The following is a 52,726-nucleotide window of genomic DNA, read 5'->3' as shown; positions in this document are numbered from 1 at the left end:
TGCCTCAGCGAAGCGGCGCGCCTGCCTCGGATTGACCTTGGCATAGGGCAGACCGCTCCGGACGAGCGTACGTTCAAACAGGCGATGATAGGGCCCGGTGGGCTCGAAGACGACCAGGTCGATCGAGACACGATCGAGCCAAGCCAACAGCTGTGCGTGGCCTGCCGCGATATTCGCGACATGCAAGGTGCTGCCGCCGGGATTGAGGCACACGTCGAGATGGTCTTTGGAGATGTCGACGCCGAGGACCTGTGGTAGGCTCTTGCTCATCTTTTCCTCCCCTCTGCTTGTCATCCGAGGCGGCACCTCGGGTATCCGTTCAGGGCTCAAGGAAAAGAAAGGGGTGATCAAACTCTAGCTCGGTCCGCGACGACCAGCGCGATCTCGATCCGACCCCTTCCGCCGTTGGTGGGTACAGCCGCCAACGGCGGTCCGTTTTGCCACGAACGGGCAGACTCTCATAAGACAAGCGCGATCGGCTGAGGTGGAAGCGCTTCGCGCTTCCGCCGATGGCGTTAATCGCGCTCTATTCAAATGGTTGAGACCAAGATCCACGCCTCAGGCTGATTCAGCCTGAGGCGATCTTGGTCTAGGCTATTCGTCGTCGCGGCCCCGCCGGCTGTAATAAAGGGCGCCCGCGGCGGCGGCGGCGACGCCCGCCGCGGCGGCTCCGAGGCCCAGGTTGCGCCAGTTGAACAAACGGCTCTCGCCCAGGCCCTGGCCGCCTTCCTCCTCCTCGAGCCACGCGGCGTTGGCGCCATTGGCGGACAGGCGCACCTGGCCGTCGTCCACGGTGGCGACGAGGCCGCCGGAGAGATAATGATGATGGTCGGAATGCGAGCCGCTGTCGGCGCGGATCATCTTGATCCGATTGCCTTCGACGGCGTCGACCGTCCCGATATGGACGCCGTCGGCCCCGACGATCTCCATATGCTCGCGGACCTGGCTGAGATCGGCCATCTCGTCTCTCCCTCTGGTTGAGTCAGCGTAACAAACTCTCCGCCCCGCCTTTGGATGCAGGCAGCGGCGCCAGATCGGGGGCGATCGCGCCGAGCCGCGCCTCCACCGCGAAGAGCCGCTCCGGCGAGAAGAACCGCAGCGGCCAGTCGCGGCGGCCTTCGGGCCCGGCGAGCAGGCCGTTGACCTTGTCGGCCAGCGCCAGCGACGGATCCACGCGCTCCAGGTAGAGGCGAACGCCGCGCACGAAGCACTGGGTGATTGTCTCGTGATAGCCCTGCGTCTCGTCGTTCACGCCGCCGACGCTCTCGTTGAAGCGGCGGATGATCGACGGCAGGTCACGCTCGGGCAGGATGTCGGGGCGCTCGACCAGGATCCAGAGGCAGGCGGCGAGGTGCGCTTCGTGCGTCCATTCTCCCCGCGACAGGGTGCAGGCGAGCAGCCCCTCGCCGATATGGCGGACGGCCGCGTCGCTCGCGAACGGTCGTATGGGATGGTCTTCGGTCATTCCGATCTTTCTCCGAAACTGGCGTGCAAAAAGAAGGAGCGCGCCGGCCGGGCCGACGCGCTCCCTGGAAGGTCTGGTGCGGAGCGTCAGGCGGCGTGCGGCGCAGCTTCCCGGACGCTTTGGTCGACATGGGTCTCGAACTTGGCGAAATTGTCGATGAACAGGTTCACCAGCCGGGCCGCCGTCGCGTCGTAATCCGCCTTGTCGGCCCAGGTGTCGCGCGGATTGAGGATGGCGCTGTCGACGCCGGGCACGGCGACCGGGACGTCGAACCCGAAATAGGGATCCTTGCGGAACTCGGCGGCATTGAGGCTGCCGTCCAGCGCCGCATTGAGCAGCGCCCGGGTCGCCTTGATCGGCATGCGCTTGCCGACGCCGTACTTGCCGCCCGTCCAGCCGGTGTTGACCAGCCAGCAGGAGACCGCACCCTTGGCGATCCGCTCCTTGAGCAGGTTGCCGTAGACCGACGGGTGGCGCGGCATGAACGGCGCGCCGAAGCAGGTCGAGAAGGTCGCTTCGGGCTCGGTCACGCCGATCTCGGTCCCGGCAACCTTCGCGGTGTAGCCGGAGAGGAAGTGGTACATCGCCTGGTCCGGAGTCAGCCGCGCGATCGGAGGCAGCACGCCGAACGCATCGGCCGTGAGCATCACGATGTTCTTCGGCACCGGGCCCATGTTCTCGGCGGAGGCATTGGGGATGAAGTCGATCGGGTAAGCGCCGCGGGTGTTCTCCGCGAGGCTGTTGTCGTCGAGATCCAGGGTGCGGGTCTCGGGATCGATCACGACGTTCTCGAGCACCGTGCCGAAGCGCTTGGTGGTCGCGTAGATCTCCGGCTCCGCCTCCGGCGAGAGGCGGATCATCTTCGCATAGCAGCCGCCCTCGAAGTTGAAGACGGCAGTGTCGGACCAGCCGTGCTCGTCGTCCCCGATCAGGGTGCGGCTCGCATCCGCCGAGAGGGTCGTCTTGCCGGTCCCCGAGAGACCGAAGAAGACGGCGGTGTCGCCGTTCGGCCCGATGTTCGCAGAGCAATGCATCGGCATCACGCCCTTGGCCGGCAGCAGGTAGTTGAGGATGCCGAACACCGACTTCTTCATCTCGCCGGCATAGGCGGTGCCGCCGATCAGGATCATCCGCTCGGAGAGGTTGACCGCGATCACCGTCTCGGACCGCGTACCGTGGCGCGCCGGATCCGCGCGGAAGCTCGGCAGATCGATGATCGTGAACTCCGGCGCGAAGCCCTCCAGCTCGTGCGCCTCCGGCCGCACCAGCAGCGTGCGGATGAACAGATTGTGCCAGGCCAGCTCGTTGATCACGCGGACGCGGACGCGATGCTCCGGCTGCGAGCCGCCGTAGAGATCGGCGACGAACAGATCGTCCTTCTTCGCCAGCTCGGCGAGGAAGTCCTCGCGCAGCGCCGCGAATTGCGCGGCAGTCATCGACTTGTTGTTGTCCCACCAGATCGTGCCGTCGGTCTCGGCGTCGCGGACGATGAACTTGTCCTGCGCGGACCGGCCGGTGTGCTTACCGGTGCGGACCACCAGCGGGCCGTCCTTGGCGAGCACGCCTTCGCCGCGGGCGAGCGCCTGCTCGACCAGCTGCGGCGTCCCGAGGTTCCACTGAATGCGCGCCGGCGTGCTGATATTCTGCTCGGCAAGGCCGTGCGTCGGCTGGCTCTTGGCCACTCGTCTCTCCCTATGTTTTTCGTTTCTGCGCGGCGGTTTGCCGACTTCTGGAGACGGCGAATATCGGAGCGGATCAGGCCCGTCAAAGACAGCGCTGTCACGGTTTCCGGGCCTTCGGTTGCGGGTCCCCGACCCTTTCGATACAAGCCGTTCGATGACGGCGAGAGGCGTATTTGCGACATGTCCGTGACGATCGCGCTCGTCGACGATGACCGGAACATCCTGACCTCCGTTTCCATCGCGCTGCAGGCCGAGGGCTTCGCCACCCGCGTCTATTCGGACGGCGAGACCGCGCTGAAGGCGCTGGTCGACAATCCGCCCGATCTCGCCGTTCTCGACGTGAAGATGCCGCGGATGGACGGCATGGAGCTGCTTCGCCGGCTGCGCGAGCGAAGCGACCTGCCGGTGATCTTCCTCACCTCTAAGGACGAGGAGCTGGACGAGGCGCTCGGCCTCGCAATGGGGGCGGACGATTACATCACCAAGCCATTCTCCCAGCGCCTGCTGATCGCGCGGATCCGCGCCATCCTTCGCCGCGCCGAACTGCGGGCGACGCCTGCGGAGGACGGCCCGGCGGAAGGCGAGTCCGCGCAGATCGTCCGCGGCCGGCTGGCGATGGATCCGGCCCGGCACCGCGTCACCTGGGACGGCCGCGACGTCACTCTCACCGTCACCGAATTCATGATCCTGGAGGCGCTCGCGCAGCGTCCCGGTGTGGTAAAGTCGCGCAACCAGCTGATGGACGTGGCTTATCAGGACGACATCTATGTCGACGATCGCACCATCGACAGCCACATCAAGCGGCTGCGCCGCAAGTTCCGCCAGGTCGACGGCGAGTTCAGGGCGATCGAGACGCTCTACGGGGTGGGCTACCGCTTTGGCGAGGAGTGACGTCCGCGCGCTCGACACGCGCTGGTCGGGCCGCTGGATGCTTCTCCACCGCATCCTCGCGGTCAACATTTTCGCCCTGGCAATGCTCGCCGGCTCGCTTTTCTATCTCGACGGCTTCCGCAGCCGGCTGACCGCGGCCGGACTCGTCACCGCCGAGACCGAGGTCCGCATCATCTCGGACTCGCTGCGCGTCGCCGATCCGGCCGAGCGCGCGTGGCTCCTCCGCCGAACCGGCGCAGCCTCCGGCACGCGGCTGCGCCTGTTCCGCGCCGACGGCAGCCAGGCGATGGACAGCTGGGCCGGGGCGCCGCCGACCTACGAGCTGCGCGATCCGGCGCGCGAGCCCCTGCGCAAGAACGTCGCCCGCCTGCTCGACAACGTCTTCGACGCCATCGTCGGCGCGCCCGACGCGCCCCTGCTCGTGGTTCCGCCCGGCGAAGGCCTCGCCGCGTGGCCCGAGGCGGCGCAGGCGCTTCGCAGCGGCCGCGCGGTACGGATGCTGCGGCGTGCACCGGAGGGTACGCTCTTTCTCTCCGCCGCGGCGCGAGTCTCGCCCGACAGCGTGCTGCTCCTCACCCGCAACGCGCGCGACATCAGGACGATCGTGCGCGACGAGAGGATGACGCTCGGCTTCGTCCTGCTCGCCGCCATCCTGCTCTCGGTGCTGCTCTCGCTGTTCCTCGCCCGGACCATCGCCCTGCCACTCCGCCGCCTCGCGCGCGCCGCCCACCGCGTCCGGCTCGGCCGCGCGCGGGAGGTCAAGGTGCCGCTCCTTCCCGAGCGCCGCGACGAGATCGGCCTGCTCGCCCGCGCGCTGCACGACATGACCCACACGCTGAGGAACCGGATCGACGCCACCGAAGCCTTCGCCGCCGACGTGACGCACGAGCTCAAGAACCCCCTCGCCTCGTTGCGCTCGGCCGTCGACACGCTCGACCGGGTCAAGGATCCGGAGCTCCAGCAGCGGCTGCTCGACGTCGTCCGCCACGACGTCGCCCGGCTCGATCGGCTGGTGGTGGAGATTGCCGAAATCTCCCGCCTCGACGCCGAGCTTTCCCGCGCCCGCTTCGAGCCGGTTGATCTGGGCGAGGTGATCCAGTCGATGCTGCCGCATTGGGAACGACAGGCGGCGGAGCGGCAGGTGCGCATCGCCTTCGCCCGTCCGGGAAGCGGCAGCGCCGTCGTTTCCGGCGACGAATCGCGGATCGCGCGCGCGATCGACAATCTGGTCGATAACGCGATTTCCTTCTCCCCCGCCGACGGCCTGGTCGAGGTCGGCGCCGCGGAGATCGACGACCAGGTCGTCGTCACCGTCGAAGACGAAGGCCCCGGCGTTCCCGCCGACAAGCGCGAGCAGATCTTCGACCGCTTTCATTCGATCAGGCCGCCGGAGGAGGAGTTCGGCCGGCATTCCGGCCTCGGCCTGGCGCTCGCCCGCGCTACCGTCGAAGGTCATGGCGGCAGGATCGACGTCGAGGACCGGCATGGGGGCAGCAGCGGCGCGCGCTTCGTCATCCGCTTTCCGGCGCCGGCGGCCGCGGCATGAGCGAGGCGCTCGTCCATGCCTCGTGCGTCGCGATCGGCGGCCGAGCGGTACTGATCGCCGGCGCCTCGGGCCGCGGCAAGTCCGATCTCGCCATCCGCCTGATCGATCGCGGCGCCCGCCTGGTCAGCGACGATTACACCCTTCTCGCCGCCAACGGCCCGAGGCTGATCGCCACGCCGCCCGATCGCATCGCGGGGAAGATCGAGCTGCGCGGCGTCGGAATCGTCGAGCTCGAGCCGTTGCGCGGCGTGCCGGTCTGCCTGGTTGTCGATCTCGACCTCCCCGTCGAGCGCCTGCCGGACGCAGGGACGCGGACGATCGCCGGCCTCGACCTGCCGCTCATCGCGCTGTCGGCGCTTGAGGCGTCGGCGCCGATCAAGGTAGAGAGCGCCCTCCTCCGCTTCGGCCTGCCCCTTACGTGAGCTTCGCCCTGTCGTGACCTCCGGCACCCGTCCCCAACGAATCCTGCTCGTCACCGGCCTCTCCGGTGCAGGCAAATCGACCGCGCTCAAGACGCTGGAGGACATCGGCTGGGAGGTCGTCGACAATCTTCCCCTGTCGCTGCTCGAGCATCTCCTCTCGACCCCCCTCGGCAAGGGGATGTCGCGCCGCCGTCGGCCGCTCGCGATCGGCATCGACAGCCGCACCCGGGATTTCGACGCCAAGAGGATCGTCGAGCAGATCAAGAGCCTGATTGCCGAGCACGATTTCCCGGTTGAGACCCTGTTCTTCGACTGCGGCGGAGTCGAGCTGCTGCGCCGCTATTCGGAGACTCGCCGCCGCCACCCGCTCGCGCCGGACCGTCCCGCAACCGACGGCATCGCCGCCGAACGGGAGCTGATGGCGCCGCTCCGCCGCTGGGCCGACCATGTCATCGACACCACCGACACGGTCCCCAAGGCGCTGCAGCAGCAGGTCCGGGAGCGCTTCGCCGCGGGCGCGCTGACGCCCACCGTGACCATCATGTCATTCGGCTTCGCGCGCGGGCTGCCGCGCAATGCCGACAGCGTGTTCGACATGCGCTTCCTCAGGAACCCTTATTGGCAGGACGAATTGCGCGAGCTGACCGGTCTCGATCCCGCGGTCGGCGCCCATATCGCCGAGGATGAATCGTACGGGCCCGTCCTGGCGCGGATCGAGGATCTGCTCCTCACCCTCCTGCCCCGCTACCGCGACGAAGGGCGATCCTACGTGACCATCGCCTTCGGCTGTACCGGCGGAAGACACCGTTCCGTTCATGTGGCGGAGCGTATTGGCGCGGTGTTGCGCGAAAAGGGATTTTCGCCCACGGTTGAGCATCGTGACCTCGCCTCGCCGCCGCGCGAGGGCGTGGAGGGCGGCCCTTCGGGGGGCGGGCCGCAGGAATAGGATGGTTGAATGATTGGTTTGGTTCTGGTGACCCACGGCCGACTCGCGGCCGAATTCGTCACCGCCATGGAGCATGTCGTCGGCCCGCAGCAGCGCATCGAGGCGATCTGCATCGGCCCGGACGACGACATGGAGGGGCGGCGCAACGACATCGCCGCGGCGATCGGCCGCGCCGATGACGGCAGCGGGGTGATCATCCTCACCGATCTGTTCGGCGGCACGCCGTCGAACCTGGCGATCTCGCTGATGAAGTCGGAGCGGGTAGAGGTGATCGCCGGCGTGAACCTGCCGATGCTGATCCGCCTCGAAGGCGCGCGCAAGACGATGGACGTCAAGGCCGCGGTCGCGGCGGCCCGCGACGCCGGCCGCAAGTACATTTCGGTCGCGTCGGAAATCCTGGGCGAAACGGTCTGAGCGTGGCAAGCCGGACCGTCGAGCTCCGCAACAAGCGCGGCCTTCACGCCCGGGCCAGCGCCAAATTCGTCACCCTCGCCGCAGGCCAGTCGGCGCAGGTCGAGGTGGAGAAGGACGGCTCGCGCGTCTGCGGCACCTCGATCATGGGCCTGATGATGCTCGGCGCCGCAATGGGGGATTCGATCACCATCACCGCGATCGGCGACGGTGCCGACGAGGCGGTGGCGGCGCTCGCCGGGCTCGTCGAGGAACGCTTCGGCGAGGACTGATGCCGAGGCAGATCACCGCTTTCTCCAATCCCCTGGTCAAGCAGGTCCGCGGGCTGCGGGAAAAGAAGAACCGTCGCCGCGAGGGCCTGTTCATCGCCGAGGGGCTGCGCATCCTCACCGAGGCGCTCGAGGCCGGCTTCGTGCCCGAGATCCTGTTCTACTGGGAGCACGGCGGCCATCCTTTGCTCGACCAGCTGATCGCCGCGACGGAGGCCGCGGGCGGCGACGTGATCGAGACCAGCTCGGACATCCTCCACAAGCTCTCCGGCAAGGACAATCCGCAGACCGTCCTCGGCGTCTACCGGGCGCTCGACCTCACGCTCGATCGTCTCGACCGGAGCGCCGCGGACCTGTGGATCGTGGCCCAGTCGCTGCGCGATCCGGGCAATCTCGGCACGATCCTGCGGACCGGCGACGCGGTCGGCGCCGGCGGCCTGATCCTGGTCGACGATTGCGTCGATCCCTTCTCGGTCGAGGCGGTGCGGGCGACGATGGGCGCCCTCTTCACCCAGCGGATCGCCGCCGCACCGTGGGACCAGTTCGTTGCCTGGCTGCGCGCTGGCGAGGGCGAGCTGATCGGCACCAGCCTCAAGGCTGAGCACGATTATCAGGCGCCGCGCTACCGCAAGCCCGCCTTCATCCTCGTGGGCAACGAGGCGCAGGGCCTGCCCCCCGAATATGAGGCCGAGTGCGACGTGCTGGTGAAGATGCCGATGCTCGGCAAGGCGGACAGCCTCAACGCCGCGGTCGCGACGGCGGTGATGGCCTATGAAGTCATAAACCAATGGCGGCGACAACCATGAACGTTACGGCTTCGTTCAGGTAGGAACATCGATTCCGTTCGAACGCTTTGACGGGTCGTAACGGAGTAAGGTTCATGCGTAACCGAGTAACGATGCCGCGCTGGCCCGCCTGGGCGATGCTGGCGGTCTGCGCGGCCTGCGCCTATCCGGCCATCTCGAACCCGCCGCCCCAGGATCCGGGCCTCGAGCATTACGAAGCCCGCGGCAACGAGCCCGGCTGGAACCTCGTCATTCACGGCCGCCAGATCGACTACACCGGCGGCTACGGCGATCAGAAGATCCAGGTCGCGCGCCCCGATCCGAGGCCGAGCTTCAACGGCCGCCGCTACGAGACGGCGCGCCTGACTGTCGACGTCAGCTACAACCGGTGCATCGACGACATGAGCGGCCACGGCTACGAGCACGAGGTCCTTGTCACCGCCGACGGCCAGACCGTCCGCGGCTGCGGCGGCGCCCGGCGCAAGGACTGGGACGTCTAGGATCAGATTCTCCCGCTTGCGGGAGGACCTCTCTTACTCGGCCGCCTCGTCGATCGGGCGCGCCTCGATCATTGCCACCTCGCCGGCGCTCGCCAGCGCCTCGACCTTCGGGACGTCGTCGAGCTCGCGCGAGCCGGTCTCGATGTTCAGCTCGCGGAACTTGCGACCGGTCGAGACCAGGCGGCTGTTGAACGAATTGGTGAAGGTGTTGAAGTTGGTGACCGCGCTGTTGAGGCCGGTGCCGACCCTGCGCAGGTCCTCGCCGACCTTGGCGAGACGATCGTACAGCTCCTTGCCGAGCAGAGCGATGTCCCGCGCGTTCTTCGCCAGCGCCTCCTGCTGCCAGACGGAGGCGACCGAGCGCGCGATCGCGATCAGATTGGTCGGCGTGGCGAGCAGCACCTTGCGATCGAATGCATAGTCCCAGAGGCTCGGATCATGCTCCAGGGCGGCGGAGAGGAAATGCTCTCCAGGCACGAACATGATCACATAGTCCGGGCTGTTGCCGAACTGGTTCTGATACGCCTTGTTGCCGAGCGTCGTCACGTGCGCCCGCATGGCCGCCGCATGCGCCGCGAGACCGATGTTGCGCTCTGCTTCGTCCACCGCGCCGAACGCATCCTGATAGGCGTTGAGCGAGACCTTGGCGTCGATGATCAGCGTCCGGCCGCCCGGAATCCGGATGATGACGTCGGGCCGCAGGCGTCCGTCCTCGCTCTCGACGCTTACCTCCGTCTGGAAGTCGCAATTCTCGGTCAGGCCGCAGGTCTCGAGCACGTTCTTGAGCTGCTGCTCGCCCCAGCGGCCGCGCGATTTCGGCGCGTTGCGTAGCGAGTTGACGAGCTTGGCGGCCTCCGCGCTGACCTTCTCCTGGCCGACGCGCATCGATTCGATCAGGCCGACGAGATTGCCGAAGGCGTCCCGCCGCTCGGCTTCGACCTTGGCGACGCCCTCCTCGTAACGCTGCAGCCGCTCGTTGACCGGCTGGAGCAGCGCCTTGAGACCATTGCTGGCGAGCTGCTCGCTATGCTTGAATCTTTCCTCGGCTCGCTTGAGGAAGCTGTCGTGCGCGCCTTCGAGCGCCTTGCCGGCCAGCTCGCCGAACCGCGTTTCGACCTTCGTCTCGAGATCCTTGAGGTTGGCGAGCTGCTCCTCATAGGCGCGGCGGCGCTCCTCCTCGCCCTTCTCGAACGCCGCTTTGGCCTCGGCGAGCTGCTGGCGCTCGGCGCGTAGGGTGGCGATCTCCGCCTCGAGCGGCGCGACCCGCGCGGCGACCGGCCGCAGCGCCGCCGTCTCCTGCAGCGCCGTGTTGCGCTCGGCGGTCAGTGCATGGAGCTGTTCCTGGAGCGCCGGCAACTGCTTCGCCCGTTCCTCGGCGACGGCGAGGTCGGCGACGGCGCTGCGATGGTTTTCCACCGCGGCGTCGCGCTCCCTGCGCAGGGTTGCGGCCAGCCGGCTGCCGAGCAGCCAGCCCGCGGCGACGCCCGCGAAAGCGGCGGCGATGGCGACGATGACGAGCGGATCCATGTTCAAACCCCACAGGAACGAAGCAGGAACCTACGCGAGCGAACGCGCCTGCTCAAGCCTTTGCGGAAGCAAGGGAAAAATAGCTGTGGAGAAATGGAGAAAGGAAACGCGCCGGCGCGTGGGGCGCACCCTTACCGGGACACGTCATCCCGGCGAAAGCCGGCATCTCAGGGGGAGAAGGCGCGAGCTTCAAGCGAATGCGCCGAACCTTCCACCGGCGACTGCGCGCTTCCGACCCGAGATCCCGACTTTCGCCGGGATGACGTGCTTGGGAGTGCCGCTTAGGCGGCCAGCTTCGCTTTCTCTTTCCGGTACTTGGCGAGCTTCTTGAGGATCATCTCGCGCTTCAGGCGGGAGAGATGGTCGATGAACAATATGCCTTCGAGATGGTCCATCTCGTGCTGCAGGCAGACCGCGAGCAGGCCGGTCAGCTCTTCCTCGTGGCTGACGCCGTCGCGATCGAGCCAGCGGGCGCGGATCCGGTCCGGCCGGTCGACCTCGGCATACATTTCGGGGACCGAGAGGCAGCCCTCGTTATAGGGCACGAAATGGTCGGATTCCTCGAGGATCTCGGGGTTGATGAAGACCAGGGGCTGGCGCACCGGCTTGCCGTCCTCGTCTTCCTCCTCCTGGAGATCGATGACGAGCAGGCGCTTGGGCACGCCGACCTGGATGGCAGCGAGGCCGATGCCCGGCGCGGCGTACATCGTCTCGAACATGTCGTCGATCAGCGTCCGGATCTCGTCCGTGACCGCCTCGACGGGCGTGGATTTCTGCCGGAGCAACGGGTCCGGAGTCTCGATGATCGGGAGGATGGCCATAGGCCCGAAATAGGTGAGAGAGCCCCCGAAATCAAGATTTTGCAGCTGCGAAGAAGCCCCGTTTAGGGGCGCTCCGCCGTGGCGATCAGGCCACCGGCCGCCGCGCCCGCAAGGCTTGGGCGAGCGTGCCTTCGTCGAGATAGTCGAGCTCGCCGCCGACCGGCAGGCCGTGGGCGAGCTGGGTAATCCGCACTGGATGGCCCTCCAGCCGCTCGGCGAGATAATGGGCCGTGGTCTGGCCCTCCAGCGTGGCATTCATCGCCAGCACCACTTCGTCGATGCCGCCCCCGGCGACGCGCGCGATCAGCCGGTCGATCGAGAGATCTTCCGGCCGCACGCCTTCCAGCGCGGAGAGGCGGCCGCCGAGAACGTGGAAGCGGCCGGGGAACAATCGCGAACGGTCGAGCGCCCACAGGTCCGACACCTCCTCGACGACGCAGAGCAGGCGATCGTCGCGGCGCGGATCGGAGCAGACCGCGCACGGATCGGACGTGTCGACATTGCCGCAAAGCGAGCAGACCGAGAGGCGCTCGTTCACCTGCTCGAGCGCGCGCAGCAGCGGCGTCAGCGCCACCTCCCGCTTCTTCAGCAGGTGCAGCACCGCGCGCCGCGCCGAGCGCGGACCGAGCCCGGGCAGGCGCGCCAGCGCCTGGGTCAGCGCGTCGATTTCGGGAGAGGCCATGGCGCACAGGTAGCGGGCGGACGGCGAGGATTCAAATCGGGGACCAATCCCCCCGGTACGGAGAGGAATTGTGACTCCCTTCCCCCTCCTCGTCTCGCCCGCTACACGCGCCGCCATGCGCATCGCCTTCATGGGTACACCGGATTTTGCCGTGCCGACGCTCGACGCCCTGCTCGCCGCCGGGCACGAGGTGGTCGCCGTCTATTCGCAGCCGCCGCGCCCCGCAGGACGCGGCAAGGCGCTTCGCCCCTCCCCCGTTCAGCAGCGGGCGGAGGACGCGGGTATCGAGGTCAGGACCCCTCTCACGCTGCGCGACGCGGAGGCCCAGGCCGCGTTTGCTGCACTCGATCTCGATGCAGCGGTGGTCGCCGCTTACGGGCTGATCCTGCCGCAACCGATCCTCGATGCGCCGCGCCGGGGCTGCCTCAACGTCCACGGCTCGCTGCTGCCGCGCTGGCGCGGCGCGGCGCCGGTGCAAAGGGCGATCCTCGCCGGGGACGCCCTGACCGGCGTGACGATCATGCAGATGGAGCGTGGGCTCGACACCGGCCCGATGCTCGCCACCGTCGAGACGCCGGTCGGCCGCAAGACCGCGGGAGCGCTGACCGAGGAGCTCGCGACGCGCGGCGCGGCGCTGATGGTCGAGACGCTGGCCCGGCTCGACGCGATCGTTCCGGTACCGCAGCCCGAGGAGGGCGTCACCTACGCCGCCAAGATCGGCAAGGAGGAGGCGCGGCTCGATTTCGCCCACAGCGCGGCCGATGTCGAGCGGCAGGTCCGCGCCTTCGCGCCGGCGCCGGGCGCCTTCTTCCTGTTCGGCGGAGAGCGGATCAAGGTCCACGCGGCCGAGATCGGCACGCTCTCCGGCACGCCGGGCACGGTGCTCGACCACGGTCTCGCCATCGCCTGCGCCACCGGCTCGATCGTGCCGACGCTGGTCCAGCGCGCCGGGCGGGCGCCGATGACGCCGGCCGAGCTGCTCCGCGGCTTTGTCGTCCCCGCCGGCGCGACGCTGGGATGACGCGCTTCCGCCTGATCGTCGAGTTTGACGGGCGGCCGTTCATGGGCTGGCAGCGCCAGGCCCATGGCCCCTCCGTCCAGCAGGCGATCGAGGAGGCCGTGGAGGCGATCACCGGCGAGCAGGCGGTGCTGCACGCCGCCGGGCGGACCGACGCCGGGGTTCACGCTTTGGCGATGAGCGCCCATGTCGAGATCGCGCGCGGGATCAGCGCCTTCCGCCTTTCAGACGGGCTCAACGCCCGGCTCCGCCCGCTGCCGATCGCGATCCTCTCGGCCGAGGAGGTCGCCGAAGACTGGCACGCCCGGTTCAGCTGCATCGGCAGGCGCTACGTCTATCGGATCGTCAATCGCCGCGCCCCTCTCACCATCGAGGCGGGGCGCGCATGGCAGGTGGCGGTGCCGCTCGATGCAGAGGCGATGGACGCCGCCGCCAAAGCGCTCGTCGGCCGGCACGATTTCACCACTTTCCGCTCGGCCCAATGCCAGTCGGAAAGTCCGGTGAAGACATTGGACCGGCTGGACGTGATTCGCGACGGCGAGCGGATCGAGGTGCACGCCGCCGCCCGCTCGTTCCTCCACCACCAGGTGCGCTCGATGGTCGGCTGCCTGCAACTGGTCGGCCGCGGCAAATGGAGCGCCGACGATCTGCGGGACGCGCTCGCGGCGCGCGATCGCGCCGCGCTCGGCTTCAACGCGCCGCCCGACGGCCTGTTCTTCGTCGAGGCGCTCTACTGACCGGCGTGCAGGCGCCGACCCCGCGCGGCGGGCCGCGCAGGCGCGCCGAGACCGAAGACGCGGCTCAGCGCCCGGTCCAGCATCAGCAATTGCCAGAGCAGCCGCCCGTGATCGGCCCGGCCGGCGCGATGGTCGGCAGCGACGCGTGCGATCGCCGCCTCGTCGAACCAGCCGAGTTCGGTCAGCGCGGGGCTGCGCGCGATCCCCTCGGCCGTCTCGGCCAGCGGTCCCCGGAACCAGGCGGCGATCGGCGTGACGAAGCCCATCTTGCGACGGTGGAGGATCTCGTCCGGCAGATAGCGACCCAGCGCCCGCTTCATCAGATATTTGCCGGTGCCGCCGCGCAGCCGCAGCCGCGACGGCAGCCGGGCCGCGAACTCGACCAGGCGATGGTCGAGCAGCGGCTCGCGCGCCTCCAGGCTCACCGCCATCGAGGTGCGATCGACCTTGGTGAGAATGTCTCCCGGCAGCCAGATCTTGAGGTCGGCATATTGGGCGCGACCGAGCGCATCGCGCGCCGGCGCGCCCCGCATGGCCTCGACATAGCGCTGCTCGCCACGATGACCCTGTAAGGCGCGTCTCAGCTCAGGCGTGTAAATCCTTGATCTTGCGAGCGGAGGCGTCACGCCGACAGCCATCGCATAGGCTTCCTCGCTGCTCTGGCCGAGTGCCTGCAGGGTCGTCTTGGCGCGGAACATCTGCGGCGCCCAGTCGAGCTTGGGATAGGCATCTCCGAGCCGCCCGATCAGGCTGCGGGCACCCTGCGGAAGCAGGCCCCGCACCCGCTCCTCGGCCGAGAACAGGCGGTAGCGGCGATAGCCCGCGAAGGCCTCGTCGGCGCCATCTCCGGACAAAGCGACGGTGACCCGCTCGCGCGCGAGCTCGGACACGCGGTAGGTGGCGAGCGCGGAGGCATCGGCGAACGGCTCGTCGAATGCGGCGCTGAGCGTCTCGATCAGGCCGAAATCGTCGGCGGCGACGGTCCGGCTGCGGTGGCTGGTGGCGAAGCGTTCGGCGACCTGCGCGGCATAGGCCGTCTCGTCGTGATCGGCCTCGGTGAACCCGATCGAGCAGGTCTCCACGGCAGCCCGGCTCGCTTCGGCCATGAAGGCGACGACGGCGGAACTGTCGACGCCGCCGGAGAGAAAGGCGCCGAGCGGCACGTCGGCGACCATGCGCGAGCGCACCGCCGCGCGCAGCCGCTCGACGAGCTCTTCCTCGAGCGCGGCGGCCGAGCCGCGCGCCTCGCCGGAAAAATCCACGTCCCACCAGCGGGTCGGGGCGGGCACCGGGCGGCCGCGCTGCACGAGCAGGAAATGTCCGGCAGGCAGCTTGCGAACGCCTTCGACGAAACAGGCGTCGTCGGGCACGTAACCGAGCGTGAAATAATCCTCCACCGCCTGCGGCGATACTTCACGCCGGAGCAGAGGGTGCGCTAGCAAGCCTTTGAGTTCAGATGCGAATACAAGTGCACCGTCGGGCAATGTGGCGATATGGAGCGGCTTCACGCCAAGCCGGTCGCGGGCCAGGAACAGGCAGTCCCGCCCGCCATCGTAAAGGGCGAAGGCGAACATGCCGTTGAGCCGCGACAGGCAGTCGGGCCCCCATTGGGACCATGCGGCGAGCACCACCTCGGTATCGCTGTCGGTGCGGAACGCATGGCCCTTCGCCTCCAGCTCTGCGCGCACCTCGCGGAAATTGTACACCTCGCCATTGTAGCTCAACGCCAGCCGACCGTCGCCCGAGACCATCGGCTGCACGCCGCCCTCGAGATCGATGATCGACAGCCGCCGATGACCGAGGCCTACGCCGGGCGCGGTCCACACCCCGCTCCCATCGGGTCCGCGATGCGCCAGCGTGTCGGCCATCGCACGGACTCGCGCCGGATCGACCGGCTTGGGAACCGCCGGATGGAAAATGCCTGCTATGCCGCACATCAGCGGGCCTCTGGCAGGCCCGCGGCCCGGTCGGCAAGCGGGGCGATCGGGCCGAGCGACGAAAGGAAGGCATCGATCGCCGGACGGGTGCCGTCCGGTCGCGCCGGGGCGGAGACGAGCACCGCCACGGCACGTTGCGGCCCGCCGAGCAGCCGCACCCGCGCCGTCTCCAGCTTCACGGCAGCGGCGCTGCCGGTGAGGATCCGCCCGACGCGATAGAAGCTGACCACCTCGCGGACGTCGTCGTGCGAGGCGATGCGCTCCGCCCGGCCGCTCGGCGGCGCCGGCGCATCGGCGGTCCAGGCCCAGGCGCCGTCGGGGGCGATCGCACCCTGGCCGAAGCCGATCAGCTCGCGCCCCTCCTCCTGTCGTGCGAAGAGCGCGATGGCGAGATCGACTTCCCGGCCGGCGGCGTTGCGGTAGCGGCCCATGCGGAGGACGTCGGCGCCGGCGAAATGCGGCTCCCAGGGCCGTCCCCGGTCCGCCGGAACCCGGGTCCAGCCGGGCACTTCGGGAAGCGCGATGTCGGCGGGGGCGGGCTGCGCCGCCGAGGCGATTGCGGCGGACCACAAGGGCGCAGCGGCGGCGAGCGCCACCGCCGCGGCCGCGACCTGGACGAGATGGCGGTGCGAGCCTGGCGGACCGGCCAGGTCGGCCGGATCGAACCAGGGATCGTTCACGCGCCGGTCGAAGAACGGCCAGCCGGCGGCCATGATCAGGACCATGACCACGGCGAAGAAGATCCAGCCGTAGAGGATATGATCGAAGCCGACCGCCGACTCGATCCCGACCCATTCCGCGACGTAGATCGTCCCCCAGGCGCGGATCCCGTTGGCCAGGATCGGGATCGCCGTCGCTGCGGCCATGAACAGGATCCGGCGCGTCCGGGAGCGGAAGCAGACGTTCGCCACCAGCGCGCCGTAAGCGAGCATCGCGACGAGGAAGCGGACGCCCGAGCAGGCCTCGGCGACCTCGAACAGGCCGGCCGGCGTGGTGATGAAGATGCCTTCGATATGGGCGGGAATGCCTGCGATCCCGAGCAGGGCCATCGCGATCTCCGCGGTGACCGTCTGCATCATCGGCACGATCTCCTCGCCCGCGGGGACGAGGAAGACGAGGTAGAAGAGCGGAAAGGCGATGCCGCGCGCCACCGACCGGCCAAGGGTCGCGACCACCGTGCCCTGCAGCATCAGGACGAGCGCCGCATGGCGCGCCAGCGCCACGCCGCCCGCCTCGCCGAGCAGCCACAGGAGGGCGCCAGCGCCGACGGCGAGCAGGCCCGGTATCCAGGGCGCCGGAGCAAGCTGCCGGAGCTCCGGCAGCCGCTGCCAGATCAGCCAGGCGACGATCGGCGGAATGAGGAAGCAATGGTTGAACGTCGCGCTACGCCACCAGATCGTCGCCATGCCGATCGCGTCGCGGTGGAACAGGACGAGAATCGCCGCGGCGACGGCGCCGAGACCGAGCAGGTGGCTGCGCCATCCATCGGCCGCGGCGGCCGGCGCCGCATCGCGGGCCGGCGTGATCGGGAGCAGCGCCGTCATGCCGCGGCCTGACGCTGGGGAATTCCGATCAGCCCGGCGAGCGGCGCGAGGCGAACGTCCCAGCGATAGGCGTCCTCCATCCGGCGGCGCGCGGCGGCCGCGATCGTCGCGGCGCGGACCGGATCGGCGAGCAGCAGCCGGATCTCGCGCGCCTGCTCGGCCGCGCTCTCGGCGACGATCAGGTCACGCCCTGGCGCCGCGTCGATGCCTTCGAACGCCGCCGGCGAGGCGACCACCGGTCGGCCCATCGCCATCGCCTCCAGCACCTTGTTCTGGACGCCCCGGGCGATACGCAGCGGCGCCACGACCAGATCGGCCGAGACGAGCCAGCTCCGCGTGTCGGGCACCGCGCCGGTCACCTCGATCCGGCCCGGCTCGGCGAGGCGCTGAACGGCGGGCGTCGGATTGCGGCCGACGATGGCGAAGGTGGCGCCGGGCACGGCCGGCAGCACCTCTTCGGCGAACCAGCCGACAGCATCGACATTGGGCGCATAGTCCATCTGGCCGGTGAAGACGATCAGCGGCCCGTCCGGGCGCGGCGCCGCCGGCACCGCCGCCGCGGGATCGTAGAAATCGAGATCGACGCCGTTGTGCAGCGCACGAACGTCGCCGTGACGAAGGTCGACGCGGCTGCGGAACAGCGCGGCCTCCGCGTCGCTGACGAACAGGCTGGCCGAGGCGCGAGCCGCGGTCGCGCGCTCGAAGGCGGCGAGGCGCCGGGCCTCCCGGCGATAGAGGGGGGCGAGGACGCCGCCGCGCGCCGCATAAGCCTCGAACTTGGCCGAATCGACATCGACGAAGTCCATCACCAGCCGCGCCCGCTTCGGAACGAACTGCGCCATCTGCCCGGAGAATGCGAAGACGGTCGAGACCGGATGGTCCGAGAGTATCCGCGCCACGAAGCCGTGCATCGCCTTGCTGTCGAACAGGGTGAGCGAGAGCGGCTTTCCCTGGACGAGCGCGCGCGCGGCGGCCGCCGCCCTGCCCGTCCTGCGCACCTCGACATGCGCTTCGCCGAGGCGGCCGTCGAGCGCCGCCCGCAGGGCCGGCAGATGCGCCGCATCCGCCTCGTCATCCGCAAAGGCGGCCAAGTGGACCGTGCCGTGCCGCGCCAGTTCCTTGAGGATGTGCCACGAGCGGATCTTGTCGCCGCGATCGGGCGGGAACGGGATGCGGTGGGCGAGGACGAGGATGTCGCTCATCCCAGCCCCCGCGCGATCGGCGGTCCGAGACGGTTGGCGAGCCACAGGGGCAGCTTGCGCCAGGCGGCGACCTGCAGCCGGTATTTGGGGCTCATCGGGTTGGTTTCGCGGGCGTCGCCGCGGGTCGCGTAGACCAGGGGTCGCGGCTCGAAGCCCCAGTTCTTCTTGAACGCATAGGCGCCGGTCCCGAGCTTCGACCGACCGAAGTCGAAACGCGTGCAGCCGCGGCGGGCGGCGTGGCGCATCAGCTCGTAATAGAGAAGATCGTTGGCGCGGAGCGCCCGCGCCTCGCCGGTGCCGCCGCCCCAATAGGGATAGACGGTGCCGCGATGATAGAGGCTGAGCACCGAGGCCACCGGCCGGCCGGCGTGCCGGATGGTGAGAATGTCGGCATCCTCCCCGAACGCAGCCAGGAAAGCCTCGAACAGGCGGCGCGGGAAGACGGGCGTCCCGAGGTTGCGGACGCTCTCGCTATAGGCGCGGTAATGGGCCCGAACGTCGCGGTCGACGCGCACCTCGAGCCCGAAGCCCAGCGCCCGCCGCACCTCCGCCCTCTGCTTGCGCGGGATCGCCTTGAGGATCGCCTCGTCCTCGGCGGCGAGCGGACGTGCGAAGCTGGCGTAGACGCCTTCGTGCCGGCTCCAGCCCGAGGGCACGGGGCCGCCGCGCAGCTCGACGCTGCCGCAGCCTCGCTCCTGCGCCAGCTGCCAGGCCGCCTCGGCGAGCGGCTCCACGCCCTCGCCGAGCACGCCGCCGCCGATGCCGAAGCCGGTCGAGACCAGCGCGGCGCCGAACAGGGGTGAGCGCATCTCGGTGAGCGGCAGCAGGCCGACCAAAGCTCCGCGGCCGTCCTCGGCGAGCAAGAGGTGCGCCGGCTGGCCGCAGCCCTGTGCCACCGCTTCGGTCCATTCGGGCCGATGGAAGAGCTCCGCCTCCGGATGCGCGTCGACGAAGCCGCGGATCGCGGGCCCGTCCGCCGTGGAGGCGGCGCGGACGGTAACGATGGGGGTGAGCGCGTTCATGTCAGCCGCGCAGCCTCGGCCGCGACGACGTCATCGGTGCGGCCCCAATCATGTGCAGACAACAGTTTCAGCAACTTGGAGCGCATTGCTGAGAGACGGCTATAATGCCGCAGTCGGGACTTGAGCGGCGCCGCGGCGACTCTCGGCTGCTCGGGATCGATCTCCCAGGGATGGAAATAGAAGACGGCGGGGCGCGCCTCCGTCCGGTTCACCCGACCGATCGCCCAGGTCGAGAAGCGATAGGGCAGCAGCCGGAAGAAGCCCCCGCCCCCTGCGGCGAGCCGGCGCCCGCCGATCTCGACCGTCGTGACCGGCAGCTCGATCAGCTCTCCATCCGCCAGCGGGCGGTGGGCGAAGCGCGGCGCCTCGGGCCAGCCGTAATGATCGTGCGCGATCGGCGCGACGCTGGAGGAATAAGCATAGCCTTCCTCGGCGAGGATCGGATGCGCCCAGGGCGTGCGGGCGTCGATCGAGAAGCTGGGCGCGCGGTAGCCGCGCGGCGCGACGCCGCCGGCATCGGCGATCGCCGCATGGGCGCGGCGCAGGTCGGCGCGGAAGGCTTCGGGCGCCATGGTGAACACGCGGTCATGGTCCCAGCCGTGGCTGGCGATCTCGTGCCCCGCCTCGACGATCCGGCGGATCAGAGCGGGATGCCGCTCGGCGACCCAGCCGAGGGTGAAGAAGGTCGCCTTCACACCGGCCTCGGCGAAGAGATCGAGCACGGCGTCGCAATTGCGCTCCACCCGGCGCGGCAGCGCGTCCCAGTCGCTCTTGGTGATCACGCGCTCGAACGCGCCGACCTGGAACCAGTCCTCGACGTCGACGGACAGGGCGTTCAGCATAAAGTCTCTCCGCCGCGTCAGGCGGCGTTGCTGCGATAGCCCGGGGCGTCGCTGTTCTCGACCCATTCGACGAGCAGGGTCAGCACGCGCCGGAGCACCACCTCCTGCTCCTCCAGCCGCGACTCCAGCGCAGTGACGCGCTGGGCGAGCACCGCGTCCCGCGGCGCCTCGCCCGAGTTGGCGGCCTGTATCGCGGGACGCAGCGCATGGACATGTTCCTCGCTGCGCTGCGGACGATCGGCCTCCATGTCGGCGCCGACGGTCTCGACGGCATCGGCGCCGATCCGGTCGAGCCGCTCGATCGCGCCGTGGAGCAGTACGCGGTTGGCGAGCTGGTTGACCTTGCGCGGGATGCCGCCGCTGTGGCGGTGGATCGCCGCATAGGCGCCCGGATCAAAGGAGGGCCGGCCGTTCCAGCCGGCGATGGCGAGCCGGTGAACGATGTACGGCTCGATCTCGTTCGGCTCCATCGCGTCGAGATGATGCGCGGCGATGACTCGCTGGCGAAGCTGCTCGAGCCCCGGATCGCTCGCCAGCCTATCCCGGAACTCCGGCTGCCCCAGAAGGAAAATCTGAAGCAAGGCACGGCCTTGGCTCGTATAGTTGGAAAGCATCCTCAGCTCTTCGAGCGCCGAGGTGGGCAGGTTCTGCGCCTCGTCGACGATCAACAGGGTGCGTTTCCCGGCGGCCGCTTCCTGGCTCATCTTCTGCTCGATGCGGTCGAGCAGCGCCGCCTTGGCGACCCCGCTGGTCGAGATACCGAGGCCCAGCGCGGTGAGGCGCAGCATGTCGTCCCCTTCCACCTGGGTGGAGACGAGGCTGACGGCGTTGAGCCGCTCGCGATCGATCGTGGCGAGAAGGTGCGCGACCAGGGTGGACTTGCCGGCGCCGATCTCGCCGGTGATCGTGATGAAGCCCTCACCCTGAGCGAGGCCGTAGCCGAGATAGGCGAGCGCCTTCTTGTGCGTCTTGCTGTCGAACCAGAAGCGCGCGTCGGGGGTAAGCTGGAAGGGCCGGGCGGAAAGGCCGTAATGCTCGGTGTACATCGTCTCTCCGTCCTTCTCAGAAGGCGTAGCTGAGGCCGAACAGGATCGAGCCGACGGTGCTGTCGAACTCCCCGGCCTGGCTGGTGTAAAGGCCGGCGGCGACGTTCGCGCGCAGGCGGTCGAGGAACAGGCGCCGGCTGTAATTGGCGCTGACCCCGGTGTTGAAGCTTCCATCCGTCCCGTCGATGCCGCTGTCGTACCAGCCGGCGAAGGCCGCGAGACCGAGGCTCGAGGTGCGGCCGAGCTGACGGTTGGCCGAGGCGCTGAGGCTGAAGCTCTGGTCAGTCACGCCCTCCAGGATGAAGTCGGCTCCAGGAGGCGCGAAATAGCGGCGGTTGTCGTAACCGGCACCGAGGCCGAAGCTCCACGGGCCGCGCCCGCCGGAGAGCAGGACGTTGGCGCCGCGGCTGCGGAAGTTGAAATTGTCGATCGACTGCAGAGCGTCGTCGAAGCAGGCGCCGGTGCCGGGGTTCGTCCCGAAGACGCAGCCGCCCGGGCCGATCGGCCCGCCGGTCAGCTGGTCGCGCCGGATGTTGAAGCTCTGCGGCACGCCGGCGAGGTCGGTGACCAGCAGGCGGCCGAAGCTCGACACATTGTCGTAGACCGACGCGCTCAGCGCATAGTTCTTGTTGATCTGGTGCTGGAGCGAGCCGGTGACGGTGGTCCCGCCGTAGCGGTGGCCGATCCGCGCCTGCAGCTCGGTGCGCGGGCTCGGCCGCCAGATCACGCCGGCATCGTAGATCGCGCCGTCGATCTCCATCGTGTGGAGGCGCGGCCGGGACGGATCGGCGATCAGGCGCCCGTCGGGCCCGATCACCGGCACGCCGCCGGCGGTCCGCACCACGTCCTGCTGCGATCCGGCCATCTCCTCCCAGCCGGCGCCGGCGGTCAGCGCCAGCGTCGGCGAGATCGGCAGCACGACGTCGCCGCGGACGTATTTGCCCTCGAACGTCGAATCGAGCCGGTTCATGTCCTCGCGCACGTAGCCGCCGCCGACGGTCCAGCCGAACGGCAGCTCGCCGGGGTCCATGCCGACGCTGGCGGTGAGATTGTGGACGGTGCTGCTCGAATAGCGGTCGATCGGCGCAAGACCGGCCGGCGCGCCGGCAAGGCCGTGGTCGTCGACATAGACGATGCCCAGCCGATAGGCGGCGTTGACGCTGACCGGCCCCGCGTGGGTGCTCAGCGTCGGACCGGCATAGGCGCTGTAGATCTCGGCCGAGCCGGGATCGTCGACGGTGCGGAAGTTCGCGACCGGATTGCGCGGATCGGCCGAGGAACGGGTCGCGAGCGCGCCGGCATCGAGCGCCAGCAGGCCGGGAACGGCATCGACGTGCACGGCGGCGAGGCCGCTATGGCTGTCGTCGTCCTCGATGCGGCCGTTCCAGGCGATGCGATGCTGATAATTGTAGCTGATCGTGGCGGTGACCCGGCGCCCCTCGAGATGCGCGTCGACGCCGCCGCCGACGCCCGTGTAGGTCAGCACGTCGCCATCGTTGAAGTCTGCGGTCAGGACCTGCTGGATCTCGAGATAGGGCTGCACGCTGGTCCTCGGCGCGCCGTTGACGCCGGCGGCCGCCGCGAAGGCGATGCCGGCGGCGAGCGCGACCGATGCGAAGCTTCGGCCCTTGAGCCACGGGAGCTGGGCTATCTTCATTGGCCATATCCATAATAGCTGCCGAAGCGGCGGCCTGTGACTGCAAAGCCCGTTCCGTTGAGGAGCAGGCGGACGTTCTCGCAGCCGGAAAGCAGGCCCACTGCCTCGCGCAGATCGGCTTCGGTGGTCTGGTCGGCCCGGACCACCATCAGCAATTGCCCTGCATGGCTTGCCAGCACCGTGGCCGGAGACGCCATCAGCGCCGGCGGCGTGTCGAACAGGATGATGCGGCGCGGATCCGAGAGCCGCGCCAGCAGGCCGCGGGTCCGCTCGGAGGCGAGCAATTCGGGGACCTCGGCGACGCGGCGCCCGGCCGGAAGCACCGAGAGGCCCGGCACGTCGGTGCGGATGATCAGATCCTCCGGGTCGATCGACGGATCGGCGAGGGCGTCGATCAGGCCCGCTTCGCCCTCGAGGCCGAGGGTCGAGAGAATCTCCGGCTTGGGAAAGTCGCCATCGACGAGCAGCACCTCGAGATCGCGCTCCGCGGCAAGCGAAAGCGCGAGGTTGAGCGCGCAGAAGGTCTTTCCTTCGTCGGGGTTCGCCGAGCAGACGAGGATCGTCCGCGCGGTCTCTCCGCCTTCCTCGATGCCGCGCAGCAGCTGGCGCTTGACGATCCGGAACTCCTCGGTGAGCGGGCCGCCCGGCGCGTCCGGATCGATGAAGCCGCCTTCCTGCAGCCTGGCGCGATCGATCGCCTGCTCGCCCGCGGCGGGCTCCCGGTCGCGGACCGGCACCGCTTCGGGTGCGACCCGCGGCGCCGGCTGCGGCCGGGGCGCGGCAAGCTCCGGCTCCGGCCTGGGGGTGGTTGCGACGGGCGTCTGCGCCGGCGCGGCCGCCGGCGCCCCGGCGCCGATGCCGAAGCCGTAGAGCTCCGCCGCGCGCTCGAGCAGCGAGCCGCCGGTGCGAAGGGGTGTCTGATCGTTCATTGCTGTCCCCTCACGCAACCGTGCTGCGCTGCCAGAATTCGACCAGCATCAGCAGCGCATAGCTGGCGGCCAGCGCCCCTGCTCCGCCGCCGAGCCAGACCAGGCGCTGCCGCCGCACGGCCCTGCCCTGCTCCGTCACCACCTCGCTGATCGATCCGAGCACCGGCAGGCCGGTCGCCGCCTCCAGGCGGCTCTGGGTCGGGAAGGTCGTCTGGAGCTGGCCACGGACGAAGGCCGCGCCGATACCGGCGCCGATCGCCGCAACCAGGATCAGGGTCAGCAGGATCGGACGGTTCGGCGCCACCGGGATGCGCGGCGCCGAGGGCGGATCGATCACCTTGAACTTGACCGCATCGGTCTTGTTCTGGACGTCGCTGCGCAGCCGGACCTGCTCGCGATCCTCGAGCAACTTGTCATACTGCCGCTTCAGCACATCGTAGTCGCGGTTCAGCTTCGCCTGCTCGGCGGCGACGCCGGGCTCCGTCGCCTGGCGCGATTCGAGTTGGGCGAGATCGGCCTGGATCTGGGCCTTGCGGGCGGAGGCGGCCTGCGCCTGGGCCTCGCGTTCGGCGACCATCGAGCGCAACGTGACATAGGCGGGATTGGCGATTCCGCCGCCACCGGCCGGCTCGCGCGCGGCGACCGGCCGCAGCCGCTCGATCTGCGAGCGGATCGAGACCATGTCCGGATGGGCGTCGGTCCAGCCGCGCGCGGCATTCTGGGCGAGCATCGCCTCGAGCTGGGCGATCTGGTTGGTGGCCGGGCCGCCGATGCCGCCGCCCGCGCCCGGAATGGTCGCCGGCGTGCTGCCGAGCTGGCCGCGCAGCGCCGCCAGCGAGCTCTGCGCCTGGACGAGCTGCTGGTCGACGCCCGAGAGCTCGGCGCGCGCACTCGCCATGCGAGAGCCGATCGAGCCCTCGCCGGGCAGCAGTCCGAGATATTTCTGCTCGAAGTCGACGCGGCGCTGCTCCGCCGCCTGAAGGTCCTGCTCCCGCCGCCGCAACTCCTCGTCGAGGAAGGTCAGGCTCTGCGCCGCCTCGTCGCGATCGCCGGCGAGGTTGCCCTCGACGAACAGATCCAGGAGGTTCTGGACCACGGCGGCGGCGAGCCGGGCGTTCTGGGCGTTGGAGAAGCCGGAGACGCTCGAGGTCGCGCTGATCTCGAACAGATTGTCCTGCTGGGCGGTGATCTTGATCACCTTGCGCAGATTGTCGACCTGCACGGCGAGATCGCGCTCGCTGGCGACGAGCGTGTTGAGCTCGGTGCGGCGAACCACCCTCTCGAGATTCTCGGTCGAGGTCAGCGTCTGCTTGATCCGTGCGATGTCGCCCTGCCGCTCCAGCGCCGTGATGCCGACCTGGTTGGGGAGGATCGACTGCAGCTGGACGAAGACGCGCGCCCGCGATTCGTAGCTGTTCGGGATCAGCGCCACGACCAGCCAGCCGGCGAGGCACAGCGCCCAGGCGACGCCGAGCGCCAGCCAGCGGCGGCGCCAGACCTGGTGCACGGAAATTCGCAGCTGTTCGTAAAGTCCGTCCATCCGGTCGTTCGTCCTGGTCAGTGAAAGGAGGGCTGCGGCGTCAGAACATGCTTTCGGGAATGATGATGACGTCGCCCGGCTCGAGCCGGACGTTGGCGCGGGTGTCGCCCTTCTTGAGCAGGCGGGCGATCTTGAGGTCGTATTCCTTCTGCGCCCCCGAGGCGCGATCGTGGCGGATCAGCCGCGCGCGATCGCCGGCGGCATATTCGGAGAGCCCGCCGACCTCGATCATCGCGTCGAGCAGGGTCATATTGGCGCGATACGGCAGCGAGGCCGGCTTGGCGGTCGCTCCGACGATGCGGATCTGCTGGCCGAACGTGCCCTGGAAGCTGTCGACCATCACCGACACGCGGGGATCCTCGACATATTGGGTCAGCGACATGCGGATGTCCTCGGCAAGCTCGGCCGGAGTCTTGCCGGCGGCCTGGAGGTCGGAGATCAGCGGCGTGGTGATCATGCCGTCGGGACGGACCTGCACCTTCCCGCCCAGCTCGCTGTTGCGCCACACGAAGATGTTCAGGCTGTCGAGCGGTCCTATGATGTACTTCTCGCCGGTCGCGTCGTCGGAGCCGACGAAGGTCGCCGGCGGCAGGGCCTGGCCGGCACGGGGAGCCGAGGCGCAGCCGCTCAGGGCCGCCGCACTGACGCCGAGAATGAGGGCGAGCTTGGACTTGTGCATAGCGTGTTCCTCTTCACGACTCTGCTGCGCATCGGCACGCGACGAGCGCAGATTTGGGTCCCTGATGCGCGTGAGAGGTAAAATTACCGTTAGGAACAATGGCCTTTCGGGCGGCGTCCCAGAACGGGACCGGCGCGGGACGGCGGTTAACGCCGACTGGAGGCGAGTCCGGGTCGTCCTGTAAGCCGTTGGGATCGCCCGCCGATCCGCCGGGCGCTGCGCGGCTCCGGGTCACGGCAGCGCGTCAGGCGACCAGGCTTCCGATTGCGCGGCCCTGCCCCTCCCGCCCGGATCGGATCAGGAGGCAGCGACCACCATCTCGCATGCCGGCGGATGGCCGAGAAAGGCCTGGGGGCTGGCGGACAGGCCATAGGCGCCGGCCATGAACACGGCGACGACGTCGCCGACCTCGGCGCGCGGCGTCATGACGTCATCGGCGAGCCGGTCGAGCGGCGTGCAGAGGCAGCCGACGATGCTCACCTCCTCCTCGCCGGCGGCGCCGAAGCGGCTGGCAATGGCCACCGGGAAGTTGCGGCGGACGACTTGGCCGAAATTGCCCGACGCGGCGAGCTGGTGGTGCATTCCGCCGTCGGTGATCAGGAAGGTCTTGCCGAAGCTGGTCTTCCGATCGACCACCCGGGTCAGGTAGACGCCGGCTTCGCCGACGAGCCAGCGGCCGAGCTCGATCGCAAAGCCGGCATTGCCGAGCACCGCGGGGCGGGCGGCGAGCGTCTCGTGCAGCGCCCGCCCGACAAGCTCGACGTCGAGCGGCGCCTCGCCGTGGAAATAGGCTATGCCGAAGCCGCCGCCGAGATTGACCAGGGGCGGCGCCACCTCCGCCGCGTCGGACAGCCGCGCGGCGAGCGCGACCGTCGCGGCCTGCGCCTCGATCAGCGCGGCCGCGTCCAGTGCCTGCGAGCCGGCGAAAATGTGGAAGCCGCGATAGTCGGCGCCGCTCTCCACCAGCCGGCGGACGAGCGCCGGAACGCGCTCGGCATCGATGCCGAACGGCCGCGCGCCGCCGCCCATCCGCATTCCCGAGCCGCGGATCTCGAAATCGGGGTTGACCCGAACCGCCAGGCGCGGACGGACGCCGCGGGCACGGCCGAGCGCCAGCGCGCGGTCCGCCTCGCCTTCCGATTCGAGGTTGATCGTCACGCCCGCGTCGATCGCCGCGCGCAGCTCCTCGTCGCGCTTTCCCGGTCCCGCGAACGAGATGTCGCCCGGGTCCATGCCTGCCGCGAGCGCCATCCGCATCTCGCCTGCCGAGGCGACGTCGAGCCCGTCGACCTGGTGGGCGATCGCCGAGAGCAGGGGCGCGAAGCTGTTCGCCTTGATCGCATAATGGAGGGAGACGCCGGGGAAGGCCACGCGGAAGCGGCGGATCCGCTCGGCGACCATCGCCAGATCGTAGACGAACAGCGGCGTGTCGCCCGCCTCGGCGATCAGCGCATCGGCCCTGCGCCCGCCGATCAGCAGCATGCCGGCCTCGCTCTCGAACCCCGCCGGAATCGCGCCCATCTTCTTGCTCACGCCATAAGCTCGCTCTTCAGCCGCTCCCGGTCGAGCTTGCCGTTCGGCGAACGCGGCAGCTCGTCCCGCCACAGGATCGCGGACGGTTGCATGAAATTGGGCAATTCGCGGCGCAGATGCGCCCGCAGGGCCTCGTCCGGCCCGGTGCCGCGCACGACCAGGGCGATCGCCTCCCCCAGCCGGTGGTCGGGATAGCCGAGCGCCACTGCCTCGGCGACGACGCCGCTCGCCACCGCCGCCTCCTCTACCTCGGTCGGGCTGACCCGGTTGCCGCTGGTCTTGATCATCGCGTCCTCGCGACCGACGAAATAGAACAGCCCTTCGGCGTCGCGGCGTACGCGATCGCCGGACCAGACGGCGGTGCCGCCGTAATGCGACATGGCCGGCGCGGGCCGGAAGCGCGCGGCCGTCCGCTCCGGATCGTTCCAATAGCCCTGCGCGACCAGCGGGCCGGCATGGACGAGCTCGCCGTCCTCGCCCGGCTCGGCCAAGCTGCCGTCGTCACGCGCCGCCAGCACCTCGGCGAACGGGATTGCCGTACCGATCGAATCGGGATGATCGTCGAGCAGGGCGGGATCGAGCGACGTCGAGCGAAAGGCCTCGGTCAGGCCGTACATCAGGTGGATCTCGGCCGCAGGGAAGAGCTCGCGCATCCGGCGGACGATCGAGACCGGCAGCCGCCCGCCCGAATTGGTCAGCCTGCGCAGCGACAGGGCTGCCGCCGGTGGCCAGGCAGCCTCGACCAGCTGCACCCAGAGCGGCGGCACGCCCGCCAGGGTCGTGATGCCGTGCGCTTCGACCGCGCGGATCACGTCGCGGGCGGCGAGATATTCGATCGGCACCACCGCCGCCCCCGCCGCCCAGCTCGCCAGCAGCTGGTTCTGGCCGTAGTCGAAGCTCAGCGGCAGCACGCCGAGCGTCCGGTCCTGCGGCCCGAGCCCGAGATAGGAGGCGACCGCCACCGCGCCCAGCCAGAGATTGGCGTGGCTCAGCATCACCCCCTTGGGGCGCCCGGTGGATCCGGAGGTGTAGAGCAAGGCGGCGAGATCGTCCGGATCGGCGGCGGAAGGGCCGAGCCGGTCGCCGGCATCGAGCATCGCCGCGCCTTCCTCCTCGGCCAGGGCCGGGCAAGGCAGATCGCCCTCGGCCAGCGTCGCCAGCCGCGCCGCGCCGCTGACCAGCAGGGACGCGCCGCTGTCGGCGAGGATGTGGGCGACCTGCCCGCGCTTCAGCAGCGGGTTGATCGGCACGTGGACGAGACCGGCGCGGGCGCAGGCGAGCGGCAGGACGCTGGTCATCCTCCCCTTCGGCAGCCAGCTCGCCACCCGGTCGCGCGGCGCCAGTCCCCTCGCCTTCAGCGCCGCGGCAAGCGCCGCCACCGCCTGCTCCAGCTCCGCGTAGCTCAGCAGCCCCTCGCGGGTGAGCAAGGCGGACGCCTCGCCCGCTCCGCAGGCGGTGAGATGATCGAGCGGCTTGGGATCGGGGGCTTGCACCTGGGCTCCTGGCTGCGCCACACCTCCGTGGCGGAGGGGGATTAGCGCGTTGGCCGCCGAGGTGGAACTGTTCGATGACTGGGAGGCCGTCGCCGGCGCGGCGGACGGCACCCTCGATCATGGGCGCCTGTTCGAGCGCCTGTCCTGGTTTCGCCTGCTCGCGGCGCATTGTCCCCCGGCGGGACGATTCCTCGCCGCCCGCGCGGCCGGCACCTGGCTGTTCCTCGCGCGCCGCGGACGCAGGGCCGAAGCCTATGCCAATTGGTACAGTCTGCGCTTCGGGCCGGCGGGCGGGTCCGCCGGCCTCGAGGCGATCGGGCGGCGGCTCCGCGCCGAGGGTGTCGTCCGCCTTTCCCTCTCCCCGATCGAGGACCCCGGCGCCACCGTCGGCGCGTTACGGCGCGCCGGCTGGATCGCACGCACGCAGCCGGCGACCGCGTCGTGGCAGATCGACGTGGGCGACCTTGATTTCGCAACCTATTGGGCGCGACGCCCCTCCCGCCTGCGCAATACGGCCGAGCGCCGCGCCAAGCAGCTCGACGTGGAGATCCACCGCCATTTCGACGCGGGGGCGTGGGCCGCCTATGAGGAGGTTTACCAGGCGAGCTGGAAGCCGGCCGAAGGCTCGCCCGCTTTCCTTCGCGCCCTGGCCGTCCAGGAACGGGACAGGCTGCGCCTCGGCATCGCCCGGCACGACGGGCGGCCGGTCGCCGCGCAGCTCTGGCTGGTCGAGGACGGCCGCGCGACGATCCACAAGCTCGCCTATCGCGAGGACGCCGCGCGGCTGGCGCCGGGCACGGTGCTCTCGATGGCGATGTTCCGCGCGGCGATCGATCAGGATGGCGTCGCGCGGATCGACTACGGCACCGGCGACGAGGCGTACAAGGCCGACTGGATGGACGAACGGCACATTCTGTGGCGGATCGACGCCTTCGATCCGCGCCGCCCGTCGGGGCTCCTGGCCGCCGCAAGGGCCACGGCCTCCACCCTTGTCGCCCGGTTTCGTAGGCGGTAGTCGCGTGACGCTCTTGGAAGGAACGAACATGACTGCCCAGTGGACCGACGATCAGGACGTGGACGCGACCCTGCGGGCCGTGCTGATCGACGTGCTCGGCCTGGCGCCGACGCAGGTCGCCGGCTTCGACGATGCGACCGCGCTGTTCGGCGCCCTTCCCGAATTCGACTCCATGGCCGTCGCGGGCCTGCTCAGCGAGCTCGAGGAAAGGCTCGGAATCCTGATCGAGGATGACGAGGTCGAGGCCGAGATGCTCGAAAGCTACGGACGGCTGCGCACCTTCGTCCGCGCCAAGGCTCTGCAGTGACCATAAGCGGTCTCAATTACGACCGCTATAGCGTTGAAGGAAAAGAAGAATGGGTGATGCGCATCGGTCCCGCCGATCGCCCTGCCCTGCTCATCCTCGCGCCGCTTCTCGAGGAGATGAACCGGACCCGCGCGCTGCTGGCCGCGACGATGCGTCGGCTCGCGGAGCGAGGCTGGACCTGCCTGCTGCCGGACCTGCCGGGCACCGGTGAGAGCGAGCGGCCGCTCGAACGCTGCACCTGGGATGATTGGAGAAAGGCCGTCCGGGCTGCGGCACCGTCACCTCTGGCGGGAATCGTCGCAATCCGCGGCGGCTGCCTGCTCGACGACGCCGTCCCGTCGCAAGGCGTATGGAGATTCTCCCCGGTAGACGGCGCCGCGCTGGTCCGCGATCTCGACCGGGCCGGCCGGGTCAGCGATGGCGGCGCGGCGGGCTATACCCTCTCTCCTGCGCTGGCGGGCGCGCTCGCCGACGCGGTTCCGGCCGGGCACGCGCGGCTCCGCACGCTGCGCCTGTCGAGCGATCCCGGCGCGGCCGATCGCAAGCTCGACCATGCGCCTCTCTGGCGCCGTGCCGAACCTCAGAATTCATATGAACTCGTTGATCTAATTGCTTCGGATATAGATGAATGGATGCGCGTGTGCGGCGCCTCCTGACCTTCTCTTGCGAAGGCGCGGAGCTCGGCGCCACGCTCGACGGAGAGGGCGCCGGCGCCACTGGGCTGCTGTTCGTCACCGGCGGCACCCAGACCCGCATCGGCTCGCATCGGCTGTTCGAACGCCTCGCCGCGGCGCTCGCCGCCGAGGGCATCCCGTGCTTCCGTTTCGACCGGCGCGGCGTTGGGGACAGTGGCGGGGCGGATCCGGGCTGGCGGGGATCGGCGCCCGATCTGGCCGCGGCGACCGCGGCCTTCCGCAGCGCGTCTCCCCGGCTGGAGCGCGTGCTCGGCATCGGGCTCTGCGACGGCGCGACGGCGCTGGCCCTGTTCGGCGGCGAGGCCGGGCTCGCCGGCGCCATCCTGCTCAACCCCTGGCTGGTCGAGGCGGAGCCGGGGGAACCACCTCCGGCCGCGATCAAGCACCATTATCAGACGCGCCTCAGCAGCCTGCTCGGTTGGCGGAAAATCCTTGCTGGATCGGTGTCTTGGACGAAAGTCTTGAAAGGGGTTGGGAAGATCTTCTCAGGCTCGGACAGCAGCCTGGGCGACGAAGTGGCGGCGGCGCTCGCCGCTTCGCGCTTTCCGGTCGAAGCGATTCTCGCGACCGACGACGGCACCGGCATCGCCGCCCGCCACGCGCTCGCGCGGCCGGCCTTCGCCGGCGCGCTGCGACGCCCGCCGCTGCTGCTCGAGACGAGCTCCCACACCTTCGCCCGGCCGGGCGATCCGCAGCGGCTTCTCCATGCGGTGCGGGAGAGCCTCGCGCGTTTCGAACCGCAGACCTGGAGCGCGATCGGCTGAGGTGGAAGCATTTCGCGCTTCCACCGTCGGCGTGAATCGCGCTCCATTCAGATGGTCTAGGCCGCGACCGACGCCTCGAATTCGGCCTCGGCCAGGAAGCGCTCGGCGTCGAGCGCGGCCATGCAGCCGGTGCCGGCGGCGGTCACCGCCTGGCGGTAGGTCTTGTCCATGACGTCGCCGCAGGCGAACACGCCTTCGACATTGGTGCGGGTGCTGCCGGTCTCGACCTCGATATAGCCGTCCTTGTCGAGCGCCAGCTTGCCCTTGAACAGCTCCGTCGCCGGCGAATGGCCGATCGCGACGAACCCGCCCTCCACGTCGAGCCGGCTGATCTCGCCGGTGCGGGTGTCGCGCAGGTCGAGGCCGACCAGGCCTTCCGGCGTCCCGCCGGCGACGAACCTGTCGACGGCCTTGTTCCACAGGACCTTGATGTTCGGATGCGCGAACAGCCGCTCCTGGAGGATCTTCTCGGCGCGCAGCGTATCGCGGCGGTGGATCAGGGTGACGTCGTGGCTGTGGTTGGTCATGTACAGCGCTTCCTCGACCGCGGTGTTGCCGCCGCCGATCACCGCGACCTTCTTGCCGCGGTAGAAGAAGCCGTCGCAGGTCGCGCAGGCGGAGACGCCCTTGCCCTTGAGATGCTCCTCGCTCGGCAGGTTCAGCCATTTGGCCTGGGCGCCGGTCGCGATGACCAGCACGTCGCCGGTATAGACCGTGCCGCCGTCGCCGATCAGACGGAACGGACGGCGCGAGAGATCGACCTCGACGATATGGTCCCACTCCATCTTGGCGCCGACATGCTCGGCCTGGGCCTGCATCTGCTCCATCAGCCAGGGACCCTGGATGACGTCACGGAAGCCGGGATAATTCTCGACGTCGGTGGTGGTGGTGAGCTGGCCGCCGGGCTGGATGCCCTGGACGACGATCGGCGCCATGCCGGCCCGGGCGCCGTAGATGGCGGCGGAGAGGCCCGCCGGGCCGGAGCCGAGGATCAGCATGCGGGTGGAATGGGTAGCGGTCATCGTCTCACAATCTTCAGGTTTCGAGCAGGAGATAGGGTGCCGGGGAGGCCCGGCGCAACCATCCATTTGCCGCCTCCGCCCGCCGCTGGTAGAGGCGCCGGCATAGCGAAAACAGCGAACATGGAGAGGCCGCAATGAACGCGCCCGCCAGCATTCACGACAATCCCCTCGGACTCGACGGATTCGAGTTCGTCGAATTCACCGGCCCGGATCCCGAGGCCCTCGCCGGCCTGTTCACCGCGCTCGGCTTCACCCACCTCGGCAACCACCGCTCGAAGAACGTCCGGCACTATGCGCAGGGCGACATCAACTTCATCCTCAACATGGAGCCTTCGGGCCAGGCCGCTGATTTCCGCCAGGCGCACGGCCCCTCGGCCAACGGCATGGCGTTCCGCGTCAAGGACGCCAAGCGCGCCTTCGAGATGGCGATCGAGCGCGGCGCCACCGCCGTCGAGACGCCGCGCGGCCCGGGCGAGCTCGAGATCCCGGCGATCGAGGGGATCGGCGGCTCCTATCTCTACCTGGTCGATCGTTACGGCGCCGAGCAGATCTACGACGTCGATTTCGAGCCCGTGGCCGGCGCGGCGCGCGACTCCCGCTCGGTCGGGCTCCACACCCTCGATCACCTCACCCACAATGTGAACCGCGGCCGGATGAATCACTGGGCGCAATTCTACGAACGCATCTTCAACTTCCGCGAGATCCGCTATTTCGACATCGAGGGCCAGCAGACCGCCCTCCTCTCCCGGGCGATGACGGCGCCGGACGACAAGATCCGGATCCCCCTCAACGAGAGCCAGGACGAGCACAGCCAGATCGAGGAGTTCCTGCGCGAGTATAAAGGCGAGGGCATCCAGCACCTCGCGCTCGCCACCGACGACATCTTCGCGACGGTGGACGCGCTCCGCGCCAACGGCATCCGCTTCCAGGACAGCCCCGAGACTTATTTCGACATGATCGACCAGCGCCTGCCGGGCCACGGCCACAGCGTCGACGAGATGCGCAAGCGCCGGATCCTGATCGACGGCTCGCCGGAGACGGGGGAAGGCCTGCTCCTGCAGATCTTCACCGAGAACATGATCGGGCCGATCTTCTTCGAGATCATCCAGCGCAAGGGCAACCAGGGCTTCGGCGAAGGCAATTTCAAGGCGCTGTTCGAGTCGATCGAGCTCGATCAGATTCGCCGCGGCGTCCTTCCCTCTGCCGGCGCCGGCCACTGAGCCGGGGGGCGGCACTCTCCACCCCCACTCCCCTTTGTCCCAGCGTGCCGGGCAGTCCCAAGGGCGCTGCCCGGTGGGATGGGGCGCCCCCCTGATTAGCTGTGCGCAGGGCCTTGAACAGCCTGCGGATTTGCTGTTATCTCCTGTGATGACACCGGTGCCATTAGGCAACCGACCGGAATAATCCGGCGGTACCGGCTGGGTGGGAGGACCTATGATGACTCGTTTCTCGAGAAGCCTTTTCGCACGTTCGGTCTCGACCGGCGCCCTCGTGATCGCCGGGTTCGCGGCGGCTCCGGCCTGGGCGCAGGAGGCCCAGCCCGACGAGGCGGCGGCACCGATCGAAGGGACCGGTTCCGCGTCTCAGGAGGAAACCGGTGTCGCCACGTCGGCCGAGAACGACCAAATCGTCGTCACCGGCTTCCGCGCCAGCCTCGAGAACGCGCTGAACGTCAAACGCCGGTCGAATCAGATCGTCGATGCGATCACCGCCGAGGACATCGCCGACTTCCCTGATGCCAACCTCGCCGAGTCGATCCAGCGTCTGCCGGGCGTGTCGATCGATCGCGAGAACGGCGAAGGCCGCTCGATCACCGTGCGCGGTCTTGGCGGCGACTTCCAGATGGTCCGCCTCAACGGCGCGGATGCGCAGGCGGTCGCGGGCGGGATCAGCTCCGACGCGGGCGCCAATCGCACCCGCGGCTTCGATTTCAACACCTTCGCTTCCGAGCTGTTTGGCGGGATCAAGGTCACCAAGTCGACCGCGGCAGCCAATGACGAAGGCTCGCTGGGCGCGATCATCGATCTCACCACCGGCCGACCGCTCAGCCTCAAGGAAGAGCGGCTCGCGGTCGGCGCCGAGGCCGAATATCGTGAGAACGGCGGCAAGGTGAACCCGCGCCTCACCGGTCTCTTCTCGAAGCGGTTCGGCAACACGCTCGGCATCCTCGGCTCCTTCGCCTATCAGAAGCAGGAGCAGCAGATCGACGCCTACCGCCGGAGCATCGGCGCGTTCGAATATGCCTATCGCAACTCGCAGATCCAGGGCGTCACCCCGAACGTGTTCGGCTTCGCCCGCCCGAGCAATGCGGGTACGGGCGCGACCTTCGGATCGGATCCGGCGGCCTATGCGCTGGTCACGCCGACCACGATCATCCCGGCCCTCCCCTCGATCGGGCGCCAGAATCTGGAATACGATCGGATCGGCGCCACCTTCACCACCCAGTGGCGGCCGACGAGCCGAACCGAGATCATCCTCGACGGCGTCTATTCGCGCTTCCGGCAGGACAGCACGGTCAACGCGATCACGCCGATCGGCCTCAATCGCAACGGCACCAACGCCCGCGTCACCCAGAACACGCTCCGTGCCCCGAACACGGCCAACGGCCTTGCGGACCGCATCGCGCTCTATCCGAATTGCGTGCCGTCGGCGGCGATCGACTGCGGCCAGTCCCTCTACGGCGGGGGCCTCGTTCCGGGCACCCGCGCGAGCTTCAATCCGAACAACCTCAACCCGTTCGATTATTACAATTCGCCGACCTCGCCCGGCTTCGTGCCGACGGCGAACCAGACCGGCTTCTACACCCAGCTGATCGGTCGCCCGAACACCAAGATCCGCGAAGCCCATGTCAACGAGGCCGGCCAGGCCGATTATCTGCTGCTCGACGATGTCGACTGGCGCAGCTCGGCCGACGCCCAGTTCGGCAACACCCAGTTCAAGCAGGGCACGATCAACGTCACCCAGGAGTTCACCGACCGCTTCCGCGCCGAGGGAACGCTCGGCTGGTCGAAGTCGAAGTTCCGCGGCACCGGCTTGCTCGCCGAGTTCAACGCCATCGATCGCGACGGCTATACCTATGACGAGCGCGGCGACGGCATCATGCCGGTGTTCAACCCCGGTTTCGACGTCGCCGATCCGAACCAGTGGACGCTGGTCAAGGGCCTCTCCACCATCCGCTTCTTCGACACGCGGGTGGACAATGAGTTCAAGGTCGGTCGCCTGAACTTCGCCTGGGACTTCAACGACGCCTTCACCCTGCGCTTCGGCGGGACGTGGAAGCAGTTCGATTATGCCGCGGCGCAGGGGCGCCGCGAGCAGGACATCGAGGCGATCAACCCGACTTTGCTCGAGGCCGGCCTCACCAGCGGCGACCTCGGACAGGTGCTCGGCTTCGGCCAGGGGCTGACCGTCTCGGCCGGAACGCCGACGAGCTTCTTCGCGCCGAACCTCGACGCCTTCCGCCAATATTTCGGAATCGACTGCAATTGCATCAACAAATGGGGCGATTATCGCGCGGTCATCGACGGACGCGAGATCAACGCGGTGACCGAGAAGGATCTGTCGGGCTTCGCCCAGATCGATTTCGACACCGAGCTGTTCGGCAACCCGCTGCGCGGCGACATCGGCGTGCGGGTCGCGCAGACCAAGGTCAGCGGCCGCGGCAACGTCGGCGGCTCGCGCAGCTCGGTCGGCCTGCCGGTCGAGGCTCACAATGAATATACCGACGTGCTCCCCTCGGCGAACATCGTCTACGAGCCGGTCGAGAACTTCCTCGTCCGCTTCGCCGCGTCGAAGACGATGTCGCGGCCGCAGCTCGGCGCGCTGACCCCCGGCACGACCTCGTTCGCGACCGGCCTCAACGCCACCAACGCGCCGGCCGTCACCGTCGGCAACCCGTATCTGAGCCCGTTCCGCGCGACCAATTTCGACCTGAGCTTCGAGAAATATTTCGGGCGCAACGGCATCATCGCCCTCACCCTGTTCCACAAGGACCTGAAGTCCTTCCCGCAGCAGATCGCCACCGAGGCGCCGCTGTCGAGCGTGTTCGAGTCGGCGGTCTACGAGCAGATTCTCGACTCGATCACCAGCCCGACGCTGCGCGAGTACACCGAGGCTGGAAACGTCTGGGCGATCCGCCAGTATCAGGATGCGCCGGGCGGCAAGATCAAGGGCTTCGAGGTCAACGTTCAGACGAACTTCGATTTCCTGCCGGCACCCTTCGACGGCATGGGCATCACCGCCAACTACACCCACATCGAGTCGAAGCTGAGCTACCTGACCAGCACGGTGCTCAACACCACCCGCACCGGCCCGCCGACCGCCGCGAACACCTTCGCGACCGGACCGTTCCTCAACACCTCGCCCGACGCGTTCAACGCCACCCTCTATTACGAGAACGACGTCTGGTCGGCGCGCGTGTCCGGGGCCTACCGCACGCGCTACGTGAATCGCTTCCCGCTGGCGAGCGGCACCTGCTCGGTCGGCACCACCACCCAGAACGGCGGTCCGTGCAACTCGCCGGTGATCGGGGATTTCGGCTTCACCGAGAACCAGCTCAACATCGATGCGGCCTTCTCGATCAACGTGACCGACTATCTGAGATTCACCCTGGAGGGACGCAACCTCACCAACGAGCCGAGCTACCGCACGATGTACGCGGACAGTCCGGTGACGCAGACCTACCAGAGCACCGGCCGCATCATCACCGCGGGCGCGCGCCTGGTCTTCTGATCCACGATCAAGCGGAGAGAGCCCTCCCCGCGCGGGGAGGGCTCTTTGCTGGGCGCTGCCTGCTGGTCACGGGCGCCAGTCCCCCAGAACGCGGCGGAAACGCGCTGCCTGCGCGTCGCCGAGCTGCCGCCGCGCGGCATGGCGGCCGCCGCCGGGGCCGCGGCTGCGATATTCGAAGAACCGCGCGTCGCCCGGCTCGAGCCGCATCGGATAGCCTCCGGGTCCCTTGTAGCCCATCCAGGTCCAGCCCTCGGGCGCGACATGGGCGTCCATCCAGCAGTCGAGCCACGCCGCGGCGCCGAGCAGCGCGGGATTCCCACCGGCCCGCCACGGCCGGCCGAGCCACACCGAGCCGTCGGGCAGGCCCGGCTCGCGGGTCAGCCGACAGTGATCGAAGACGAAGCCGATCGGCTGGGCGCGCGGCGTGCTCGGCGCCGCGACATAGCCCTGCAGCGTTTCACCGGGCCGCAGCCGCGACCGTATCTCGCAGCGCTCGAACAGCGCCGCCGCGCCGCCGAAGATGAAGTCGATGCTGCCCGCGATCAGGCAGTCGCGCACCGCGGCGCGTCCGGCGCGAAGGTAGAAGGTGTCCTGATGGCCGAGCAGGTCGACACTCTCGATCACGCTGCGATCGGCCGCGTCGCCCAGCGCCAGGGCCACTGCCTGCGCGCCCTCGACCCGGCGGTCTCGCAGGTTGGCGACATAGTCGAAGCCATTCTCGATCGTGAGGTTGCGCGCGACGAAGCCCGGCGCCTCGACCGTCAGCGTCGCCGAGCCGTAGGTGCCCCAGCTGCCGCCGCCCGGTTTCGCCTGTCCCGCCGCGGCGGAAGCGCTCAGCACGCTCGTCCGGCGATCCTCTCCCACCAAGACAAGGTTGGGGCGCCGGACGGCCAGCTTCTCCTCCCATTTCCCGCGGCCAAGCAGGATCCGCCACGGCCGATCGCCCGGCGGCGCCGCGGCGAGCGCGGCGGCGAGGCTGTCGTGGGTGCCGCCGCGATGGCGGACCATTGCGTCGAAGCCGCCCGCGGCCTCGAGCCGGCTGGGGCCGAGCGCCGCCAGCGCCGCGAGCCCGCTGCAGACCGAGCGGCGATCGACGCTCACGGCGCGCCGACGAGGCCGTTCAGCCACTCCTCGACATTGGTGTAGCCGTCGCCGTCGCGGTCCGCGGCGCCATCGGCCGCATTCCCGGGGTCGAGCCCGTGCGCTGCCTCCCAGTCGTCGGGCATTCCGTCGCCGTCGCCGTCGCGCCACGGCTGTCCGGGGGCGAGCGCCGGCCAGCCGCCGACCTCGCTCTGGCTGTCGATCAGCCGGCCAGTGCCGGTACGGACCGATTCCACCACGCGCACGTCGACAGGGTCGCGGACAAGCGACGCTCCGGCGGATGCCAGGATCCGGGCCGCCGCGCTAGCTGCCGGATCGCGCTTCACCGGCGGCGCGCGCAACGGGCCGGCCAGCCTGTATTCGTCATCGCTGCGGCCGGAGACGAGGCTCCAGGGATCGTTCGGCGTGCGGCCGTTCATCATGTTGCCGGCGAACCAGGCGTGGGCGATCGGGTTCCGCTCGTCGAAGGCGATCGCCTTCTTCGAATCCGGTCCCGTGCGGTAGCTGTTGTCGACGAAATTGTAGGCGGCGTGCGACGCCTTCTCGCCGCTGTCCGCATTGTAGCCGGAATAGCCGCCGCCCCAATTGTAGAAGAGGTTCGATCGGATGTCGTAATAGGCGCCGACGCTGTCCTTCTCCGGCGGGAGGTAGTTGCCCGGTCGCGGCATGCGGGCGCCGTGATGCGCCCAGAGATTGTGGTGGAACGTCATCCATGCCCCCCGCCCGCCGCGCAGCAGCGAGCCATAGCCGTGCTCGCCTTTGGCGTGCAGCGACTTGCGCAGGGATTCGGAGATGATCGACCATTGCACGGTAACGTCGCTCAGGTCGTCCGCCGCCGTGCGGTAGGGCGAGCCCGACGAGAGGGTCTCGTCCACCGACCAGCTCGCCGAGACGTGATCGACGATGATCCTGTGCCCGCGGCTGATCGTGAAGGCATCGCTCTCCACCTTGCTCTCGTCGCCGAGGCGGCTGCGAAGGTAGCGTACGACCACGTCGTCGGCGGCGATTTCGAGATGGCGGTCGCGCAGGGTGATGCCGCCGCCCGGTGCGGTCTGCCCGGCGATGGTGATCCGGCCGTTGCGGATGACCAGCGGCTTCTTCAGCTCGATCGTGCCGCCGATGTCGAACACGACGAACCGCGGCCCTTCCGCTTCCACGGCCGCCCTCAGCGAGCCGGGCCCCTTGTCCTCGAGGTTCGTCACACGGAGCACCCGGCCGCCGCGCCCGCCGAGCGCGAGCCGCCCTGCTCCTTCGGCCCCTGGAAAGGCCGGCAATGCGTCGCCCGCCTGGGGCGCCGCAGCCGCGGCCGCGCCGCTGAGGAGAAGGCCGATGATACCGAGCCGTCCAATGCCCGACCCGGCAGTTGCGACGAGATCGCCACCCTTCGCCGTCCGACCTGCGTCCTGACCCTGCCATGCCTGCGGCGCAGCGCCGCACCCGTTCCTCCCGGCCATGTCCTCTCCCGTCTTGCTGCGGCGATGGCCGAGCATCGCACGTCTGGTAACCGGTGTCACGTGCTTCGGCGAGCCGTGGCACCCGCGCGGCTAAGTGCCGATTTTCGCGTTGGATTAACCAGGACTCGCCTATAATGAGGACATGGGATGGCGCCACGGCGCCAGCGGGCTTTTGTAAAGAGGAACCTGGACGTGGGGGGAGCCATCGCTCTGGCCGTCGGCATGCTGTCGAGCTACACCTTCTATCGGCTGAAGGATCAGGAGGATCTGCGCGGCTGGGAACGCAAGCTGTTGCGGCCCGCCGGCTATATGCTCGTCGCTTTGTTCCTCGGCCTCTCGGTCCTGCTGTTCGGCACCATCGGCTTCGGCCTGCTCGAAGCCTGATCCTGGGGCGGGCCGCGCAGCCGGGACCGGCCGCAGCGCCATCCGCCGCTCGGACGGTCAGCCGCGGCGGTCGAACAGCCTGCGTTCGCCGCCGCCGAACGCGCCGCTCAGGAAGGCAAGGTCGGGCCTGATCTCGTCGAACCGGATGCTCGAGGCGGCGGGATTGAAGCCGTTGCGGAAGCCGGACAGGGCCAGCCGGATACCGGCGTCCTGCAAGGCGCGCAGATTGCGCATCGTCGCGCCGGCACGGCTGAGGAACTGGGTTTCGCTGAGCTCCACCGTCAGTCGCGCCCGATCGAGGCCGCTCATGTCGAGCTGGGTGACGATACGCTCGGCGGTCCAGTCCTCCTGCCATTCGGCCGCGGTCAGCGTCAGGCAGAGCATCGTCTCTGCGGGCCAGCCGGCGGCGAGGCTGCAACCTTCGCGCACGACCAGATCGGTGCGGGCGCGGGCGAGGAACGCCGGCCGTTCCTCCGAGGCCTTCAACACCCGCTCGCGGCTGCGCATTCGCGCGATCCGCTCCGATGCCCCTCCTTCGAGGTCGGAATTGTAGAAGCGATAGCTGCCACCGCCCGCGCGTTTGGCTTCGTGGAGCGCGATGTCGGCCGCGCGGAACAAGGATGCGTAATCGTTCCCGTGGTGCGGAAAGCAGGCGGCGCCGATCGTCGCGCCGGGGCTGAGGGTGCTGCCGCTGCAGGCAAAACCCTGGTTGAGGCGCGCGGTCAGCTCGACCGTCTGGCCCTCCCCTCCGGCTTGCTCGCCGGGGACGTAGAAGGCGAGCTCGTTTCCGCCCATGCGGCCGGCAATCGCGCCCTCCGGACACGAGGCCTGAAGCCGCCGTGCGCTCTCGACGAGGAGGGCGTCACCCGCGGCATGGCCATAGACGTCGTTCACCGACCGCAGGTTGCCGATCTCGATCAGGAAGACGGCGCCCCGTTGCTCGGCCGCAGCGGCCGCCGCGAGAGTGGCGCTGAGTTCCTCGCGAAAGGCGTGACGGTTGAGAAAGCCGGTCAGCGCGTCGTGTCGGGCCAGCGCCTGGGCATGCTCCTCGGCGCGCTGGCGGGCGAGGACCTCACGACGCAGCGCCCGGCTGGCTGCGGCGACGCGGAAGAGCAGATAGGCCGCGAGGCCGGCGCCCCACAGCCCGAGAAGCAGGAGATAGAATTCGGCCTGGGTCATCAGCCGCCCCTCGACGGTGACGCCGTGAAGCTCGAACTGATGGCTGCCCAGCGGCGCGCCGTTGCCGGTGAGAAGCTGCAGCGCGACGATGTTGCCGAACTCTGTGCGCCCGAGTTCCGGCGGCACCTTCTGCTCGGTCAGCCACCAGCCGGCGACGGCGAAGTTGGCCATGGCGAGATCGGCGCGCGCAGGCCCCTGGCCGACCCGCAGCTCCAGCGTATTGTACTTGGTGCTGCCGGGCACCTCGACCCTGCTGTAGCGCGGATCGAAATTCCTGAGGTTGAGCCGGAGACTCTCCGCCGGTCCTCGATAGCTGTAATCGACCAGGATTCGCTCCGCGCGCGACAGATCGAACCCGCTCCGGTCGTCATCCGCCAGATCGAGCTCCAGTCCGCAGAACGGGAAGCGCGTGCGGCCGCCGAGGGTGCAAACCCAGCCGGATCCGCGCGCGCGCATCGTCGAGCTGCCGCCGAGCAGCTGATCGCTGTGCGGCCTGACGATCCCTGCCGCCATGCCTTTCGCGTAGAGGATCTGCTGCCGCTCGAGCAGGCGATCCTCGCCGGCGACCGCCGCGAAGGTGGCGGCGAGAAGCAGGAGAAATGCGAGCTGCAGGCCACGGTGCTGGCCGAGCGCCGGCGGCTGCCAGCGGCCATCGCCGCCGAAATGCGTGAAAAAGCCGGCCGCCGGCACTCTGCCCGACGATCGGGAAGACGCCCTGAGCGGGAAGCGCCAGCGGCGCGTGAGAGGATCGCTCGCGGTGATCACGCGTCTTCGCGTAATCGTTGATCCTTAATAACGCGTAGACGATGCCCGGAGGGCAGGTGCGTAGGCTGGTGCCGAAGCGGAGCTCAGGCGGCGATGCGAAGCCCGCCGGCCCGGGCGAGCCAGGCCCGCGCCTGCTTCTGGGCCTCGGCGATCTCGGCGCGCGTCATCTCGTCCGCCACTTCACCCCGGCAAAGCTGGGCCTCGACGCTGCCCTGGAGCGCGGCGAGGTTGAACCATTTGTGCGCTTCGACGAGGTCGATCGGCGTCCCGTGCGCGCCGGAAGAATAGATGGCGCCGAGCTCGAACAGGGCATCGACATCGCCCCGTTCCGCGTCGGCGATACGGCTGGCGGCAAGAAACTGCGCCTGCTTGTAACTGATTCCCATGAAAATCCCCCTCGCTGAAGTCCCGGCGGATAGACATCGACGGCATTGGTGACTCAATTAAGAGGATTCTCTTACGGGCTTTTCCGGGTGCGGATCGTCGGCTCCTCGCGGAGTTTCGATCGGCTGCCCCGTCAGCCTCGGTTGCGGATGATCGCCTGCGCCTCGCCGCGAAACGGGAGCAGGCGCCCGGCGCGATACACGGTCTCCCACTGGCCGCCGCCGCGGACCTGGAGGATGCGCCCGCGACGGCCCGTCACCAGGATCCGCGCCTCGCCTGCGATCCAGGCGTCGAGCATCGCCTCGAAGGTCTCGGCCACGTCCTCGAACGGGAAGAAATAGGACCAGAAATCGGCGACCCCGAAGTTCAGCTCGTCCATGTTCTGGAGGCCGAGCGTGATCGGCAAAGACAGCCCCGGCTGCGCGGGGAAGCTCCAGAGCAGCTCGATCGGCGGCTCCGCGGCTGCTTCCCAGCGAAGCCCGTGGCGCGCCGCGACGCGACGGAACAGCCGCTCGGCTTCCTCGGTGCAGTCCCTACGCATCAGTGGAAGCTAATGGAACGGGACGCCGCGCGGCAATCGGCCAGTCGCGGAAGGAAGGCAGCCATTGCGGGCCTCGCCCGCACGTGGGAAAGGACGCGCCATGTGGCTTCTGCTGACGATGATGGCTCTCCCGCCGGAGCCGTTCGATTTCGCCGCCCTCGATGGGGCGATCGAGCGGTGCGAGCGCAAGATCGCTTTGCCCGTCTTCGCCGCCGAGGCGCAGCGGCGCAGCGCGTTCCTCACGGCAGCCTATCAGGAGCAGGCGGCGATCGCGGCCGAGCGGGTCGCGACGGTGGCAAGAAGGCGCGCGCTGCGGGAGGCTCCGGTCCGGCCCGCCGTCCCACCCGCCGCGGCAACGACTCCGACCGCGACGTCTCCGGCGGAGACCGATGCGGAGCTGGCGCTGCGACTGCTGTCTCTCGAAGATCGCCAGCAGGCGCTCGACGAGGCCCGTCGGCTCGAGGCGATGCGCCAGGAAGCCGTCGACATGAAGCGCGGTTATTTCCTGACCCACTGCCCGTCCGGGAAGAAGGGCGACTGACCCACCGCGCAGCTGCGCCCTGCCGCTGGCGCCCGGCGCGTTGATCTCGATGTCGGACGATGTGGTAGCGGAGGAGGGACTTGAACCCCCGACACGCGGATTATGATTCCGCTGCTCTAACCAGCTGAGCTACTCCGCCCCAAGGCGCCGCGCCGCCGTCTCCGGCGGGCGTTGCGGGCCTATACGGAGGGCCTCGGGCACCGTCAACTGGGCACGCGCGACTGGCGGCGCGAGCTTCTCACCGCGAGCGCCCGCTGCGCTGACGAGCACCGGCCGTCCGCGTCGCGCAGCGGTCTCGCGCGTCTGATGGGTGCCCACCATCCGCGGCCCGCGCGGGAACCGCCCTGCCCCTCTTGTCGTTAGCGGGCCAAAACGGAGACGTGCCGATGGAATTGCTGACCCCTCTCGAAACGCTGTGCAGGATCATCATCCGGGCGCGGGAGAACGAGGCCCAGGTGCCGGCGCAGGACCCGGACGAGGATCCGGACAATGTCGATGACTTCGACGACGAGAGCGGCGCCGGCGCCCTCTCCACGCTCGAGGACGAGCTGAACGACGTCGAGGAGGAGCTTCGCGCGACGCTCGACGATCTCGCCGACGATCAGCTCGCCGAGACGCTGGCGCTCGCCTGGGTCGGGCGCGGGACGTTCGACGTCAGCGAGTGGGACGATGCCTTCGCCGAGGCCAGCGACACCGATCCCGAAAGCGCGATCGACGATCTGCTCGACATGCCGCTGCTCGCCGCGCACCTCGAGGCCGGCCTCACCGCGTTCGACTACAGCTGCGATGGCGTCGGTCAGCTCGACTGACGGGCGAGGCGCCACCGGCCGCTCAGCCTCGGAAAACGTGTGCCTTCACTCTCTCCCAGGGTCCGCCGAGGTACCGCCAGGTGGCGAGGCCGCGGATCGCCAGCGGACGGGGCGTGAAGGTCGCCCGCAGGGCTGTCTGAAGGCGCCGCGCGTCGCGTGACTGCACCTTGTTCTGGATCGTCACGTGGGGCCGCCACGGGGCCATGTCCTGAGGCGTGAGCAGGCCACGCAGCGCCTCCGCGAGATCGTAGCGTATGTCCTCCAGCTCCTCGCTCTCGACGCGGAGCGCGGTGCCCTCGCCGAGATCCATCACTCCGGTCATGGTGGCGCGGGGCGGCGGCGTCGCCGCGTAAAGCGAAAGCCGATGGTCGAGTTCGTCGGCGACGCTCGGCGGCAACTGGCGGAACAGGGTGAGGTGCGCCGGCACCTGGTTGCGCTCGGCCGGATAATGGGTGCGGCGAAGCTCCTGGAGCCAGCCATTGTCGCCGTCCCCGAACAGGGCGGTGACGATCAGCGGCGCGGTGCTCAGATTTCCACCTGGCTGCCGAGCTCGACCACCCGGTTCGGCGGCAGCTTGAAGAACTCCATCGCGCTTTCGGCGTTGCGCAGCATCCAGGCGAACAGCCGCTCGCGCCAGATCCACATTCCCGGCCGCGACGAGGCGAGCAGGGTCTGGCGGGCGAGAAAGAAGCTCGTGTCCATCATCTTGAACGCGGGGCCGCAGGTCTCGACCTTCGCCAGCGCCGCCGGCACGTCCGATTCCTGCATGAAGCCGAAGCGCAGGACGAGTCGGTAGAAGCCGCTGCCGAGATCGGTGAGGTCGAAACGCCGGCCTTCCTCGACATAGGGCACGTCCTCGATCTTGACGGTGAGCAGCATCACCCGCTCGTGCAGCACCTTGTTGTGCTTGAGGTTGTGGAGCAGCGCATGCGGCACGCCGTCCGGCGCGGTGGTCATGAACACGGCGGTCCCGGGAACCCTTGTGGCGCTGCTCGCCGCGGACTTGACGAAGATCTCGACCGGCATCGAGGCCTCGCGCATCCGCGCCAGCATCAGCTTGCGGCCGCGCGCCCAGGTGGTGAGGAAGGTGAAGGCGACGAGCCCGATCAGCAGCGGGAACCAGCCGCCGTCCGGCACCTTGGTGAGGTTCGCCCCGAAATAGGCGAGATCGACCAGAAAGAAGAGCGCGAGCAGCGGCACGGCCAGCCACGGCCGCCACTTCCACAGCGAGAACAGGACGACCGACAGCAGGCACGTGTCGATGAACATCGCGCCGGTCACCGCGATGCCATAGGCCGCGGCGATGTTGGTCGAGGTCTGGAAGAACAGGACGAGCAGGATCACCATCACCAGCAGCGCCCAGTTGATCACCGGGATGTAGATCTGGCCGACGGCGGCTTCGCTGGTGTGCTGGATGCGGAGTCGCGGGATGAAGCCGAGCTGGATCGCCTGCTGGGTGACCGAGAAGGCGCCGGAGATCACCGCCTGGCTGGCGATGATCGTCGCCAGGGTGGCGAGGATGACGAGCGGCAGCCGCAGCATCTCGGGCGCGAGCAGGAAGAACGGATTCCTGATCGTCTCGTTCGCGGTGACCGGATCGAGCGACAGGATCATCGCGCCCTGCCCCATGTAGTTGAGCATCAGCGCCGGCATCACGAAGGCGAGCCAGGAAAGGCCGATCGGTCGCCTCCCGAAATGCCCCATGTCGGCGTAGAGCGCCTCCGCGCCGGTGACCGCGAGAACCACGGATCCCAGCGCCAGAAAGGCGCTCCAGCCGTCGTGAAAGAAGAAGTTGAGCGCGTTCAGCGGATTGAGGGTCTCGAGCACGATCGACGGCATCAGCACGATATGGGAGATGCCCAGCACCGCGATGGTCAGGAAGTAGACCAGCATGATCGGCGCGAAGAACGCGCCGACCCGGGCCGTGCCGACCGACTGGATGGCGAACAGGCCGACGAGGATGCCGACCGCGATCGGCAGCACGTAGGGCGCGAAGCTCGACTGGACGGTGGTCAGTCCCTCGACCGCCGAGAGCACCGACATCGCCGGCGTGATCATGCTGTCGCCGTAGAAGAGCGCGGTCGCGAACACGCCGAGCAGGACGATGCCGGAGGTCCATTTCTTGGGTCCGCCGCGCGCGGACTTGCGGTTGATCAGCGCGAGCAGGGCGAGGCTGCCGCCCTCCCCCTTGTTGTCGGCGCGCATGATGACGCTGACGTATTTCAGCGACACCACGATCATCATCGACCAGAAGATCAGGCTGAGCACGCCGACGATCTCGGCCGGACCGTGCGGTAGCTGATGGTGACCGGCGAAGGTCTCGCGGAAGGCGTAGATCGGGCTGGTGCCGATGTCGCCGAAGACGACTCCGACGGCGCCGGCGGCGAGCCGGGCAAGGCCCGACTGCGGGTGATGCCCGGCGGGACGATCCGCGGGCAGTTCAGGAGCGGCGGCTGCGTTCATGGGTCGAGAAGGGACGGGACGTCCGGATATCCTCTGTCACGCCCGGGCATCGCCAGGGTCGGCGGCCATTACCACCGCTCCGCTCAATCCGCAACGGCGACAAAACGATCCGCACCCTCTATAGGCGCGCCACAATCAAAAACGGAGAGTCTTCCCATGCGCGTCGGGGTCCCGAAAGAGATCAAGAACAACGAATATAGAGTCGGGCTTACTCCCGCCTCGGTCGCCGAGCTGGTCAGCGCCGGCCACGAGGTCGTGGTCGAGACCCGCGCCGGCCTCGGCATCGACTTCGACGATCAGGAATATGTCAACGCCGGCGCGCGCATCGCCGCGACGGCGGCCGAGGTCTTCGCCCAATCCGACATGATCGTGAAGGTCAAGGAGCCCCAGGCGCAGGAGATCGCCCTGCTCGAATCGCGGCACCTCCTGTTCACCTACCTCCATCTCGCCGCCGACAAGCCCCAGGCCGAAGGCCTGATGAAGTCCGGCGCGACCTGCATCGCCTACGAGACGGTCACGTCGCATGACCGCTCGCTGCCGCTGCTCAAGCCGATGTCGGAAGTGGCCGGCCGGATGTCGATCCAGGTCGGCGCCCATTATCTCGAGAAGGAGCAGGGCGGCCGCGGCGTGCTGCTCGGCGGCGTTCCCGGCGTCGCGCCGGCACGGGTCGCGATCTTGGGTGGCGGCGTCTCCGGCGTCAACGCGGCCCAGATGGCGGTGGGCATGCGCGCCGACGTCACCATCTACGACATCTCCAACGCGCGTCTCGCCGAGCTCGACATGTTCTTCGGCAGCCAGATCAAGACGGCCTATGCCTCCAAGGCGGCGATCGCCAAGGCGGTCACCCAGGCCGAACTGGTGATCGGCGCCGTCCTCGTGCCCGGCGCGGCGGCGCCGAAGCTGGTCACGAGGGACATGCTGAAGACGATGAAGCGAGGCTCGGTGCTGGTCGATATCGCGATCGATCAGGGCGGCTGCTTCGAGACATCCCGCCCGACGACGCACGAGGATCCGGTGTTCGAGATCGACGGCGTGATCCATTATTGCGTCGCCAACATGCCGGGTGCGGTCGCCCGCACCTCCGCCTTCGCGCTGAACAATGCCACCCTGCCGTTCGTGATCCGCCTCGCCAACGCGGGCGCCGAGGCGGCGATGAAGGCCGACCCGCACCTCGCCAACGGCCTCAACGTCTCGGGCGGCCGGATCCGCCATCAGGCCGTCGCCGAGGCGCTCGACCTGCCGTTCGTGCCGGTCTGAGCGACAAGGGAACGGAACATATGTGGAACGCGTCCGTTGATCGGGAAACTCCCCTTTGACGGACGCGAACCATGACCGACAGCAAGCAGACCCCGCCCACGCCGGAAAAGGATCCGGACGAGTGGGTGACCGGCGACGAGAGCATGACCGGGCCCCAGGCCTCCTATCTCAAGACGCTCAGCCAGGAGGCGGGAGAGACGTTCGATCCCGAGCTCAGCAAGGCGGAAGCCTCGAAGAAGATCGACGAGCTGCAGCACGAAACCGGACGCGGCATCGATCACTGACGCCGGCGGCGCCGAGCCCTTCGTACCGGCCACGGACCAGCGAGGCGCCGCGTCAGGCTGGTGCTTTCACTCCGCCGTGATGGGCGGCGGCGGAAGGGGCGGTGCATCGGCGCTCTCCAGCACCTCCTCCTTGTCCTCCTCCAGATAGAGCCGGCGGATCAACACCAGGACGACGATGGTCAGCGGCGTCGCGAGCAGCACCCCGGCCACGCCGAACAGGATGCCGGCGGCGATGATCCCGAAGATCGTGACCGCCGGCGGCAGGTCGACCATCCGGTTCTGGAGGAGCGGCATGACGAGGTTGCCCTGGACCTGCTGCACGGCGATCAGCACGCCGATCGTCCAGAGGCCGGTGTCGGTCCCTTGCCCGAAGCCGAGCACCACTGCCGGCACGCCGGCGAGCAGAACGCCGAGATAGGGCACGAATTCGGCGAGCCCGGCGACAAGGCCGATCGCCCAGGCTGCCGGGACACCGACCAGCCACAAGCCCAGGCCGGTCGCGACGCCGACGAAGACCATGCCAAGCGCCTGCCCCTTCAACCAGTTACGAAGCGACTCAGAGATTGCATCGAGCGTCTCGGCGGCGGGAGTCTGCGCCCGCGTCGGGATCAGCCGCAGCAGGCCCGTCGCGTAGAGCGTCGGCTGGGCGGCGAGATAGATGCCGCCGATCAGGACGATGGCGAAGCCGGAGAGGCCTCCGCCGACCGCGGCCAGCGCGGTGGTCGCCGCATTGACTACGGCCTGGCCGCTCGGCGCCAGCCCCTGGGCGCGCTCGAGGATCGCCACGCCCATGCGGGAAGTCTCCAGCCGGGCCTGCAGATTGGCCCAGGCCGCTGGCAGGCGGGTCGCCAACTCGGCGAACTCTCCCTGCAGGGTCGTCCCGAAGAAAGCGAAGGCGCCGCCGATCAAGCCGAGCAGCCCCAGCACGGTGAGGCCAAGGGCGATGCCGAACGGCAGCCGCGTCCGGCGTCGCAGGGCGTTGGTGATGGTCAGCAGGATCAGGGAAACCAGCGTGCAGGCGAACAGCAAGAGCAGCAGATCGACCAGCATCCACAGCACATAGGCCGCGGCGACGGTGGCGATGACCACCGCCGTCGCCCGGAACACGCGTTTCTCGAACGTGTCCCGCCGCGGCCGGTGGCGGGAGGCTTCGTGCCGGAGGATCTCCGACTGTTCGCTGAAATTGGACATCCCTTCGCGACTCCCCTGCCTCACTTCGGTTCCCCGCCCCTGCGGCGACGCCCTTGCCCGGTCAGCGGATCGCTCCGGCCTTGCGCGCCTGATCGACGAGGGCAAGCTGCCGCTCCAGCTCCGCCCGCCACGAGGCGGTGGGCGGCGCCAGGGCGAGCGCCTTGCGCCATTCCTGCTCGGCCTCGGCGAAGCGCTGGTTCTGCGCCAGCGCTATGCCACGAAACAGGTGCGGCCCCGGATGCTTGGGCGCGAGCACGATCGCGCGGCGAAACGCCAGGTCGGCGGCCGGCGTGAGCAGTCCGCCGGCATGCGCGACGAGCACGTCGCCATAACCGGTCCACAAAGTCGCGTTGCGCGGTGAGCCGCGCAACCCGGCGCGGATCAGGCCGGCGGCATCGCGCGTGTTGCCGCTGCGCCGGAAATTGTCCGCCATGATCAGCCAGCGATCGGCGGAGTCGAACTGGCCGAACATCTCCCGCCGGAGCGTCATGAACGGGCTGTCGGGCGGCGGCGCCTGCTCCGCGGCGCTGCGCGGCGATCCGGCGAGATCGGGCCGCCCCTGCCAGGCATAGCCGGCGAGCGCGAGCAGCAGGGCGGCGACGACGAACTGCAGCGGCCCCTTCTCCAGGCGCGCGAAATGCCACAGCGCGGTGAACACGATCAGCGCCATGATCAGGATGATGAACCAGCCCATCAGCGCGCCTTTCGCCGGAACCGGCCGCGTGCGAGCCAGAGACCGAGCGCGAGCAGCACCGCCGGTGCCGCCCACAGAGGCCAGGTGACCGGCTCGACCGGCGGCTTGTAGCTCACCCAGCTTCCGTAGCGCTCGACCAGCCAGGCGCGGATCGCTTCCGGCCTTTCTCCGGCCGCGATCCGCTCGCGCACCAGCGAACGCATGTCGCCGGCCATGTCGGCGTCGCTGTCCGCGATAGACTGGCCCTGGCAGACGAGGCAGCGCAGGGTCTCCATCAGCGCCTTCGCCTCGGCTTCCTGGCGCGGGTCGGGCAGCTGCGCATAAGCGTAGGGCGCCGCCGGCGCGTTGGACTGGGCGTGGGACGAGGACGCGGTCGCAGCGGCGAGCGCGACGGCGAGGAGCCGAGCCGATTTCATCGCGCAGCCTCCCAGGCGGCGACGATCCCGTCGACATCCTCGGGCCGGATCTCGCCGATGTGCTGGTGGCGGATGATGCCCTTGCCGTCGACGACGAAGGTTTCGGGCACGCCGGACGAGCCGATCGCGATCTGCACGCGGCTGGTCGGATCGTCGCCGATGCGCTGGAACGGATCGCCATGATCGCGCAGGAAGCCTGCGACGTCGGCGCTCGTATCGCGGATCGCGATCGCGTCGATCGGCAGCCCCCGCGCCTTCAGCGCTTCGAGCTGCGGCGCCTCGACCCGGCAGGGGATGCACCAGCTGCCGAACACGTTGACCAGTCGCGGCGCGCCCCGGCGCAGATCGGCCGCGGCGAGGCCGGGATGGTTCGGCACGATCGGCTTCAGCGCGAAATCGGGCATCGGCTTGCCGACCATGCGCGAGCGGATGATGGCGTCGCCCGGCGCGTAGAGCCGGAAGGCGAACGCCAGCACCACCGCTGCGAACAGCGCCAGGGGGAGGAACAGCAGGACCTTCCTCATGCCTCGTCCTCCCGGGCGGCACGCCGGCGCCGGACGCGGCCGAGCAGGGCGAGCAGGCCGCCGAGCGCGACGAGGCCGCCGCCGAGCCAGATCAGGGTGACGAAGGGCTTCCACCACAAGCGCAGCTGCCAGCGCCCCTTCTCATCCTGCTTGCCGATCACCGTATAGAGCTGGCCGTCGAGGCGCGTGGCGATCGCCGCCTCGCTGGTCTCGGTCGGCGGCGAGTGGAAGGTGCGGGCCTGGGGGCGCAGCACGAACGGGCTGCCGTCGCCACGGCGGGCGGTGAAGCGCGCCTGGATCGCCGACCAGTTTGGCCCGGCGAGCGGCTCCACGCCGTCGAAGCGAACCCGATAGGGGCCGACGGACACGGTCTCGCCGATCGGGGCCGCGACCAGCGTCTCCCGGGTGAACGCGGCCTCCGACGCCATTCCGGCGAGGCTCACCGCGATACCGAGGTGGGAGATCACCATGCCCCAGACGAACAGCGGCGTCCGGCGCAGGTTGCGCTTCCACAGCGGCGCCAGGCTGGCCGCACCGACCCCGAAGGCGAGCACCAGGCCGAGCAGCGGCAGGAGGCCGATCGCGGGAAAGAGGACGAGCAGGGCGGCCAGCGTGAGCGCGGTCAGCCCCAGCGGAACGGCGAGGCGCCGGGCCATGGCGCCGATCCGGTCGCGGCGCCAGCGCAGCAGCGGCCCCGCCGCCATGACGGCGACCAGCAACAAGGCCAAAGGCCCCGAGACGCTGTTGAAATAGGGCGGACCGACCGAGAGCTTCTCGCCCGACAGCGCCTCGATCAGCAGCGGATAGAGCGTGCCGACCATGACGATGCCGAGGATCGCGGAGAGCAGCAGATTGTTGACGACCAGCGCCCCCTCGCGGCTCACCGGCTCGAACGTCGATCCCTCGCGCACCGTCCCGACGCGGAGGCCGAACAGGGCCAGCGCGCCGCCGATGTAGAGCACCAGCAGGACGAGGATGAAGGCGCCGCGCTGCGGATCGACCGCGAAGCTGTGCACCGAGGTGAGGATGCCCGAGCGCACCAGGAAGGTGCCGATCATCGACATCGAGAAGGCGACGAC

General features: G+C 69.1%; 52 protein-coding genes, 1 tRNA gene and 1 pseudogene (1 of these 54 cut by a window edge). 21 read left to right on the top strand and 33 right to left on the bottom strand.

The window, feature by feature from the left end; genetic code table 11:
- The 4 genes and pseudogenes from E2493_RS11580 to E2493_RS11565 all read right to left on the bottom strand — a co-directional run.
- Positions 1–270: IS110 family transposase (locus tag E2493_RS11580; protein WP_167737493.1), on the bottom strand; the 270-nt coding region annotated here is incomplete at its 3' end.
- A gap of 441 nt (positions 271–711) precedes the next feature.
- Positions 712–960, bottom strand: a pseudogene (locus tag E2493_RS11575) (DUF2171 domain-containing protein); the annotation flags it as partial.
- 22 nt (positions 961–982) lie between these two features.
- Positions 983–1,465 carry a hypothetical protein gene (locus E2493_RS11570; RefSeq protein ID WP_135086892.1) on the bottom strand — a complete coding sequence of 161 codons (483 nt, stop codon included), beginning with the start codon at positions 1,463–1,465 and terminating at the stop codon, positions 983–985.
- Positions 1,466–1,551: 86 nt separating this feature from the next.
- Positions 1,552–3,147, bottom strand: a complete 1,596-nt coding sequence (locus E2493_RS11565) for a phosphoenolpyruvate carboxykinase (RefSeq protein WP_135086890.1) — start codon at positions 3,145–3,147, stop codon at positions 1,552–1,554.
- A 180-nt stretch (positions 3,148–3,327) separates the two neighbouring features.
- Here E2493_RS11565 and E2493_RS11560 point away from each other — a divergent pair, with 180 nt between their 5' ends.
- From E2493_RS11560 to E2493_RS11525, 8 genes are all read left to right on the top strand, one after another.
- Positions 3,328–4,038: a response regulator transcription factor gene (locus E2493_RS11560; protein WP_135086888.1), complete on the top strand. Its 711-nt coding sequence runs from the start codon at positions 3,328–3,330 to the stop codon at positions 4,036–4,038.
- Positions 4,039–4,075: 37 nt separating this feature from the next.
- Complete coding sequence (locus tag E2493_RS11555; RefSeq protein WP_135086908.1) at positions 4,076–5,584, top strand: sensor histidine kinase; 1,509 nt, start codon at positions 4,076–4,078, stop codon at positions 5,582–5,584.
- The gene (locus E2493_RS11550; RefSeq protein WP_135086886.1) at positions 5,581–6,006 is read left to right on the top strand and encodes an HPr kinase/phosphorylase; all 426 of its coding nucleotides are present in this window, start codon (positions 5,581–5,583) and stop codon (positions 6,004–6,006) included. Before E2493_RS11555 ends, E2493_RS11550 begins: the two co-directional genes overlap by 4 nt.
- Positions 6,007–6,019: 13 nt before the next feature.
- Positions 6,020–6,952, top strand: coding sequence for an RNase adapter RapZ (rapZ, locus tag E2493_RS11545; RefSeq protein WP_225421405.1), 933 nt, complete (start codon positions 6,020–6,022; stop codon positions 6,950–6,952).
- 9 nt (positions 6,953–6,961) lie between these two features.
- Entirely contained in the window at positions 6,962–7,366 is a 405-nt protein-coding gene (locus E2493_RS11540; protein ID WP_135086884.1) for a PTS sugar transporter subunit IIA, read from the top strand.
- Positions 7,363–7,635, top strand: a complete 273-nt coding sequence (locus E2493_RS11535; protein WP_135086882.1) for an HPr family phosphocarrier protein — start codon at positions 7,363–7,365, stop codon at positions 7,633–7,635. The genes E2493_RS11540 and E2493_RS11535 overlap by 4 nt, the downstream gene beginning before the upstream one ends.
- Positions 7,635–8,438, top strand: a complete 804-nt coding sequence (locus E2493_RS11530; protein ID WP_135086880.1) for a TrmH family RNA methyltransferase — start codon at positions 7,635–7,637, stop codon at positions 8,436–8,438. The genes E2493_RS11535 and E2493_RS11530 overlap by 1 nt, the downstream gene beginning before the upstream one ends.
- A 74-nt stretch (positions 8,439–8,512) precedes the next feature.
- Positions 8,513–8,917, top strand: a complete 405-nt coding sequence (locus E2493_RS11525; RefSeq protein WP_135086878.1) for a hypothetical protein — start codon at positions 8,513–8,515, stop codon at positions 8,915–8,917.
- 33 nt (positions 8,918–8,950) lie between these two features.
- On the opposite strand, the gene rmuC is transcribed toward E2493_RS11525, so the two are convergent.
- The 3 genes from rmuC to recR all read right to left on the bottom strand — a co-directional run bounded on the left by rmuC (position 8,951) and on the right by recR (position 11,947).
- Entirely contained in the window at positions 8,951–10,444 is a 1,494-nt protein-coding gene (gene rmuC, locus E2493_RS11520; RefSeq protein WP_135086876.1) for a DNA recombination protein RmuC, read from the bottom strand.
- A 281-nt stretch (positions 10,445–10,725) separates the two neighbouring features.
- Complete coding sequence (gene def, locus E2493_RS11515; protein WP_135086874.1) at positions 10,726–11,265, bottom strand: peptide deformylase; 540 nt, start codon at positions 11,263–11,265, stop codon at positions 10,726–10,728.
- A gap of 85 nt (positions 11,266–11,350) precedes the next feature.
- A complete protein-coding gene (gene recR / locus E2493_RS11510; RefSeq protein ID WP_135086872.1) occupies positions 11,351–11,947 on the bottom strand; it encodes a recombination mediator RecR in 597 nt (198 codons plus the stop codon).
- Positions 11,948–12,062: 115 nt separating this feature from the next.
- Between recR and fmt the strand changes: the two genes are divergently transcribed.
- Positions 12,063–12,968 (top strand): methionyl-tRNA formyltransferase, encoded by a 906-nt coding sequence (fmt, locus tag E2493_RS11505; protein WP_135086870.1) that lies wholly within the window; start codon positions 12,063–12,065, stop codon positions 12,966–12,968.
- Positions 12,965–13,702: a tRNA pseudouridine(38-40) synthase TruA gene (gene truA / locus E2493_RS11500; protein WP_135086868.1), complete on the top strand. Its 738-nt coding sequence runs from the start codon at positions 12,965–12,967 to the stop codon at positions 13,700–13,702. The genes fmt and truA overlap by 4 nt, the downstream gene beginning before the upstream one ends.
- Here truA and E2493_RS11495 read toward each other — a convergent pair.
- The 12 genes from E2493_RS11495 to E2493_RS11440 form a co-directional block, all read right to left on the bottom strand.
- A complete protein-coding gene (locus E2493_RS11495; protein WP_135086866.1) occupies positions 13,696–15,639 on the bottom strand; it encodes an XrtA/PEP-CTERM system amidotransferase in 1,944 nt (647 codons plus the stop codon). The genes truA and E2493_RS11495 overlap by 7 nt on opposite strands.
- Complete coding sequence (xrtA, locus tag E2493_RS11490) at positions 15,639–17,183, bottom strand: exosortase A (protein WP_135086864.1); 1,545 nt, start codon at positions 17,181–17,183, stop codon at positions 15,639–15,641. The genes E2493_RS11495 and xrtA overlap by 1 nt, the downstream gene beginning before the upstream one ends.
- Positions 17,180–18,385, bottom strand: a complete 1,206-nt coding sequence (locus tag E2493_RS11485; RefSeq protein WP_135086862.1) for a TIGR03087 family PEP-CTERM/XrtA system glycosyltransferase — start codon at positions 18,383–18,385, stop codon at positions 17,180–17,182. The genes xrtA and E2493_RS11485 overlap by 4 nt, the downstream gene beginning before the upstream one ends.
- On the bottom strand, positions 18,382–19,407 hold the full coding sequence (locus tag E2493_RS11480; protein WP_135086860.1) for a FemAB family XrtA/PEP-CTERM system-associated protein: 1,026 nt from the start codon (positions 19,405–19,407) through the stop codon (positions 18,382–18,384). Before E2493_RS11480 ends, E2493_RS11485 begins: the two co-directional genes overlap by 4 nt.
- Positions 19,404–20,249, bottom strand: a complete 846-nt coding sequence (locus E2493_RS11475) for an XrtA system polysaccharide deacetylase (protein WP_135086858.1) — start codon at positions 20,247–20,249, stop codon at positions 19,404–19,406. The genes E2493_RS11480 and E2493_RS11475 overlap by 4 nt, the downstream gene beginning before the upstream one ends.
- Before the next feature lie 17 nt (positions 20,250–20,266).
- Complete coding sequence (locus E2493_RS11470) at positions 20,267–21,295, bottom strand: ExeA family protein (RefSeq protein ID WP_135086856.1); 1,029 nt, start codon at positions 21,293–21,295, stop codon at positions 20,267–20,269.
- Positions 21,296–21,311: 16 nt separating this feature from the next.
- The gene (locus tag E2493_RS11465) at positions 21,312–22,952 is read right to left on the bottom strand and encodes a porin family protein (RefSeq protein WP_135086854.1); all 1,641 of its coding nucleotides are present in this window, start codon (positions 22,950–22,952) and stop codon (positions 21,312–21,314) included.
- On the bottom strand, positions 22,949–23,881 hold the full coding sequence (locus E2493_RS11460) for an AAA family ATPase (RefSeq protein WP_135086852.1): 933 nt from the start codon (positions 23,879–23,881) through the stop codon (positions 22,949–22,951). Before E2493_RS11460 ends, E2493_RS11465 begins: the two co-directional genes overlap by 4 nt.
- A gap of 10 nt (positions 23,882–23,891) precedes the next feature.
- Positions 23,892–25,421, bottom strand: a complete 1,530-nt coding sequence (locus tag E2493_RS11455) for an XrtA system polysaccharide chain length determinant (RefSeq protein ID WP_135086850.1) — start codon at positions 25,419–25,421, stop codon at positions 23,892–23,894.
- A gap of 40 nt (positions 25,422–25,461) precedes the next feature.
- Positions 25,462–26,100 carry an XrtA/PEP-CTERM system exopolysaccharide export protein gene (locus E2493_RS11450; RefSeq protein ID WP_135086848.1) on the bottom strand — a complete coding sequence of 213 codons (639 nt, stop codon included), beginning with the start codon at positions 26,098–26,100 and terminating at the stop codon, positions 25,462–25,464.
- A gap of 297 nt (positions 26,101–26,397) precedes the next feature.
- Positions 26,398–27,621 (bottom strand): pyridoxal-dependent decarboxylase, exosortase A system-associated, encoded by a 1,224-nt coding sequence (locus E2493_RS11445; RefSeq protein WP_135086904.1) that lies wholly within the window; start codon positions 27,619–27,621, stop codon positions 26,398–26,400.
- A gap of 8 nt (positions 27,622–27,629) precedes the next feature.
- On the bottom strand, positions 27,630–29,126 hold the full coding sequence (locus E2493_RS11440) for an acyl-CoA ligase (AMP-forming), exosortase A system-associated (protein WP_135086846.1): 1,497 nt from the start codon (positions 29,124–29,126) through the stop codon (positions 27,630–27,632).
- A gap of 61 nt (positions 29,127–29,187) precedes the next feature.
- On the opposite strand from E2493_RS11440, the gene E2493_RS11435 reads away from it, so the two are divergent.
- Genes E2493_RS11435 through E2493_RS11420 form a run of 4 tightly spaced genes read left to right on the top strand, consistent with a single transcriptional unit; the run spans position 29,188 to position 31,907 of the window.
- Positions 29,188–30,141, top strand: coding sequence for a GNAT family N-acetyltransferase (locus E2493_RS11435; protein WP_225421403.1), 954 nt, complete (start codon positions 29,188–29,190; stop codon positions 30,139–30,141).
- A gap of 28 nt (positions 30,142–30,169) precedes the next feature.
- On the top strand, positions 30,170–30,448 hold the full coding sequence (locus E2493_RS11430; RefSeq protein ID WP_135086842.1) for an acyl carrier protein: 279 nt from the start codon (positions 30,170–30,172) through the stop codon (positions 30,446–30,448).
- A gap of 56 nt (positions 30,449–30,504) precedes the next feature.
- A complete protein-coding gene (locus tag E2493_RS11425; protein WP_225421401.1) occupies positions 30,505–31,104 on the top strand; it encodes an alpha/beta hydrolase family protein in 600 nt (199 codons plus the stop codon).
- Positions 31,077–31,907: a hydrolase 1, exosortase A system-associated gene (locus E2493_RS11420; RefSeq protein WP_135086838.1), complete on the top strand. Its 831-nt coding sequence runs from the start codon at positions 31,077–31,079 to the stop codon at positions 31,905–31,907. The genes E2493_RS11425 and E2493_RS11420 overlap by 28 nt, the downstream gene beginning before the upstream one ends.
- Positions 31,908–31,963: 56 nt before the next feature.
- On the opposite strand, the gene trxB is transcribed toward E2493_RS11420, so the two are convergent.
- Complete coding sequence (gene trxB, locus E2493_RS11415) at positions 31,964–32,929, bottom strand: thioredoxin-disulfide reductase (RefSeq protein WP_135086836.1); 966 nt, start codon at positions 32,927–32,929, stop codon at positions 31,964–31,966.
- Between the two features lie 134 nt (positions 32,930–33,063).
- Between trxB and hppD the strand changes: the two genes are divergently transcribed.
- Together hppD and E2493_RS11405 are read left to right on the top strand one after the other, a co-directional pair.
- Positions 33,064–34,149: a 4-hydroxyphenylpyruvate dioxygenase gene (hppD, locus tag E2493_RS11410; protein ID WP_135086834.1), complete on the top strand. Its 1,086-nt coding sequence runs from the start codon at positions 33,064–33,066 to the stop codon at positions 34,147–34,149.
- Between the two features lie 217 nt (positions 34,150–34,366).
- Entirely contained in the window at positions 34,367–37,660 is a 3,294-nt protein-coding gene (locus E2493_RS11405; RefSeq protein WP_225421400.1) for a TonB-dependent receptor, read from the top strand.
- Positions 37,661–37,726: 66 nt separating this feature from the next.
- Here E2493_RS11405 and E2493_RS11400 read toward each other — a convergent pair whose 3' ends face one another.
- Positions 37,727–38,761 carry a pectinesterase family protein gene (locus E2493_RS11400; RefSeq protein WP_135086830.1) on the bottom strand — a complete coding sequence of 345 codons (1,035 nt, stop codon included), beginning with the start codon at positions 38,759–38,761 and terminating at the stop codon, positions 37,727–37,729.
- Positions 38,758–40,215 (bottom strand): pectate lyase family protein, encoded by a 1,458-nt coding sequence (locus tag E2493_RS11395; RefSeq protein ID WP_225421398.1) that lies wholly within the window; start codon positions 40,213–40,215, stop codon positions 38,758–38,760. The genes E2493_RS11400 and E2493_RS11395 overlap by 4 nt, the downstream gene beginning before the upstream one ends.
- 192 nt (positions 40,216–40,407) lie before the next feature.
- Here E2493_RS11395 and E2493_RS11390 point away from each other — a divergent pair, with 192 nt between their 5' ends.
- On the top strand, positions 40,408–40,599 hold the full coding sequence (locus E2493_RS11390) for a hypothetical protein (RefSeq protein WP_135086828.1): 192 nt from the start codon (positions 40,408–40,410) through the stop codon (positions 40,597–40,599).
- 57 nt (positions 40,600–40,656) lie between these two features.
- Here E2493_RS11390 and E2493_RS11385 read toward each other — a convergent pair whose 3' ends face one another.
- The 3 genes from E2493_RS11385 to E2493_RS11375 form a co-directional block, all read right to left on the bottom strand.
- Positions 40,657–42,468 (bottom strand): diguanylate cyclase domain-containing protein, encoded by a 1,812-nt coding sequence (locus tag E2493_RS11385; RefSeq protein ID WP_135086826.1) that lies wholly within the window; start codon positions 42,466–42,468, stop codon positions 40,657–40,659.
- Between the two features lie 158 nt (positions 42,469–42,626).
- Positions 42,627–42,929 (bottom strand): SEL1-like repeat protein, encoded by a 303-nt coding sequence (locus tag E2493_RS11380; protein ID WP_135086824.1) that lies wholly within the window; start codon positions 42,927–42,929, stop codon positions 42,627–42,629.
- Between the two features lie 131 nt (positions 42,930–43,060).
- The gene (locus E2493_RS11375) at positions 43,061–43,468 is read right to left on the bottom strand and encodes a hypothetical protein (protein WP_135086822.1); all 408 of its coding nucleotides are present in this window, start codon (positions 43,466–43,468) and stop codon (positions 43,061–43,063) included.
- A 100-nt stretch (positions 43,469–43,568) separates the two neighbouring features.
- Here E2493_RS11375 and E2493_RS11370 point away from each other — a divergent pair, with 100 nt between their 5' ends.
- The gene (locus tag E2493_RS11370) at positions 43,569–44,009 is read left to right on the top strand and encodes a hypothetical protein (protein ID WP_135086820.1); all 441 of its coding nucleotides are present in this window, start codon (positions 43,569–43,571) and stop codon (positions 44,007–44,009) included.
- Positions 44,010–44,071: 62 nt separating this feature from the next.
- On the opposite strand, the gene E2493_RS11365 is transcribed toward E2493_RS11370, so the two are convergent.
- Positions 44,072–44,148 (bottom strand) — tRNA-Met (locus E2493_RS11365).
- A gap of 247 nt (positions 44,149–44,395) precedes the next feature.
- On the opposite strand from E2493_RS11365, the gene E2493_RS11360 reads away from it, so the two are divergent.
- A complete protein-coding gene (locus tag E2493_RS11360; RefSeq protein WP_135086818.1) occupies positions 44,396–44,818 on the top strand; it encodes a DUF3775 domain-containing protein in 423 nt (140 codons plus the stop codon).
- 22 nt (positions 44,819–44,840) lie between these two features.
- Here E2493_RS11360 and E2493_RS11355 read toward each other — a convergent pair whose 3' ends face one another.
- Positions 44,841–45,317, bottom strand: coding sequence for a 2'-5' RNA ligase family protein (locus tag E2493_RS11355; RefSeq protein ID WP_318531693.1), 477 nt, complete (start codon positions 45,315–45,317; stop codon positions 44,841–44,843).
- 26 nt (positions 45,318–45,343) lie between these two features.
- Positions 45,344–47,281, bottom strand: a complete 1,938-nt coding sequence (locus E2493_RS11350; protein WP_135086816.1) for a potassium transporter Kup — start codon at positions 47,279–47,281, stop codon at positions 45,344–45,346.
- 156 nt (positions 47,282–47,437) lie between these two features.
- Between E2493_RS11350 and ald the strand changes: the two genes are divergently transcribed.
- Positions 47,438–48,538 carry an alanine dehydrogenase gene (gene ald / locus E2493_RS11345; protein ID WP_135086814.1) on the top strand — a complete coding sequence of 367 codons (1,101 nt, stop codon included), beginning with the start codon at positions 47,438–47,440 and terminating at the stop codon, positions 48,536–48,538.
- A gap of 71 nt (positions 48,539–48,609) precedes the next feature.
- The gene (locus E2493_RS11340) at positions 48,610–48,822 is read left to right on the top strand and encodes a DUF3072 domain-containing protein (RefSeq protein WP_135086812.1); all 213 of its coding nucleotides are present in this window, start codon (positions 48,610–48,612) and stop codon (positions 48,820–48,822) included.
- Between the two features lie 66 nt (positions 48,823–48,888).
- Here E2493_RS11340 and E2493_RS11335 read toward each other — a convergent pair whose 3' ends face one another.
- From E2493_RS11335 to E2493_RS11315, 5 genes are all read right to left on the bottom strand, one after another.
- Positions 48,889–50,013, bottom strand: coding sequence for an AI-2E family transporter (locus E2493_RS11335; protein WP_135086811.1), 1,125 nt, complete (start codon positions 50,011–50,013; stop codon positions 48,889–48,891).
- A gap of 61 nt (positions 50,014–50,074) precedes the next feature.
- A complete protein-coding gene (locus E2493_RS11330; protein ID WP_135086809.1) occupies positions 50,075–50,707 on the bottom strand; it encodes a tetratricopeptide repeat protein in 633 nt (210 codons plus the stop codon).
- Positions 50,707–51,123 carry a cytochrome c-type biogenesis protein gene (locus tag E2493_RS11325; protein ID WP_135086807.1) on the bottom strand — a complete coding sequence of 139 codons (417 nt, stop codon included), beginning with the start codon at positions 51,121–51,123 and terminating at the stop codon, positions 50,707–50,709. The genes E2493_RS11330 and E2493_RS11325 overlap by 1 nt, the downstream gene beginning before the upstream one ends.
- Entirely contained in the window at positions 51,120–51,647 is a 528-nt protein-coding gene (locus E2493_RS11320) for a DsbE family thiol:disulfide interchange protein (protein ID WP_135086805.1), read from the bottom strand. Before E2493_RS11320 ends, E2493_RS11325 begins: the two co-directional genes overlap by 4 nt.
- Positions 51,644–52,726, bottom strand: partial view of a heme lyase CcmF/NrfE family subunit gene (locus E2493_RS11315; RefSeq protein ID WP_135086803.1) — the 3' portion only. It continues 837 nt past the right edge of the window; only the last 1,083 of its 1,920 coding nucleotides appear in the window; its start codon lies beyond the right edge, outside the window — the gene reads right to left on this strand; its stop codon occupies positions 51,644–51,646. The genes E2493_RS11320 and E2493_RS11315 overlap by 4 nt, the downstream gene beginning before the upstream one ends.

Origin of the sequence: Sphingomonas parva (ex Maeng et al. 2020) (assembly GCF_004564275.1) — a bacterium.
Taxonomy (GTDB): Bacteria; Pseudomonadota; Alphaproteobacteria; order Sphingomonadales; family Sphingomonadaceae; genus Allosphingosinicella; species Allosphingosinicella parva.
The sequence above is the reverse complement of the archived record's forward strand: the minus strand, read 5'-3'. Positions and strand labels throughout refer to the sequence as shown.

Coding starts and splice junctions, on each gene's coding strand:
- E2493_RS11540 (WP_135086884.1), top strand. CDS start 6,962: ATGATTGGTTTGGTTCTGGTGACCCACGGCCGACTCGCGGCCGAATTC.
- E2493_RS11360 (WP_135086818.1), top strand. CDS start 44,396: ATGGAATTGCTGACCCCTCTCGAAACGCTGTGCAGGATCATCATCCGG.
- E2493_RS11555 (WP_135086908.1), top strand. CDS start 4,076: ATGCTTCTCCACCGCATCCTCGCGGTCAACATTTTCGCCCTGGCAATG.
- E2493_RS11475 (WP_135086858.1), bottom strand. CDS start 20,249: ATGCTGAACGCCCTGTCCGTCGACGTCGAGGACTGGTTCCAGGTCGGC.
- hppD (WP_135086834.1), top strand. CDS start 33,064: ATGAACGCGCCCGCCAGCATTCACGACAATCCCCTCGGACTCGACGGA.
- E2493_RS11405 (WP_225421400.1), top strand. CDS start 34,367: ATGACTCGTTTCTCGAGAAGCCTTTTCGCACGTTCGGTCTCGACCGGC.
- E2493_RS11395 (WP_225421398.1), bottom strand. CDS start 40,215: ATGGCCGGGAGGAACGGGTGCGGCGCTGCGCCGCAGGCATGGCAGGGT.
- E2493_RS11450 (WP_135086848.1), bottom strand. CDS start 26,100: ATGCACAAGTCCAAGCTCGCCCTCATTCTCGGCGTCAGTGCGGCGGCC.
- E2493_RS11465 (WP_135086854.1), bottom strand. CDS start 22,952: ATGAAGATAGCCCAGCTCCCGTGGCTCAAGGGCCGAAGCTTCGCATCG.
- E2493_RS11550 (WP_135086886.1), top strand. CDS start 5,581: ATGAGCGAGGCGCTCGTCCATGCCTCGTGCGTCGCGATCGGCGGCCGA.
- E2493_RS11525 (WP_135086878.1), top strand. CDS start 8,513: ATGCGTAACCGAGTAACGATGCCGCGCTGGCCCGCCTGGGCGATGCTG.
- E2493_RS11335 (WP_135086811.1), bottom strand. CDS start 50,013: ATGTCCAATTTCAGCGAACAGTCGGAGATCCTCCGGCACGAAGCCTCC.
- E2493_RS11425 (WP_225421401.1), top strand. CDS start 30,505: ATGCGCATCGGTCCCGCCGATCGCCCTGCCCTGCTCATCCTCGCGCCG.
- E2493_RS11455 (WP_135086850.1), bottom strand. CDS start 25,421: ATGGACGGACTTTACGAACAGCTGCGAATTTCCGTGCACCAGGTCTGG.
- E2493_RS11375 (WP_135086822.1), bottom strand. CDS start 43,468: ATGCGTAGGGACTGCACCGAGGAAGCCGAGCGGCTGTTCCGTCGCGTC.
- xrtA (WP_135086864.1), bottom strand. CDS start 17,183: ATGACGGCGCTGCTCCCGATCACGCCGGCCCGCGATGCGGCGCCGGCC.
- E2493_RS11495 (WP_135086866.1), bottom strand. CDS start 15,639: ATGTGCGGCATAGCAGGCATTTTCCATCCGGCGGTTCCCAAGCCGGTC.
- E2493_RS11320 (WP_135086805.1), bottom strand. CDS start 51,647: ATGAGGAAGGTCCTGCTGTTCCTCCCCCTGGCGCTGTTCGCAGCGGTG.
- truA (WP_135086868.1), top strand. CDS start 12,965: ATGACGCGCTTCCGCCTGATCGTCGAGTTTGACGGGCGGCCGTTCATG.
- rmuC (WP_135086876.1), bottom strand. CDS start 10,444: ATGGATCCGCTCGTCATCGTCGCCATCGCCGCCGCTTTCGCGGGCGTC.
- E2493_RS11470 (WP_135086856.1), bottom strand. CDS start 21,295: ATGTACACCGAGCATTACGGCCTTTCCGCCCGGCCCTTCCAGCTTACC.
- E2493_RS11340 (WP_135086812.1), top strand. CDS start 48,610: ATGACCGACAGCAAGCAGACCCCGCCCACGCCGGAAAAGGATCCGGAC.
- E2493_RS11370 (WP_135086820.1), top strand. CDS start 43,569: ATGTGGCTTCTGCTGACGATGATGGCTCTCCCGCCGGAGCCGTTCGAT.
- E2493_RS11350 (WP_135086816.1), bottom strand. CDS start 47,281: ATGAACGCAGCCGCCGCTCCTGAACTGCCCGCGGATCGTCCCGCCGGG.
- recR (WP_135086872.1), bottom strand. CDS start 11,947: ATGGCCTCTCCCGAAATCGACGCGCTGACCCAGGCGCTGGCGCGCCTG.
- fmt (WP_135086870.1), top strand. CDS start 12,063: ATGCGCATCGCCTTCATGGGTACACCGGATTTTGCCGTGCCGACGCTC.
- E2493_RS11485 (WP_135086862.1), bottom strand. CDS start 18,385: ATGAGCGACATCCTCGTCCTCGCCCACCGCATCCCGTTCCCGCCCGAT.
- E2493_RS11460 (WP_135086852.1), bottom strand. CDS start 23,881: ATGAACGATCAGACACCCCTTCGCACCGGCGGCTCGCTGCTCGAGCGC.
- E2493_RS11380 (WP_135086824.1), bottom strand. CDS start 42,929: ATGGGAATCAGTTACAAGCAGGCGCAGTTTCTTGCCGCCAGCCGTATC.
- trxB (WP_135086836.1), bottom strand. CDS start 32,929: ATGACCGCTACCCATTCCACCCGCATGCTGATCCTCGGCTCCGGCCCG.
- E2493_RS11330 (WP_135086809.1), bottom strand. CDS start 50,707: ATGGGCTGGTTCATCATCCTGATCATGGCGCTGATCGTGTTCACCGCG.
- E2493_RS11530 (WP_135086880.1), top strand. CDS start 7,635: ATGCCGAGGCAGATCACCGCTTTCTCCAATCCCCTGGTCAAGCAGGTC.
- def (WP_135086874.1), bottom strand. CDS start 11,265: ATGGCCATCCTCCCGATCATCGAGACTCCGGACCCGTTGCTCCGGCAG.
- E2493_RS11445 (WP_135086904.1), bottom strand. CDS start 27,621: ATGGGCGCGATTCCGGCGGGGTTCGAGAGCGAGGCCGGCATGCTGCTG.
- E2493_RS11420 (WP_135086838.1), top strand. CDS start 31,077: ATGGATGCGCGTGTGCGGCGCCTCCTGACCTTCTCTTGCGAAGGCGCG.
- E2493_RS11570 (WP_135086892.1), bottom strand. CDS start 1,465: ATGACCGAAGACCATCCCATACGACCGTTCGCGAGCGACGCGGCCGTC.
- E2493_RS11480 (WP_135086860.1), bottom strand. CDS start 19,407: ATGAACGCGCTCACCCCCATCGTTACCGTCCGCGCCGCCTCCACGGCG.
- E2493_RS11560 (WP_135086888.1), top strand. CDS start 3,328: ATGTCCGTGACGATCGCGCTCGTCGACGATGACCGGAACATCCTGACC.
- ald (WP_135086814.1), top strand. CDS start 47,438: ATGCGCGTCGGGGTCCCGAAAGAGATCAAGAACAACGAATATAGAGTC.
- E2493_RS11325 (WP_135086807.1), bottom strand. CDS start 51,123: ATGAAATCGGCTCGGCTCCTCGCCGTCGCGCTCGCCGCTGCGACCGCG.
- E2493_RS11430 (WP_135086842.1), top strand. CDS start 30,170: ATGACTGCCCAGTGGACCGACGATCAGGACGTGGACGCGACCCTGCGG.